The 57,671-nt window shown below is 64.5% G+C and carries 36 protein-coding genes and 6 tRNA genes (1 of these 42 running past the window's edge); 29 read left to right on the plus strand and 13 right to left on the minus strand.

Going from position 1 to position 57,671, the window contains the following annotated elements:
* From BGP85_RS06435 to mgtE, 16 genes are all read left to right on the plus strand, one after another.
* Nucleotides 1–818 carry the 3' portion of an aspartate aminotransferase family protein gene (locus BGP85_RS06435; RefSeq protein WP_103446427.1) on the plus strand. Its footprint begins 403 nt before the window's first position, so 818 of the gene's 1,221 nt are visible here — the last part of the coding sequence; its start codon lies beyond the left edge, outside the window; it ends in the stop codon at nt 816–818.
* 139 nt (nt 819–957) lie between these two features.
* The gene (gene aruF, locus BGP85_RS06440) at nt 958–1,977 is read left to right on the plus strand and encodes an arginine/ornithine succinyltransferase subunit alpha (RefSeq protein WP_103446428.1); all 1,020 of its coding nucleotides are present in this window, start codon (nt 958–960) and stop codon (nt 1,975–1,977) included.
* A 66-nt stretch (nt 1,978–2,043) separates the two neighbouring features.
* Nucleotides 2,044–3,072: an arginine N-succinyltransferase gene (astA, locus tag BGP85_RS06445; RefSeq protein WP_103446429.1), complete on the plus strand. Its 1,029-nt coding sequence runs from the start codon at nt 2,044–2,046 to the stop codon at nt 3,070–3,072.
* Entirely contained in the window at nt 3,073–4,536 is a 1,464-nt protein-coding gene (gene astD, locus BGP85_RS06450; protein ID WP_103446430.1) for a succinylglutamate-semialdehyde dehydrogenase, read from the plus strand. It begins immediately after the preceding gene.
* Nucleotides 4,537–4,559: 23 nt separating this feature from the next.
* Nucleotides 4,560–5,909 (plus strand): N-succinylarginine dihydrolase, encoded by a 1,350-nt coding sequence (gene astB / locus BGP85_RS06455; protein ID WP_103446431.1) that lies wholly within the window; start codon nt 4,560–4,562, stop codon nt 5,907–5,909.
* Nucleotides 5,910–5,923: 14 nt separating this feature from the next.
* Nucleotides 5,924–6,214, plus strand: coding sequence for a topoisomerase II (locus tag BGP85_RS06460; protein WP_103446432.1), 291 nt, complete (start codon nt 5,924–5,926; stop codon nt 6,212–6,214).
* 10 nt (nt 6,215–6,224) lie between these two features.
* A complete protein-coding gene (gene astE / locus BGP85_RS06465; RefSeq protein WP_103446433.1) occupies nt 6,225–7,232 on the plus strand; it encodes a succinylglutamate desuccinylase in 1,008 nt (335 codons plus the stop codon).
* A gap of 307 nt (nt 7,233–7,539) precedes the next feature.
* Complete coding sequence (gene alaS / locus BGP85_RS06470) at nt 7,540–10,164, plus strand: alanine--tRNA ligase (RefSeq protein ID WP_181004464.1); 2,625 nt, start codon at nt 7,540–7,542, stop codon at nt 10,162–10,164.
* Between the two features lie 85 nt (nt 10,165–10,249).
* Entirely contained in the window at nt 10,250–11,485 is a 1,236-nt protein-coding gene (locus tag BGP85_RS06475) for an aspartate kinase (protein ID WP_085675858.1), read from the plus strand.
* A gap of 165 nt (nt 11,486–11,650) precedes the next feature.
* Entirely contained in the window at nt 11,651–11,839 is a 189-nt protein-coding gene (csrA, locus tag BGP85_RS06480; protein WP_003254503.1) for a carbon storage regulator CsrA, read from the plus strand.
* Nucleotides 11,840–11,911: 72 nt separating this feature from the next.
* Nucleotides 11,912–12,002, plus strand: a tRNA-Ser gene (locus BGP85_RS06485).
* Nucleotides 12,003–12,107: 105 nt separating this feature from the next.
* A tRNA-Arg gene (locus BGP85_RS06490) sits at nt 12,108–12,184 on the plus strand.
* 73 nt (nt 12,185–12,257) lie between these two features.
* A tRNA-Arg gene (locus BGP85_RS06495) sits at nt 12,258–12,334 on the plus strand.
* A gap of 71 nt (nt 12,335–12,405) precedes the next feature.
* Nucleotides 12,406–12,482 (plus strand) — tRNA-Arg (locus tag BGP85_RS06500).
* Between the two features lie 70 nt (nt 12,483–12,552).
* Nucleotides 12,553–12,629, plus strand: a tRNA-Arg gene (locus tag BGP85_RS06505).
* Between the two features lie 377 nt (nt 12,630–13,006).
* A complete protein-coding gene (gene mgtE / locus BGP85_RS06510; RefSeq protein WP_103446435.1) occupies nt 13,007–14,449 on the plus strand; it encodes a magnesium transporter in 1,443 nt (480 codons plus the stop codon).
* A 96-nt stretch (nt 14,450–14,545) separates the two neighbouring features.
* On the opposite strand, the gene BGP85_RS06515 is transcribed toward mgtE, so the two are convergent.
* Nucleotides 14,546–14,872 carry an Arc family DNA-binding protein gene (locus BGP85_RS06515; protein ID WP_003254499.1) on the minus strand — a complete coding sequence of 109 codons (327 nt, stop codon included), beginning with the start codon at nt 14,870–14,872 and terminating at the stop codon, nt 14,546–14,548.
* Nucleotides 14,873–15,220: 348 nt separating this feature from the next.
* Here BGP85_RS06515 and phnN point away from each other — a divergent pair, with 348 nt between their 5' ends.
* From phnN to BGP85_RS06550, 6 genes are all read left to right on the plus strand, one after another.
* Complete coding sequence (phnN, locus tag BGP85_RS06525; RefSeq protein WP_103446437.1) at nt 15,221–15,808, plus strand: phosphonate metabolism protein/1,5-bisphosphokinase (PRPP-forming) PhnN; 588 nt, start codon at nt 15,221–15,223, stop codon at nt 15,806–15,808.
* A gap of 128 nt (nt 15,809–15,936) precedes the next feature.
* Nucleotides 15,937–16,011 (plus strand) — tRNA-Arg (locus BGP85_RS06530).
* Between the two features lie 204 nt (nt 16,012–16,215).
* Nucleotides 16,216–17,193: a TauD/TfdA family dioxygenase gene (locus BGP85_RS06535; RefSeq protein ID WP_103446438.1), complete on the plus strand. Its 978-nt coding sequence runs from the start codon at nt 16,216–16,218 to the stop codon at nt 17,191–17,193.
* A 144-nt stretch (nt 17,194–17,337) separates the two neighbouring features.
* Nucleotides 17,338–20,733, plus strand: a complete 3,396-nt coding sequence (locus BGP85_RS06540; RefSeq protein WP_103446439.1) for a non-ribosomal peptide synthetase — start codon at nt 17,338–17,340, stop codon at nt 20,731–20,733.
* Nucleotides 20,734–20,735: 2 nt separating this feature from the next.
* A complete protein-coding gene (locus BGP85_RS06545) occupies nt 20,736–28,514 on the plus strand; it encodes a non-ribosomal peptide synthetase (RefSeq protein ID WP_103446440.1) in 7,779 nt (2,592 codons plus the stop codon).
* A complete protein-coding gene (locus tag BGP85_RS06550) occupies nt 28,507–32,634 on the plus strand; it encodes a non-ribosomal peptide synthetase (RefSeq protein WP_103446441.1) in 4,128 nt (1,375 codons plus the stop codon). The genes BGP85_RS06545 and BGP85_RS06550 overlap by 8 nt, the downstream gene beginning before the upstream one ends.
* Before the next feature lie 70 nt (nt 32,635–32,704).
* Here BGP85_RS06550 and BGP85_RS06555 read toward each other — a convergent pair whose 3' ends face one another.
* The 5 genes from BGP85_RS06555 to pvdM all read right to left on the minus strand — a co-directional run bounded on the left by BGP85_RS06555 (nt 32,705) and on the right by pvdM (nt 40,604).
* Nucleotides 32,705–35,173, minus strand: coding sequence for a TonB-dependent siderophore receptor (locus BGP85_RS06555; RefSeq protein WP_103446442.1), 2,469 nt, complete (start codon nt 35,171–35,173; stop codon nt 32,705–32,707).
* An 84-nt stretch (nt 35,174–35,257) separates the two neighbouring features.
* Nucleotides 35,258–36,916, minus strand: a complete 1,659-nt coding sequence (locus BGP85_RS06560) for a cyclic peptide export ABC transporter (RefSeq protein WP_103446443.1) — start codon at nt 36,914–36,916, stop codon at nt 35,258–35,260.
* Nucleotides 36,917–37,076: 160 nt separating this feature from the next.
* Nucleotides 37,077–37,931, minus strand: coding sequence for a dihydropyoverdine dehydrogenase (gene pvdO, locus BGP85_RS06565; protein WP_103446444.1), 855 nt, complete (start codon nt 37,929–37,931; stop codon nt 37,077–37,079).
* Nucleotides 37,932–37,956: 25 nt separating this feature from the next.
* On the minus strand, nt 37,957–39,246 hold the full coding sequence (pvdN, locus tag BGP85_RS06570; RefSeq protein ID WP_103446445.1) for a pyoverdine-tailoring periplasmic protein PvdN: 1,290 nt from the start codon (nt 39,244–39,246) through the stop codon (nt 37,957–37,959).
* Nucleotides 39,246–40,604: a pyoverdine-tailoring dipeptidase-like protein PvdM gene (gene pvdM, locus BGP85_RS06575; RefSeq protein ID WP_103446446.1), complete on the minus strand. Its 1,359-nt coding sequence runs from the start codon at nt 40,602–40,604 to the stop codon at nt 39,246–39,248. The genes pvdN and pvdM overlap by 1 nt, the downstream gene beginning before the upstream one ends.
* Before the next feature lie 177 nt (nt 40,605–40,781).
* Here pvdM and pvdP point away from each other — a divergent pair, with 177 nt between their 5' ends.
* Entirely contained in the window at nt 40,782–42,650 is a 1,869-nt protein-coding gene (pvdP, locus tag BGP85_RS06580) for a pyoverdine maturation tyrosinase PvdP (protein ID WP_308451169.1), read from the plus strand.
* Between the two features lie 91 nt (nt 42,651–42,741).
* Here pvdP and BGP85_RS06585 read toward each other — a convergent pair whose 3' ends face one another.
* Nucleotides 42,742–43,698, minus strand: a complete 957-nt coding sequence (locus BGP85_RS06585) for an endonuclease (protein ID WP_103446448.1) — start codon at nt 43,696–43,698, stop codon at nt 42,742–42,744.
* 131 nt (nt 43,699–43,829) lie between these two features.
* Between BGP85_RS06585 and BGP85_RS06590 the strand changes: the two genes are divergently transcribed.
* Nucleotides 43,830–45,668 (plus strand): bifunctional diguanylate cyclase/phosphodiesterase, encoded by a 1,839-nt coding sequence (locus BGP85_RS06590; protein ID WP_103446449.1) that lies wholly within the window; start codon nt 43,830–43,832, stop codon nt 45,666–45,668.
* 148 nt (nt 45,669–45,816) lie between these two features.
* Here the strand turns inward: BGP85_RS06590 and BGP85_RS06595 are convergent, their stop codons facing one another.
* Nucleotides 45,817–46,152, minus strand: a complete 336-nt coding sequence (locus BGP85_RS06595; protein ID WP_103446450.1) for an AzlD domain-containing protein — start codon at nt 46,150–46,152, stop codon at nt 45,817–45,819.
* Nucleotides 46,149–46,868, minus strand: a complete 720-nt coding sequence (locus tag BGP85_RS06600) for an AzlC family ABC transporter permease (protein ID WP_103446451.1) — start codon at nt 46,866–46,868, stop codon at nt 46,149–46,151. Before BGP85_RS06600 ends, BGP85_RS06595 begins: the two co-directional genes overlap by 4 nt.
* Nucleotides 46,869–46,975: 107 nt before the next feature.
* On the opposite strand from BGP85_RS06600, the gene BGP85_RS06605 reads away from it, so the two are divergent.
* Nucleotides 46,976–47,854 (plus strand): LysR family transcriptional regulator, encoded by an 879-nt coding sequence (locus BGP85_RS06605; RefSeq protein ID WP_103446452.1) that lies wholly within the window; start codon nt 46,976–46,978, stop codon nt 47,852–47,854.
* Nucleotides 47,855–48,059: 205 nt separating this feature from the next.
* Nucleotides 48,060–49,058 (plus strand): sensor domain-containing diguanylate cyclase, encoded by a 999-nt coding sequence (locus tag BGP85_RS06610; protein WP_103446453.1) that lies wholly within the window; start codon nt 48,060–48,062, stop codon nt 49,056–49,058.
* A 73-nt stretch (nt 49,059–49,131) separates the two neighbouring features.
* Here BGP85_RS06610 and lpdA read toward each other — a convergent pair whose 3' ends face one another.
* The 4 genes from lpdA to BGP85_RS06630 are packed head-to-tail and all read right to left on the minus strand — an operon-like array spanning nt 49,132 to nt 54,078.
* Nucleotides 49,132–50,511, minus strand: a complete 1,380-nt coding sequence (gene lpdA, locus BGP85_RS06615; protein ID WP_103446454.1) for a dihydrolipoyl dehydrogenase — start codon at nt 50,509–50,511, stop codon at nt 49,132–49,134.
* 2 nt (nt 50,512–50,513) lie between these two features.
* Nucleotides 50,514–51,785: a dihydrolipoamide acetyltransferase family protein gene (locus tag BGP85_RS06620; RefSeq protein ID WP_103446455.1), complete on the minus strand. Its 1,272-nt coding sequence runs from the start codon at nt 51,783–51,785 to the stop codon at nt 50,514–50,516.
* Entirely contained in the window at nt 51,786–52,844 is a 1,059-nt protein-coding gene (locus BGP85_RS06625; RefSeq protein ID WP_103446456.1) for an alpha-ketoacid dehydrogenase subunit beta, read from the minus strand.
* 1 nt (nt 52,845) lies between these two features.
* The gene (locus tag BGP85_RS06630) at nt 52,846–54,078 is read right to left on the minus strand and encodes a 3-methyl-2-oxobutanoate dehydrogenase (2-methylpropanoyl-transferring) subunit alpha (RefSeq protein WP_103446457.1); all 1,233 of its coding nucleotides are present in this window, start codon (nt 54,076–54,078) and stop codon (nt 52,846–52,848) included.
* A gap of 197 nt (nt 54,079–54,275) precedes the next feature.
* Between BGP85_RS06630 and bkdR the strand changes: the two genes are divergently transcribed.
* From bkdR to BGP85_RS06645, 3 genes are all read left to right on the plus strand, one after another.
* Nucleotides 54,276–54,761, plus strand: coding sequence for a Bkd operon transcriptional regulator BkdR (bkdR, locus tag BGP85_RS06635; RefSeq protein ID WP_012315571.1), 486 nt, complete (start codon nt 54,276–54,278; stop codon nt 54,759–54,761).
* Between the two features lie 183 nt (nt 54,762–54,944).
* The gene (locus BGP85_RS06640) at nt 54,945–56,186 is read left to right on the plus strand and encodes a glutamine synthetase family protein (protein ID WP_181004512.1); all 1,242 of its coding nucleotides are present in this window, start codon (nt 54,945–54,947) and stop codon (nt 56,184–56,186) included.
* A 130-nt stretch (nt 56,187–56,316) separates the two neighbouring features.
* On the plus strand, nt 56,317–57,660 hold the full coding sequence (locus tag BGP85_RS06645; RefSeq protein WP_103446459.1) for an MFS transporter: 1,344 nt from the start codon (nt 56,317–56,319) through the stop codon (nt 57,658–57,660).
* The last annotated feature ends 11 nt before the right edge of the window (nt 57,661–57,671 follow it).

Here is a 57,671-nt window from a genome sequence, read left to right on the forward strand (position 1 = left end):
TCGCGACCGTGAACAGCTTCCATGGCCGCACCCTGTTCACCGTCAGCGTCGGTGGCCAGCCGAAGTACTCGGACGGCTTCGGCCCGAAGATCACCGGCATCAGCCACGTGCCGTACAACGACCTGGAAGCGCTGAAGGCACAGATTTCCGACAAGACCTGCGCCGTGGTGATCGAGCCGATCCAGGGCGAGAGCGGTGTGGTGCCTGCCGACAAGGCCTACCTGGAAGGCGCGCGCAAGCTGTGCGACGAGCACAACGCCCTGCTGATCTTCGACGAAGTGCAGACCGGCGTCGGCCGCACCGGCTCGTTGTATGCTTACCAGCACTACGGTGTGACCCCGGACATCCTGACCAGCGCCAAGAGCCTGGGCGGCGGTTTCCCGATCGGCGCCATGCTGACTACCACCGACATCGCCAAGCACTTGGCCGTTGGCACCCACGGCACCACCTACGGCGGCAACCCGCTGGGCTGCGCCGTCGCCTGTGCCGTACTGGATGTGGTCAACACCCCGGAAACCCTGGCTGGCATCAAGGCCAAGCACGAGCGTTTCAAGTCCCGCCTGGAGAAGATCGGCCAACAGTACGGCCTGTTCAGCCAGGTGCGTGGCGTCGGCCTGCTGATCGGTTGCGTGCTGACCGAAGCCTGGCAGGGCAAGGCCAAGGACGTGCTCAACGCCGCTGAAAAACAAGGCGTGATGGTGTTGCAGGCGGGCCCTGATGTGGTCCGCTTCGCCCCAAGCCTGGTGGTCGAAGATGCCGACATCGACGAAGGCCTGGACCGCTTCGAACGCGCTGTGGCGCAACTGACCAAGGGCTGATCGGCCTGCGGTCCGTTCACCGCCCCGGGCGCTTCGCGGCGCCGGGGCGGTGAACCCCGAATTCCAGTGCGGGTGCTGATGTGCCCGCCGTTTTTCCGTGCCGTCCTGAATGGCCCCTTTTTTTCAAAGGAGTGACACCATGCTGGTGATGCGCCCCGCGCAAATGGCTGATCTGAACGAAGTGCAGCGCATGGCTGCCGACAGCCCCGTTGGTGTCACCTCGCTGCCGGACGATGCCGCCCGCCTGGGCGACAAGATTGCCGCCTCGGAAACCTCTTTCGCGGCCGAAGTCAGTTTCAACGGTGAAGAGAGCTACTTCTTCGTGCTTGAGGACAGCGAGACCGGCCAGCTTGCTGGCTGCTCGGCCATCGTTGCCTCGGCCGGCTACTCCGAGCCGTTCTACAGCTTCCGCAACGAGACCTTCGTGCATGCCTCGCGCGAGCTGAAGATCCACAACAAGATTCATGTCCTGTCGCTGTGCCACGACCTCACCGGCAACAGCTTGCTGACCAGCTTCTATGTGCTGCCGGAACTGGTGAACAGCGGCTGGGCCGAGCTCAACTCCCGTGGCCGTCTGCTGTTCATGGCCTCGCACCCGGAGCGCTTCGCCGATTCGGTGGTCACCGAAATCGTCGGCTACAGCGACGAGCAGGGCGAATCGCCGTTCTGGGATGCCATCGGCCGTAACTTCTTCGACCTCAACTACGCCCACGCCGAGCGCCTGTGCGGCCTGAAGAGCCGCACCTTCCTCGCCGAGCTGATGCCGCATTACCCGATCTACGTGCCACTGCTGCCTGATGAAGCGCAGGAAGCCATGGGCCAGGTGCACCCGCGGGCGCAGATCACCTTCGACATCCTCATGCGCGAAGGCTTCGAGACCGAGCATTACATCGACATCTTCGACGGTGGCCCGACCCTGCATGCGCGTACCTCGGGCATCCGTTCGATTGCCCAGAGCCGCGTGGTGCCGGTCAAGGTGGACGACACCCCGGTCAAGGGCGGGCGCCCGTACCTGGTGTGTAACGGCCAGTTGCAGGATTACCGCGCAGTGCTGCTGGAGCTGGACTGGGTGCCGGGCAAGCCGGTCAGCCTGAGCAGCCAGGCGGCCGAGGCCCTGGGGGTCGGCGAAGGTGCCAGCGTGCGCCTGGTCGCCGCCTGAGCCGCGGCGCGCAAGCCGGAACAATGAGTTTCGCGGCAGGCACTGGCCACCGCACAAGGAGATAGCATGATCGTTCGTCCTGTACGCAGCAGCGATTTACCCGCGCTGATCGAATTGGCCCGCAGCACCGGCACCACCGGGTTGACCACCCTGCCGGCCAACGAGGAGCGCCTTGGCCACCGCGTCGGCTGGGCGGAAAAGAGCTTCCGCGGCGAAGCCGAGCGCGGCGACACTGATTACCTGTTCGTGCTGGAGAACGATGAAGGCCTGGTGGTCGGCATCAGCGCCATCGCCGGGGCAGTGGGCCTGCGTGAACCCTGGTACAACTACCGGGTCGGCCTGACCGTCAGCGCCTCCCAGGAGCTGAAGATCTACCGCGAAATCCCCACGCTGTTCCTGGCCAACGACCTGACCGGCAACTCCGAGCTGTGCTCGCTGTTCCTGCGCAGCGATTACCGCTCCGGGCTCAACGGCCGCCTGCTGTCGCGTGCACGCATGCTGTTCATTGCCGAGTTCCCTGAACTGTTCGGCAACAAAATCATCGCTGAAATGCGCGGCATGTCCGATGAGCAAGGCCGTTCACCGTTCTGGGAGAGCCTGGGCCGGCACTTCTTCAAGATGGAGTTCAGCCAGGCCGACTACCTTACTGGCGTCGGCAACAAGTCCTTCATCGCCGAGCTGATGCCCAAATTCCCGCTGTACACCTGCTTCCTGTCCGAGGCTGCACGCAATGTCATCGGCCGTGTGCACACCGACACCGAGCCTGCGCTGGCGATGCTCAAGCAGGAAGGCTTCAGCTATCAGGGCTACGTCGACATCTTCGACGCCGGCCCGGCCATCGAATGCGAGACCTCGAAGATCCGCGCCGTGCGCGAGAGCGAGACCCTGGTGCTGGCCGTGGGCACGCCAGGTGATGACGCGACCCCTTACATCATCCACAACCGCAAGCGCGACGACTGCCGCATCACGGCAGCGCCGGCGCGCCTGGCCGCCGGTACTCTGGTGGTCGACCAGCAGACCGCCAAGCGCCTGCGCATGGGCGCCGGTGACAACGTACGCGCCGTGCCGCTGTCGGCAAGCCGGGAGGCCCAGTAAATGACCACGCATTACATCGCAGGCAACTGGCTCGCTGGCCAGGGCGAAGCCCTGCAGTCGCTCAACCCGGTAACCCAGGCTGTCGTCTGGCAAGGGCAGGGCGCCGACGCCGGCCAGGTTGACGCAGCCGTCAAGGCGGCCCGCCAGGCGTTCCCGGCCTGGGCGCAACTGAGCCTGGAAGCGCGCATCGACGTGCTGGAGAAGTTTGCCGAGCAGTTGAAGCAGCATGCCGAGGCGCTGGCTCACTGCATCGGTGAGGAAACCGGCAAGCCGCTATGGGAATCGGCCACGGAAGTCACCAGCATGGTCAACAAGGTGGCGATCTCGGTGCAGAGCTACCGCGAGCGTACCGGCGAGAAGAGCGGCCCGCTGGCCGATGCCACGGCCGTGCTGCGGCACAAGCCCCATGGCGTGGTGGCGGTGTTCGGCCCTTACAACTTCCCCGGCCATTTGCCCAATGGCCATATCGTGCCGGCACTGCTGGCGGGCAACTGTGTGGTGTTCAAGCCCAGCGAGCTGACCCCCAAGGTCGCCGAGCTGACGGTCAACTGCTGGATTGCCGCCGGCTTGCCGGCCGGTGTCCTCAACCTGGTGCAGGGTGCCCGGGAAACCGGTGTGGCGCTGGCTGCCAATCCGGGGATCGACGGCCTGTTCTTCACCGGTTCCAGTCGCACGGGCAACCTGCTGCACCAGCAGTTCGCCGGCCGCCCGGACAAGATCCTCGCCCTGGAAATGGGCGGCAACAACCCGCTGCTGGTGGATGAGGTCAAAGACCTCGACGCCGCGGTGTACACCATCATCCAGTCGGCGTTCATTTCTGCCGGTCAGCGCTGCACCTGTGCCCGCCGTCTGCTGGTGCCGCAGGGTGCCTGGGGCGATACACTGGTGGCGCGGCTGGTCGAGGTGTGCCGGAGCATTACAGTCGGGGCCTTCGACCAGCAGCCGCCGCCGTTCATGGGCTCGGTGATCTCGCTGCAGGCCGCGCAGGCACTGATCGCGGCCCAGGCCGAGCTGCTGGCCAAGGGCGCCGTGAAGCTGCTGGAAATGACCCAGCCCCAGGCCGACGCCGCGCTGCTGACGCCCGGCATTCTCGATGTCACCGCCGTGGCCGATCGCCCGGACGAAGAGTTCTTTGGCCCGCTGCTGCAGGTGATCCGCTACGCCGACTTCGATGCCGCCATCGACGAGGCCAACAACACCCAGTACGGCCTGGCCGCCGGCCTGTTGTCCGATTCCCGTGCGCGCTACCAGTACTTCTGGCTGCGCAGCCGTGCCGGTATCGTCAACTGGAACAAGCAGCTGACCGGCGCCGCCAGCAGCGCGCCGTTCGGTGGCGTGGGTGCCAGTGGCAACCACCGCGCCAGTGCCTATTACGCAGCCGATTACTGCGCTTACCCCGTGGCTTCGCTGGAGACCGCCAGCCTTGCCTTGCCGGCGACCCTGACGCCGGGCGTCACCCTATAACAACAGGTCACGGAGCCTAGCCGATGAAATCCTATGAAGTGAATTTTGATGGCCTGGTGGGGCCTACCCACAATTACGGCGGCCTGTCCTACGGTAACGTGGCTTCACAGAGCAACAGCCAGCAAGGGTCCAACCCGCGGGAAGCGGCACGCCAGGGCCTGGCCAAGATGAAAGCGCTGGCCGACATGGGCTTCAAGCAGGGCGTGCTGGCACCGCAGGAGCGCCCAGACGTGGCCGCCCTGCGCCGCCTGGGGTTCGGCGGCAGCGATGCCGAGGTGATCCAGCGTGCCGCCAAGGAGGCCATGCCACTGCTGGTCGCCAGCTGCTCGGCCTCGAGCATGTGGGTGGCCAACGCCGCCACCGTCAGCCCGAGCGCCGACACCGCCGATGGCCGTGTGCACTTCACCGCCGCCAACCTCAACTGCAAGTACCACCGCAGCATTGAGCACCCGACCACCAGCCGCGTGCTGGCGGCGATGTTCAACAACGAGAAGCACTTTGCCCACCATGAAGCCCTGCCTGCCGTGGCACAGTTCGGCGACGAGGGCGCGGCCAACCACACGCGCTTCTGCCGCGAATACGGCGAGGCCGGGGTGGAGTTCTTCGTCTATGGCCGCAGTGCCTTCGACAGCCGCTACCCCGCACCGCAGAAGTACCCGGCGCGACAGACCCTGGAGGCCTCCCAGGCCGTGGCCAGGCTGCACGGCCTGAGCGATGACGGAGTGGTCTACGCTCAACAGAACCCGGCAGTGATTGACCAGGGTGTGTTCCACAACGACGTGATTTCGGTCGGTAACGGTGAAGTGCTGTTCTACCACGAGGACGCTTTCCTCGAGACCGACGCGGTGCTTGGCCAACTGCAGGCTAAACTGGCCAGCAAGGGTGGCAACTTCCAGGCCATCCGTGTGCCACGTGCGGCGGTGACGGTAGAGGATGCAGTGCGCTCCTACCTGTTCAACAGCCAGCTGCTCAGCCGTGACGATGGCTCGATGCTGCTGGTAGTGCCGGAAGAGTGCCGCAACAACGAGCGGGTCTGGGCTTACCTGAGCCAGCTGACCGCCCAGGGCGGCGCGGTGAAAGAGGTCAAGGTGTTCGACCTCAAGCAGAGCATGCAGAACGGCGGTGGCCCGGCGTGCCTGCGTTTGCGCGTGGCATTGAAGGAGTCGGAACTGGCGGCGGTCAATCCAGGCGTTATCATGACCGCCCCGCTGTACGAGACCTTGGTGCAGTGGGTCGACAAGCACTACCGCGATCGCCTTGGCGAAGCCGACCTTGCCGACCCGCAGCTGCTGCTGGAGTGCCGTACCGCACTGGATGAATTGACCCAGATACTGAAGTTGGGCTCGGTGTACCCGTTCCAACGCCAACCTTGAAGAGAGAATTTGTAATGACCGACGCCCTGCGCCTGATCCTCGAAGATGTAGACGGCACCCAGCTGGAAACCTCCTGCACCCGTTTTGCCATTGTCTGGCAAGGCAAGGAAGTGTGGGTTCAGCAGGACGGCCGTGGCCAGCTGCTGATCGGGGTGGATGTCGAGGAGGGCGATGCCGAATACGCCAACCTGCTGCTGCGCCCGATGGCCACCAACCTGGTCAGCCTGCAGCTGGAAATGGAACCGGCGGAAGTCGGCGACGATGACGATCATGTCCATGGCCCCGACTGCGGCCACCATCACTAAGGAAGCGCCTATGCTCGCCCTTGGCAAATTGCTCGAGCTGACCCTGACCGATCACGAGCCGGCCGAGAAGACTCAAGTGACACCCAAGGGCGTGCGGTTGCGCTGGCTGGGGGAGGGCGCACTGGAAGTGCGTCCGCCCGAAAGCGAGGATTGTGGGCTTGACCTGCTGCTTTCGGCCGGTATCCACGGCAACGAGACAGCACCGATCGAACTGCTCGAAAGGCTGCTTCATGGCGTGGCCAACGGCAAGATCAAGCCACGTGCGCGGATTCTGTTCCTGTTCGGCAACCCGGTCGCCATTCGCAAGGGTGAGCGTTTCGTGGAGCAGGACATCAACCGGTTGTTCAACGGTCGTCACGAGCTTTCCAGTGGCTTCGAGGCATTGCGTGCGGCCGAGCTGGAGCAGTTCGCCCGGGTGTTCTTCAGCAAGCCTGAGCGCACCCGCCTGCATTACGACCTGCATACCGCCATTCGTGGCTCCAAAATCGAGCAGTTCGCCCTGTACCCCTACAAAGAGGGGCGCAAGCATTCCCGCCGCGAGCTGGCCCGCCTGGCTGCTGCCGGCATGGAGGCGGTGCTGTTGCAGAGCAAGTCGTCGATCACCTTCAGTGCCTTCACCTACGAACAGCTGGATGCCGAGGCATTCACCCTGGAGCTGGGCAAGGCACGGCCGTTCGGGCAGAACGAGCAGGTCAACCTCGACAAGCTTGAAGAGCGCCTGATCCACATCATCGAAGATACCGAACCCGAGATCGACGGCTCGCTGGATGGCCTCAAGCTGTTCAGCGTCGCTCGCGAGATCATCAAGCACAGCGACAGCTTCCACCTGCACCTGCCGGCGGACATCGAGAACTTCTCCGAGCTGAGCAAGGGTTACCTGCTGGCCGAGGACCTGGCCGAGATGCGCTGGGTGGTCGAGGAGGAGGGGGCGCGGATCATCTTCCCCAATCCCAGGGTCAAGAATGGCCTGCGCGCCGGCATCCTGATCGTGCCTGACTCGGGGCAGCGCCTGGGCTGAAATTGGCGTCGCCCGCGAGGCCGGCGACGCGTTTTTCGGATCCGATCCCGGATGAAAACCTTTTAATTCACCGCCTGTTCCATTTTCCCTTCCCTTGGGCGGTAATTGGCTTGCCAGTGGCGAAAGGCTGCATTTAGCATCCGGTCATGTCATTTTCGTTTGCAAGCGCCTTAAAAGCCGTCCAATCGACGCTTTCTATCGCATAAACACACTGCACCGAGATTGCAGGACCGATATAATGCGGCCCTTTGCCGTCGTTTCGTCGACGTGTTTGCCCCCAAGGGCCGCCGTTTCCGTGGAAGAACCTATGAAAAGCGCAGAAATCCGTGAAGCCTTCCTTCGCTTCTTCGAAGAGCAGGGCCATACCCGAGTCGCCTCCAGTTCGCTGATCCCGAACAACGACCCGACCCTGCTGTTCACCAACGCTGGCATGAACCAGTTCAAGGACTGCTTCCTCGGTGCCGAGAAGCGTGCCTACACCCGCGCTGTCAGCAGCCAGAAGTGTGTGCGTGCCGGTGGCAAGCACAACGACCTGGAAAACGTCGGCTACACCGCGCGTCACCACACCTTCTTCGAAATGCTGGGCAACTTCAGCTTCGGTGACTATTTCAAGCGCGACGCGATCACCTTCGCCTGGACCTTCCTGACCTCGGACAAGTGGCTGAACCTGCCCAAGGAAAAGCTCTGGGTCACCGTCTACGCCTCTGACGACGAAGCCTACGACATCTGGACCAAGGAAGTCGGCGTGCCGGCCGAGCGCATGGTGCGCATCGGTGACAACAAAGGCGCCCCGTACGCCTCCGACAACTTCTGGACCATGGGCGACACCGGCCCGTGCGGCCCATGCACCGAGATCTTCTACGATCACGGCGCCGAAATCTGGGGCGGCCCACCCGGCTCGCCGGAAGAAGACGGCGACCGCTACATCGAGATCTGGAACAACGTCTTCATGCAGTTCAACCGCACCGCCGACGGCGTGCTGCACCCGCTGCCAGCGCCGTCGGTGGACACCGGCATGGGCCTGGAGCGCATCAGTGCGGTCATGCAGCACGTGCACTCGAACTACGAGATCGACCTGTTCCAGAACCTGCTGTGCGCCGCGGCCAAGGCCATCGGTTGCAGCAACGACGGCCAGGCTTCGCTGAAAGTGGTGGCCGACCACATCCGTTCCTGCGGCTTCCTGATTGCCGACGGCGTACTGCCGTCCAACGAAGGCCGTGGCTATGTGCTGCGTCGTATCATTCGCCGCGCTTGCCGTCACGGCAACAAGCTGGGCGCCAAGGGCAGCTTCTTCTACCAGATCGTCGCCGCCCTGGCCGCCGAGATGGGCGAGGCCTTCCCAGAGCTGCAGAGCCAGCAGGCGCACATCGAGCGCGTGCTCAAGGCTGAAGAAGAGCAGTTCGCCAAGACCCTGGAGCAAGGCCTGCGCATCCTCGAGCAGGACCTGGCCCAGCTCAAGGGCGACGTGGTCCCGGGCGACGTGGTGTTCAAGCTGTACGACACCTACGGCTTCCCGATGGACCTGACCGCCGACATCGCCCGCGAGCGCGAGCTGACCATCGACGAAGCCGGCTTCGAGCGTGAAATGGAAGCCCAGCGCGAACGTGCCCGCTCCGCCAGCAGCTTCGGCATGGACTACAACAGCCTGGTCAAGGTCGACAGCGCCACCGAGTTCCTCGGTTATGACGCCACCGAAGGCCAGGGTAAGATCATCGCTCTGTACAAGGACGGCCAGGCCGTCGACCAGCTGGGCGAAGGCGAGCAGGGCGTCGTGGTCCTCGATCGCACTCCGTTCTACGCCGAATCCGGTGGCCAGATCGGTGACACCGGCTTCCTGCAGGCCGGCGCTGCACGCTTCGACGTGCGTGACACCACCAAGACTGGCGGTGCCTTCCTGCACCACGGCGTGGTCGCCCGCGGCGCGCTGGTCATTGGCTCGCCGGTCGAGGCCAAGGTCGATGCCGACGTGCAGCACGCCACCTCGCTGAACCACTCGGCCACTCACCTGCTGCACGAAGCGCTGCGTCAGGTACTGGGCGAGCACGTACAGCAGAAGGGCTCGCTGGTCGACAGCCAGCGCCTGCGTTTCGACTTCAGCCACTTTGAAGCGGTGAAGCCGGAGCAGATCAAGCAGCTGGAAGACATCGTCAACCGTGAAGTGCGCAAGAACACCCCGGTTGAAACCGAGCTGACCGATATCGAAACCGCCAAGGCCAAGGGTGCCATGGCCCTGTTCGGTGAGAAGTACGGTGATACCGTGCGCGTACTGAGCATGGGCGGCGATTTCTCCGTCGAGCTGTGCGGCGGTATCCACGCCAAGCGCACCGGCGATATCAGCCTGTTCAAGATCATCAGCGAAGGCGGCGTGGCTTCGGGCGTACGCCGGATCGAAGCGGTTACCGGTGCCGCTGCACTGGCCTACCTGAACGCTGCCGAAGAGCAGGTCAAGGAAGCCGCTCAGCTGGTCAAGGGCAACCGTGACAACCTGATCGACAAGCTGTCGGCTGTGCTCGAGCGCAACCGCCAGCTGGAAAAGCAGCTAGAGCAGCTGCAGGCCAAGGCCGCCAGCGCCGCCGGGGACGATCTCTCCAATGCGGCCGTTGAGGTCAAGGGTGCCAAGGTGCTTGCCGCCCGCCTGGATGGGCAGGATGGCAAGGCACTGCTGGCGCTGGTCGATCAGCTGAAGAACAAGCTCGGCCACGCAGTGATCCTGCTGGGCAGCGAGCATGAGGGCAAGGTCGTGCTGGTGGCCGGCGTGACCAAAGACCTCTCCAGCCAACTCAAGGCTGGTGACCTGATGAAACAAGCCGCTGCGGCAGTGGGTGGCAAGGGCGGTGGCCGTCCGGACATGGCCCAGGGTGGTGGCGTCGATGTCGCTGCACTGGACCAGGCCCTGGCGCTGGCCGTGCCGTTCGCAGAGCAGGGACTTTGAGATGAAGGGGCCGGCGGTCTAGTCGCCGGCCCCTTCATGTTGGATGGTTTTTTTGAGGCCCGGTACGGGCTGAGGCACCATTGAAATGGCGTTGATCGTACAGAAATTTGGCGGCACCTCTGTCGGTTCCATCGAGCGGATCGAGCAGGTAGCCGAAAAGGTCAAGAAACACCGTGAAGCGGGCGACGACCTGGTGGTTGTGCTGTCGGCCATGAGCGGTGAAACCAATCGCCTGATCGATCTGGCCAAGCAGATCACCGATCAGCCGGTTCCGCGTGAACTGGATGTGATCGTGTCGACCGGTGAGCAGGTCACCATTGCCCTGCTGACCATGGCCTTGATCAAGCGTGGTGTGCCAGCGGTGTCCTACACCGGCAACCAGGTACGCATCCTCACCGACAGCGCGCACAACAAGGCGCGCATCCTGCAGATCGACGACCAGAAGATCCGTGCCGACCTCAAGGAAGGTCGCGTGGTCGTGGTAGCCGGTTTCCAGGGTGTCGACGAGCACGGCAGTATCACCACCCTCGGCCGTGGTGGCTCCGACACCACCGGCGTGGCCCTGGCGGCTGCGCTGAAAGCTGACGAGTGCCAGATCTACACCGACGTCGATGGCGTCTACACCACCGACCCGCGTGTCGTGCCACAGGCCCGCCGCCTGGAGAAGATCACTTTCGAAGAGATGCTGGAAATGGCCAGCCTCGGTTCCAAGGTGCTGCAGATCCGTTCGGTGGAGTTCGCCGGCAAGTACAACGTTCCGCTGCGCGTGCTGCACAGCTTCAAGGAGGGTCCAGGTACCCTCATTACCATTGATGAAGAGGAATCCATGGAACAGCCGATCATTTCCGGTATCGCCTTCAACCGTGATGAAGCCAAGCTGACCATTCGTGGCGTACCGGATACCCCGGGCGTTGCCTTCAAGATCCTCGGCCCGATCAGCGCTTCGAACATCGAAGTGGACATGATCGTGCAGAACGTTTCGCACGATAACACCACCGACTTCACCTTCACCGTACACCGCAACGAGTACGAGAAGGCCCACAGCGTGCTGGAAAACACCGCACGTGAAATCGGTGCCCGTGAAGTGATCGGCGACACCAAGATCGCCAAGGTGTCGATCGTCGGTGTCGGCATGCGCTCCCACGCGGGGGTTGCCAGCCGCATGTTCGAAGCCTTGGCCAAGGAGAGCATCAATATCCAGATGATCTCCACCTCCGAAATCAAGGTCTCGGTGGTCATTGAAGAGAAGTACCTGGAGCTGGCCGTACGCGCGCTGCACACCGCGTTCGAACTCGACGCTCCTGCCCGACAGGGCGAGTAACGCCTTGCTCGGAGGGCGCGGCTTGGCCGCGCCCTTCGCGTTTCTGGTCGCCACGCAGGCCCTGTCCTGCCGGCGAGGCGATCATCCAGGCTGTGTGTCGTCGTCCACGACTGGCCTGACATCCCAAGACTGAAATCCCTGAATGTTTTGCGTAAGGAGAAAGCTATGTTGATTCTGACTCGTCGGTGCGCCGAGAGCCTGATCATTGGAGACGGCGAGATCACCGTGACGGTGCTCGGCGTCAAAGGCAACCAGGTGCGTATTGGTGTCAGCGCCCCTAAAGAAGTGGCTGTTCACCGCGAGGAAATCTACCTGCGGATCAAGAAGGAGAAGGATGAAGAGCCAAGCCTTTAATTTTTTTGAAGTTTTTTTCAAAAAAAGGGTTGCAAAGGTGAAAGAGGTTCTTTAATATTCGCCTCGTGTTGCGGTGAGGTGGCCGAGTGGCCGAAGGCGCTCCCCTGCTAAGGGAGTATACCTCATAAGGGTATCGGGGGTTCGAATCCCCCCTTCACCGCCATTATTTGCGTAGGGCGCTGTAAGCAGTAGGAACACTAAGTCGTTGAAGTTAAACGAAAAAGTTCTTGCAAATATGTTTCAGCGAACTATCATGCGCGGCAATACTGGACTCATAGCTCAGCTGGATAGAGTACTCGGCTACGAACCGAGCGGTCGCAGGTTCGAATCCTGCTGAGTCCACCACTTTTGAAGTGGCTTTGTTTGCAAGGCTGCTTCAAATCAACCAGTGGTAATCTGGTCTAAAAATACCAATCGCGGACTCATAGCTCAGCTGGATAGAGTACTCGGCTACGAACCGAGCGGTCGCAGGTTCGAATCCTGCTGAGTCCGCCACTTTTTGAAGTGGCTCTGCTTGCAAAGTCGCTTCACCCGCCAGCGGTATCTGGTTTGAAACTGCCAACCACGGACTCATAGCTCAGCTGGATAGAGTACTCGGCTACGAACCGAGCGGTCGCAGGTTCGAATCCTGCTGAGTCCACCACTTTTGAAGTGGCTCTGCTTGCAAAGACGCTTCACCCACCAGTGGTAATCTGGTCTAAAACTACCACCACGGACTCATAGCTCAGCTGGATAGAGTACTCGGCTACGAACCGAGCGGTCGCAGGTTCGAATCCTGCTGAGTCCACCATACAATCAAGAAGCCCGCTCAATTGAGCGGGCTTTTTGTTTTCTATTTCACTGCTTTGTCAGTGATGCCTGACTAGACTGCACAGTAACCCGCTCGACAGACTTTTGCGCGGCGGATGTGTTTTTTATTGCTCGCCCGCCGTCGCACTGATGGCTTCGAGCATTGTCCCAGCTTTATCGCGCAAACGATTGTTCTGGCCAAAATTTTAAGCGATCTGACAGCTTAGGCAGTGTATGATTGCGCCCGTCAGCCCCGCCGGGGCTTGTGGAAAACCACCATGGACTTACCCAGTAGTTACTCCTTAACAAGATTCATACAGCTAGATCTGACTGATTGATTCTCCCGGCGTGCTCCGCTGCTGGGAGTGGAGTTCGCCTATGACTGAAGTAGAAGTAAAGAAAGCGCAAGAAAGCCTGCAGGATCGCCTGGCCCAGGTGGTCGAACTGCTGCAGCGCCAACGTGTGGTAGAAGACCTGACCCACCGTCAGGAAGGTCAGCACAATGACCTGGTGGAGAATCTTGTCCACCGCCAGAACCTGGTTGACCTGCAGCGCAAGCTGGACGACCTGCACCCTGCCGACGTCGCCTATATCCTCGAAGCCCTGCCCCTGCAAGACCGCCTGACGGTCTGGCAGCTGGTGCGCTCGGATCGTGACGGCGACATCCTCCTCGAAGTTTCCGACTCTGTTCGTCAATCGCTGATCGCCGACATGGACGATCACGAGATCCTGGCTGCCGCCAAGGAAATGGACGCTGACGAACTGGCCGACCTGGCGCCAGAGCTGCCACGCGATGTCGTCCACGAGCTGATGGAAAGCCTCGATGCCCAGCAGCGCGAGCGTGTGCGCTCGGCGCTGAGCTACGACGAGGAGCAGGTCGGTGCGCTGATGGACTTCGAGATGGTCACCATCCGCGAAGACGTCAGCCTGGAAGTGGTACTGCGTTACCTGCGGCGCCTGAAGGAGCTGCCCAACCATACCGACAAGCTATTCGTGGTCGACTATGAAGGCATCCTCAAGGGCGTGCTGCCGATCAAGCGCCTGCTGGTCAACGACCCGGAGAAGAAGGTAGCGGAGGTCATGGCGACCGACCCGGTATCCTTCCAGCCCGAGGAAGATGCCTACGATGCGGCGCAAGCCTTCGAGCGTTATGACTTGGTATCGGCGCCGGTAGTCGATAAGGCCGAGCGCCTGATTGGCCGTCTGACCATCGACGAGATGGTCGACCTGATCCGTGAGGAGAGCGAGAGCGAAGTGCTCAACATGGCGGGTCTGCGCGAGGAGGAGGACATTTTCGCCTCGGTCTGGCGCTCGTTCCGCAACCGTTGGGCATGGCTGGCAATCAACCTCATTACCGCCTTCGTTGCTTCTCGCGTGATCGGCCTGTTCGAGGGCTCGATTGAAAAACTGGTAGCGTTGGCTGCGCTGATGCCGATCGTTGCCGGTATTGGTGGCAACTCGGGTAACCAGACTATCACCATGATCGTCCGTGCCATGGCGCTGGACCAGGTATCGCCGGGCAATACCAGCCGCTTGATGCGCAAGGAGTTGGCGGTATCGCTGATCAACGGCCTGGTGTGGGGCGGCGTGATTGGTGCAGTGGCGTTCTGGCTGTATGGCAGTTGGTCGCTGGGTGTGGTGATGACAGCAGCGATGACTTTGAACCTGTTGCTGGCGGCGTTGATGGGGGTGCTGATTCCAATGACCCTGGCCCGCCTGGGGCGTGACCCGGCGATGGGTGCCAGCGTGATGATCACGGCTGTAACCGACAGTGGCGGCTTCTTTATCTTCCTGGGCCTGGCTACACTGTTCTTGCTGTAATGCGATTGGGGTGCCTTGCGCGCCCTTGGTCATTTTGCGGACACAACTAAAAAAGCCAGCTTACGCTGGCTTTTTCGTGTCTGCTTGATGCCGGCCTCAGGAGGCGTCGGCGGCCATTTCCACATCGTGAGCGATGAGGGCCACCAGCGCATTCTGCTGGCGGTGCGACAGCTGGCGGAAACGTTGCAGGAGCTCGCGCTCATGCAGCGACAGCTCCGGGCTGTCCAGGCGCATGCTCAGCTCGTCGCCCAGCGCACCTTCCTGGATAAGGCTCTGCTCCAGGCGCGCGATGATCTCGGAGTTCATGCTGCGGTGATGGTTGCGCGCTACCTCGGCAATGCGCTCACGCATCCCGTCGGGCAGGCGGACGACGAACTTGTCAGCGGTGCGGCTCGAATAAATAGCCTGTTTCATTGGGCGCATATAAATTGACCGGATTTTACTGGTTCAGGGGAAGCGGTTCTCAAATTGGCCGCACGGGGTGGAAGTACGACCGTGGCGACGACAAAATGTTCAACCGTCATAAAAATTTGGATGGTCATCTTGCCTCATGGCCGCCGATTCCTTGGCGTCAATTCTGTGACAAATAGTGAGCTGGATAAAGGCTTTTTGCCAGTACCAATTATCAGAAATGAGCACTGGTTTGAAAAGTTTTGCATTATCCAGCCCGCCGTACCGTCAGCGTTTTGCCGTCAAAAACCTGTAAAACGCAGCAAAGGCCCCAGAAAACACCTAGAATGCGCGGGTTTCCTTCCATAGAGCATAGTGGCTATGCAACATGACGCAAGCGCCCGAGATGGAACCTCAGGCCGCCTGATATTCCTGATAGGACCCTCAGGTTCGGGAAAAGATTCCCTGATCGATGCTTCTCGCGCGCAATTGTCTGCCGCAGGGGTGGAAATTGCCCGTCGTGTGATCACGCGTTCCGCCGAGGCCAAGGGTGAGGCAGCCCATGGCGTCAGCGCGGAGCGGTTCGCGCAGATGTGCGAGGAGGGCGCGTTCGCCATGCACTGGCGAGCTAATGGCCTGGAGTACGGGATCCCGGCCCAGGTGGATCACTGGCTTGCGCAAGGGCACTCGGTGCTGGTGAATGGTTCGCGGGCTTATCTGCCTGAAGCACAGGCGCGCTACCCAGATATGTTGGCCGTTTGCCTGGAAGTGCAACCCGAGGTGCTGCGTCAACGCTTGCTCGCCCGCGGGCGGGAAACTCCGGAGCAAGTCGAGCAGCGCCTGGCGCGCAATGCTCGGCTGCAATTGGAAACTGCGCCGTCGGTCTACCCCCTCGACAATTCAGGTGATCTGGCAACTGCAGTTGCGGCCTTGCTCGATCTGTTGCGTCAGGAAAAGTTGATTGCCTGAGCGGCTCTCAGAAAACCCCTACGTGCAAAAAGCCCGATTCAGGCATGACAAACGGTGGCGGGCTGGTTAACATGCTCGCCGTCCCGCTGTTGCTGCATTCAGTCAGCACGCATGGCTTGCGGGTTTCAGTCCCTGTAGTTTAATGGATAGAACGGGGTCCTCCTAAGACTCTGGTGCAGGTTCGATTCCTGCCGGGGACGCCATCCACGCTAAATCCCTCCCTCTGCCCCTCGTTTCCTTTGCACAAGGCCGACGTGCGCTGCGCGCGCCCGAACCGGAGCTTGCTGTCATTTCATCGAGGGTCGAAGGATGCTTGCCGCCACCTGCTTCAAGGCCAGCCAGGCGCTGCCTGTTGCCAATCAATTGCTGCTCAACCCGCTGCGGCCAGCTGCCGTAAGGGGGAGATCATGAGCACCATACTGGAACTGCTGGCCCGGCCCTTGCTGCCTGGCCAGCGCAGCCTGCCCTTGCTGGTCGAGGCGCCCCACGCCGGCCTGGACCTCAACGAGGCGCTGGAGCCGATCCGCGAGCTGGTCGACCGCCACTTGCTCGACGCCGGCGGCATTCTTTTTCGCGGCTTCGATGTAGGCGGCGCCGAGGCCTTTCGCAGCTTCGCCGGCGGCTTCGGCCATCCGCTGCTGAATTACGAGTTCGGCTCTACCCCGCGCAGCAACGTTACCCAGGGTGTGTACACCTCAACCGAGTACCCGCCGCACCAGAAGATCCCGCTGCACAACGAACAGGCCTACACCCGTGAATGGCCGATGAAGATCTGGTTCTACAGCATGATCGCCGCCGAGAGCGGAGGGGAAACACCTATCGCCGACAGCCGCGAGGTGTTCCGCCGGATCGACCCGCGAATCCACGAGCGTTTCAACCGCCATGGGCTGATGTATGTGCGCAACTTCGGCAATGGCCTGGATGTGCCGTGGGAACAGGTGTTCAACAGTGACGACCCGGCAGTGGTGGAAGCCTACTGTCAGCGCCATGCGATCACCTGCGACTGGAAGGACGACGGCGAGTTGCGCACCCGCCAGATCTGTCAGGCAGTGGCCCGCCACCCGCGAACCGGCGAGGATGTATGGTTCAACCAGGCGCACCTGTTCCATGTGTCCAACCTGCCGCCCGAGGTGCGCGAGAGCCTGCTGGAGGTCGTCGACGAGGAAGACCTGCCACGCAACGTCTACTACGGCGACGGTTCGCCCATCGAAGACTCGATACTCGATGAGGTGCGCGGTGTGCTGGATGAGTGCACTATCGCTTTCCCGTGGCAGGAAGGCGATGTGCTGATGCTCGACAACATGCTCGCTGCCCACGCCCGCAGCACCTTCACCGGCAAGCGCAAGGTGATCGTGGCCATGGCTGAAGGCCACGCTGCGGGCTGAATCAGGTGGCAGCGCAGGGGCCGCCGGCATACCTTCGGGCGCACCGGCGGGTTTTGCATATAGCACCTAAATGCGAGCCGTAATCATTCGTTCAACAGGTATCGCGGAGCCCAGGGCGGCTCCCATCACCGGTTCGGACGACCTATGAGCACCCTCGATCAATCCCTGAAGCTGGCGCGCCGCTTCATTGAACTGCCGCTGGAAAAACGCCGTGTATTCTTCGCCGCCCTGCGCGACGAACAAGTCGATTTCACCAGCTACCCCATCCCCGACTGCAGCGGCATCGCCGGCCGCGACCAGCTCTCCTATGCCCAGCAGCGCATGTGGTTCCTCTGGCAGCTGGAGCCGGCCAGTGCTGCCTACAACCTGCCAGGGGCCGTGCGCCTGCTCGGCAGGCTGGATCACCAGGCGCTGGACCTGGCCTTTGCCGATCTGGTGCAGCGCCACGAGTGCCTGCGCACCACCTTCGACGACGTCGAAGGCCAGGCGTTGCAGCGTATCGGTGACGGTGCGCAGGTGCAGGTTCGCCATGTCGACCTGTCCGCCCTGGATGCAGATCAGCGCCTGCAGCGAACCCGTGAAGAAGTCGCCCGCGAAGCCGGCCAGCCATTCGACCTGCAACAGGGCCCGCTGCTGCGGGTGGCGCTGCTGCAACTGACGGCGGATGAGCATGTGCTGCTGCTGACCATGCACCACATCATTGCCGATGGCTGGTCGATGAACATCCTCATCGAAGAATTCATGCGCTGCCTGGACGCCCGCAGCGCTGGCAACCAGGCCCAATTGCCGGCGCTGGCCGTGCACTATCGCGACTACGCCCTGTGGCAGCGCAGCTGGATGGAAGCCGGCGAGCAGGCCCGCCAGCTCGGCTACTGGCGCGCCCAGCTGGGTGAGGAGCATGAACCACTGGAATTGCCCACCGACCGCCCACGCCCGGCCCAGCCGAGCCATGCCGGTGCGCGCCTGGAGTTCGCCATCGACGCCGAGCTGCGCAGCGGCCTGAAGGCGCTGGCCCAGCGTCAGGGTACGACCTTGTTCGTGGTGCTGCTGGCGGCCTTCAAAACCCTGTTGTACCGCTACAGCGGGCAGGGCGATATCCGCGTCGGCGGCCTGATTGCCAATCGCAACCGCAGTGAGGTCGAGGGCCTGATCGGTTTCTTCGTCAATACCCAGGTGCTGCGCAGCCAGCTGGATGGGCGCCAGACCTTCGAGCAGTTGCTGGCAGCGCTGCGCCAGACCGTCCTCGGCGCCCAGGCCCACCAGGAACTGCCGTTCGATGCGCTGCTGGAGGCGCTGCAGCCCAGCCGCAGCCAGAGCCACAACGCGCTGTTCCAGGTCATGTACAACCACCAGCCGCTGGTCACCGACATTCAGGGCATGCGCCTGGGTTGCGGCCTGCAGCTGGCGCATCTGGACGCCGAACAGAGCGTGGCCGGCGCCCGCAGCCATGCCGCGGCCAGTGACCTGATGCTGGAAACCCGCGAAGAAGGCGAGCGCCTGCTGGCCGCCTTCACCTACGCCACCGATCTGTTCGACGCCGCCACCGTCGAGCGCATGGCCGGCCACTGGCGCAACCTGCTGCGCAGCGTGCTGGCCGACCCGCAACGCCGAATCGGCGAGCTGCCATTGCTCGATGCCGCAGAAACCCGCCAGTTGCAGCGTTGGGCACTGCGCGCACCCGCCCCGCAGGCCTCGGCGGTGGCCCATCAGCGTTTCCAGGCCCAGGCAGCACGCACGCCCGAGGCGGTCGCGCTGGTGCTGGCCGGCGAAGGGCAGGGCGCCAGCCTGAGCTACGCCGAGTTGGAGCGCCGCAGCAACGGCCTGGCCCAGCGCCTGGCGCAGTCGGGTGTCGGCCCCGAGGTGCTGGTCGGTGTGGCACTGGAGCGCTCGCTGGACATGGGGGTTGCCTTGCTGGCGGTGCTCAAGGCCGGCGGAGCCTATGTGCCGCTGGACCCGCAAGCGCCCAGCGAACGCATCGCCCAGGTGTTCGCCGACAGCGGCCTGCGCCTGCTGCTGACCCAATCAAACCAGCTGAGCCAGCTGCCAGTGGCCGATGGTATCGAGGTCCTGTGCCTGGACCAGGCGCAGGGCGAGCAACCTGAGCATGCGCCGCAGGTATCACTGCAGCCCGGCAACCTGGCCTACGTGATCTACACCTCCGGCTCCACCGGCCGCCCCAAAGGCGTCGCCATCAGCCATGGCGCGCTGGACGAGTTCTGCCAACTGGCAACCGACTATTCGCGCCTGACCACGGATGATCGCGTGCTGCAGTTTGCTACCTGCAGCTTCGACGGCTTCGTCGAACAGTTCTACCCACCGCTGTGCGTCGGTGCCCGCGTGGTGCTGCGCGACAGTCGCCTGTGGGACAGCGCCAGTTTCCTGCAGGCATTGGAGCAGCATGGCATCACGCTCGCCGACCTGCCGGCCGCCTACTGGCACATGCTGGTGCAGGATTACGCACGCGAAACGCCACGGGCGTTTGCCGCACTGCGCCAGGTGCATGTCGGCGGCGAAGCCATGGCGTTGGACGGCCTCGATTTGTGGCGCCGCGCCGGCCTGGGCGGCGTGCGCCTGCTCAACACCTATGGCCCGACCGAGGCCACGGTAGTGTCCAGCATCCACGACTGCACGGCGTTGGCGTCGCAGGATGTGTCGTGGCGCGGCATCCCCATTGGCCAAGGCCTCGCCGGGCGCCGCCTGTGCATTCTCGACGGCGAGATGCAGGCAGTGCCGGCCGGTGCCATCGGTGAGCTGTACATCGGTGGGCCCGGCTTGGCGCGCGGTTATCACGGCCAGCCCGCGCTCAGCGCCGAACGCTTCCTGCCCGACCCCGAAGTCCCCGGCGAGCGCCTGTACCGCACCGGTGACCGCGCCCGCTTCGACGTCAGTGGCGCCATTGAATACATCGGCCGCGTCGACCATCAGGTGAAGGTGCGCGGCTTCCGCATCGAGCTTGGCGAAATCGAGATGCGCCTGCAGCAATGCCCTGGCGTACGGGAGGCGGCGGTGCTGGCCCTGGACATGGCCGGCGGGCGGCAATTGGTGGCCTATGTGGTCACCGAAGCCGACGGCGCCAGTGCCGAGGTGCAGCGCCAGGCGATCCGCGAGGGCCTGCGCGCGACACTGCCGGATTACATGGTGCCTGCGCACCTGGTGCTGCTGGAAAAGCTGCCGCTGACCCCCAGCGGCAAGCTCGACCGCAAGGCCTTGCCCGCGCCCGAGCCGAGCCAGCTGCAGGCCAGCTTCCGCGCGCCGGTCAGCGAGCAGGAACAGCAGCTGGCGGCGATCTGGATGGAGGTGTTGCAGGTGCCCCGCGTCGGCCTCGACGACAGCTTCTTCGACCTGGGCGGGCACTCGTTGCTGGCGGCCCAGGTCATTGCCCGGATCAAGTCCGAACTGGGCGTCGCGCTGCCCATGCGAAGCCTGTTCGAACGCCCGCACCTGGCTGCCCTGGCTGAGGAGCTGCAAGCCCTGGGCGGCACCGCCGACGAAGACTGGGCCGACATGGAAGCGTTCATGAATTCACTGGAGGAGGTTTGAGCATGACCCGCAACACTACGCTGCGCATCGCCGAGAAGTTCATCGGGTTGCCGCTCGAACAACGCCGTCAGTTCCTCGCCAAGCTGCGCCAGGATGGCAAGGACTTCGGCCTGCTGCCGATCCCGGTCAGCCGCCATGGCCTCGAGGCCATTCCACTGTCCTACGCCCAGCAGCGCCTGCTATTCCTCTGGCAGCTCGACCCGCAGAGCGCGGCCTACAACATGGCGGCCGGCCTGCGCCTGCAGGGCGAGCTGGACCAGTGCCGTTTGCAAGGCGCATTCGACGCTTTGATCGAGCGCCACGAAGCGCTGCGCACCGTGTTCCAGGTCGACGGCGAACAACCATTGCAACGGGTGCTCTCGGCCGAGCCCCTGGCCCTGCGGCATGTCGACATCGGCACGGCCGACGAGGCCGAGCTGGCCCGCCAGGTGGAAGACGAAGTCGGTCGCCCTTTCGACCTGCTCAATGGCCCGCTGCTGCGGGCCAGCCTGTTCCGCCTGGGCCAGGAGGAACACGTGCTGGTGGTGTGCATGCACCACATCGTCTGCGACGGTTGGTCGATGGACGTGATGGTCCGCGAATTCGTCCAGTGCTACCAGGGCGGCGCCCAGGGCCTGCCAGCGCTGCCGTTGCAGTATGCCGATTATGCCGTGTGGCAGCGTCGCTGGCTGGAAGCGGGCGAGGGCGAGCGGCAGTTGCAGCACTGGCGCGAGCAGCTGGGTGACGAACATCAGCTGCTCGACGTGGCAACCGATTTCCAGCGCCCGCCGGTGCAGAGCCTGCAGGGCGAGACCCTCAAGTTCGACTTCGGCGGGCCGCTGTCGCAGCGCCTGCGCGATGCGGCCCGGGGCCAGGGCGTGACGCTGTTCATGCTGATGCTGACCGTCTACGCACTGTTCCTCTCGCGCAATTCCGGCCAGCGCGACATTCGCATCGGCGTGCCCAACGCCAACCGTGGGCGCGAAGAGGTGGAAGGGCTGATCGGCTTCTTCGTCAACACCCAGGTGCTGCGCTGCGTGGTCGACGAGCGCCTGTCGCTGAGTGAAATGCTGGTGCGGGTGCGCGAGGCGACCTTCGCCGCCCAGGCCAATCAGGAGCTGCCTTTCGAGCAACTGGTGGAAGTGCTCGCGCCCGAACGCAGCCTTGGCCACAACCCGTTGTTCCAGGCCAAGTTCAACCAGAACGTCGGCGTGCAGAAGCAGACCGCGTTGCAATTGCCGGGGCTAGCGGTCAGCGAGTATCCGCTGCGCAAGGAAGGCACCCACTTCGACCTCGCCCTGGACATCACCGACGACGGTAGCCTGGTGCACGGCGAGATGACCTATGCCAGCGATCTCTACCAGCGTTCCACCATCGAAGGGTTCATCGCTGCGTTGCGTGAGCTGTTCGACACGTTGCTGACTGCGCCAGACGCGCCGCTGCATACCCTGGTCAAGGCGCCTGCCGCAGAGGTTGCCAGCCACCGTGAGCAGCCGGCCCTGGTTCTGCAGCGTTGGCACGAGCAGGTGCGCCGCCAGCCCGAAGGCATCGCGGCCGCGTGTGCGGGGCAGCAGCTCAGCCATGCCGAACTGGACAGCCAGGCCAATCGCCTGGCCCATCACCTGCGCGACCTGGGTGTCGCCACGGGGGCACCGGTCGCGGTGCTGATGGAGCGCTCGCTGGATTGGCTGGTGTGCCTGTTGGGCGTTCTCAAGGCCGGTGGCGCGTACATGCCGCTGGACATCAAGGCGCCGACCGAGCGCCTGCAAGGCATGCTGCAGCGCAGCGGCGCGCAGGTTTTGCTGTGCGAGGCTGCTGAACTGCGCCAGCAGGCGTTGGCAGCGTCTGGTTGCCAGGTACAGCCCTATGCACCAGAGCGCTGGGCCTCGTTGCCGGGTGATGCGCCAGCAGCCGGGACACTGGCAGGTGCACCGGCCTACGTGATCCACACCTCCGGCTCCGCCGGCCAACCGAAGGGTGTGGTGGTCAGCCATGGCGCGCTGGCCAGCTATGTCGATGGCCTGCTGCAACGCCTGGATCTGGCCGCGGACGCGAGCATGGCGCTGGTCTCCACCATCGCCGCCGACCTCGGCCACACGGTACTGTTCGGCGCCCTGTGCTCCGGGCGCACCCTGCATGTGTTGCCCGAGGCGCTGGGCTTCGACCCGGATGCGTTTGCCGCCTACATGGCCGAGCAGCGCATTGGCGTGCTGAAGATCGTCCCCAGCCACCTCAATGGCCTGCTGCAGGCGGCCAATGCCGCCGACGTGCTGCCCGAGCATGCCCTGATCGTCGGTGGCGAGGCCTGCTCGCCCGCGCTGTACCAGAAAGTGCGCCAACTCAAGCCCGGCTGCCGCTTCATCAACCACTACGGCCCCAGCGAAACCACGGTCGGCGTGCTGACTCACGAACTGCAAGGTGCAGTGACGCAAGCAATGCCATTGGGCGCGGCGCTGCCGGGGGCCAGCGTGCGGGTGCTGGACGATGTGCTCAACGTGCTGCCCGCGCGCGTCGCTGGCGAACTTTACATTGGCGGTGACAGCCTGGCGCAAGGCTATCTGGACCAGGCGGCCCTGACCGCCGAGCGTTTTGTGCCCGACCCGTTTGGCGCACCGGGCACCCGCCTGTACCGCAGCGGTGACCGCGTGCAGCGCGACAACGCAGGCTTGCTGCACTTCCTCGGACGTGCCGACGACCAGGTGAAGATCCGTGGCTATCGTGTCGAGCCAGGGGAGGTCGGCCGCGTGCTGCGCGGCTTGGCGGGCGTGCATGACGCGGTGGTGCTGGCCGTCCCGCAAGGGGATGACGCAGCGCAGCTGCAACTGGTCGGCTGGTGCGTGCCGGGCACACCCCAGCTGAGCGTCGAGGCCCTGCGCGAGCAGTTGCAGGCGCTGCTGCCGGACTACCTGGTACCCGCTCATCTGCTGTTGCTGGAGCGCCTGCCGCTGACCGCCAACGGCAAGCTGGACCGTCGTGCACTGCCGCTACCGCAGGTGCAACTCAAGCGCCATGTCGCCGCCAGCACACCGCTGGAGGAGCAACTGCTGGCCATCTGGCAAGCGGTGCTCAAGCGTGACGACATCGGCGTCGAAGACAACTTCTTCGAGCTGGGTGGCGACTCCATCCTCAGCCTGCAGATCATCGCCCGGGCCAAGCGTCAGGGCATCAAGCTGAGCCCGCGCCAGCTGTTCGAGAAGCAGACCATCGCCCAGCTGGCCCAGGTCGCCAAGGTGGCCCCCGTGCCGGCCAAGCCAGCTGCGGTTGCGCAGGTCAGCGGTGCCATGCCGCTGCTGCCGGTGCAGGCGCGCTTCTTCGAGCTGGCCCTGAACCAGCCTGGGCACTACAACCAGGCGGTCATGCTGCAGCCACGCCAGGCGCTGACGGCAAACATCGTCGAACAGGCCCTGGCGCTATTGGTCAACCAGCACGACGCACTGCGCCTGGCCTTCAACAAGGCGCACGGCAGCTGGCATGCCGAATACCGTGCGGGCATACCAGGCGCAATGCTCTGGCATCGCCAGGCGGCCGATGCCGCGCAACTGCAGGCCATCGCCGAAGAAGCACAGGGCAGCCTCGATCTCGCGCAAGGGCCGCTGCTGCGCGCCGTGCTGTGCGACCTCGCCGACGGTGGGCAGCGCCTGCTGCTGATGATTCATCACCTGGTGGTCGACGGTGTGTCCTGGCGGGTGCTGCTGGAAGACCTGGAGCAGGCCTGCGTCGCCCTGTTGGCCGGGCGCACACCCGCGTTGGCGGAGAAGGGCACGGCATTCAAGGCTTGGGCCGAGCGCCTGGTAGGCTGGGCCCAGGCGCCTGCCCGTGATGCAGAGCTGGCCTACTGGCAAGCGACCCTCGCGGGGCAGACCGGCGACCTGCCGGCGGCACGCCGCGACGCCGGGCTGCAGGTGCGCCACGCCCGCACCGTGCGCTGCCGGCTGGATGCCGACACCACGCAAAGCCTGCTGCAACAGGCGCCAGCGGCCTACCGCACGCAAGTCAACGACCTGCTGCTGACCGCCCTGGCGCGGGTGCTGTGCCGCTGGACCGGGCAGGGCAGTGCGCTGGTCCAGCTGGAAGGCCACGGCCGTGAGGACCTGTTCGACGGCGTGGACCTGAGCCGAACCGTGGGCTGGTTCACCAGCCTGTTCCCGGTGGCGCTGACCCCCGCCGACGACCTGGCCGGCTCGCTCAAGGCCATCAAGGAGCAGTTGCGTGGCGTGCCAGGGCGCGGCATCGGCCATGGTGTGCTGCGTTACCTCGGCAGCCCGGCGCAGCAGGCGGCGTTGCAAGCGCTGCCGCCAGCGCGGGTGACCTTCAACTACCTTGGCCAGTTCGACCAGGGCTTCGGCGAAGACCGGCTGTTCGCACCTGCCCTGGAAAGTGTTGGCGCCACCCAGGCGGCCGATGCGCCACTGGGCAACTGGCTGAGCGTCAACGGCCAGGTACTGGGCGGTGAACTAGAGCTCGGCTTTACCTTCAGCCAGGCGATGTTCGACGAGCCGATGATCGCTGGCCTGGCCGACGACTATGCCCGTGAGCTGGCCGCGCTGGTCGCCCACTGTCTCGACAGCCAGGCCGGCGGCGCCACCCCGGCTGACTTCCCGCTGGCCGGCCTGACCCAGGCGCAGCTGGATGCGCTGCCGGTCGACCTGCGCCAGGTCGAGAACATCTACCCGCTGGCACCGATGCAGGAAGGCATGCTGTTCCACAGCCTGTACGACGGCCAGGCCAGCAGCTACGTCAACCGCCTGCGCCTGGATCTCGACGACCTCGACCCCGAGCGCTTCATCCAGGCCTGGCAGCAGGCGCTGGACCAGCACGAATCGCTGCGTGCCGGGTTTGCCTGGGAGCAGGGCCTGGAAGCGCCACGCCAAGTGGTACTGCGCCACGTTCAGCTGCCGGTCGAACGCTTCGACTGGGCTGGCGAGGCCGATATCGACGCACGCCTCGAAGCGCTGGCGCAGGCCGAGCAGGCACGTGTCTTCGACCTTGGCCAGGCGCCGCTGCTGCGCCTGGTACTGGTGCGCACCGGGCCGCAGCGCCATCACCTGATCTACACCAGCCACCACATCCTGATGGACGGCTGGAGCAATTCGTTGCTCTTTGCCGCCGTGATGCAGGCCTATTCGGGGCAGCCTGCCGCGCTGGCGCAGGCCACCCGCAGCGACTACCTCGGCTGGTTGCAGCAGCAGGACCGCGCCGCTGCCGAGGCCTTCTGGAAGGCCCAACTGCTCGACCTGGACGGCCCGACACTGCTCGGCGGCACACGTGATGCCAATGAAGCCGGGCAGGGCGCCGTAGTGCTGGAGCTGGGCGAGCCATTGAGCCAGGCCCTGAAGCACTTTGCGCAGGCCCAGCAAGTCACCCTCAACAGCGTGCTGCAGGCCGCCTGGGCGCTACTGTTGCAGCGCCGTACCGGCCAGCGTCGGCCCTGCTTCGGCGCCACCGTGTCCGGGCGCCCGGCGGAGTTGCCGGGGATAGAGCAGCAGCTTGGCCTGTTCATCAATACCCTGCCGGTGGCCGCCGAGCCGCAAGGGCCGATGCCGGTCGCCGACTGGGTGCGTGAAGTGCAGGCACTCAACCTGCGCCTGCGCGAGTACGAGTACCTGCCGCTGTATGCCATCCAGGCGGCGGCCGGGCGCCATGGCGAGGCGTTGTTCGACAGCCTGCTGGTGTTCGAGAACTATCCACTGGCCCAGAGCCTGTCGGACAGCAGTGCCGGGTTGCGTCTGTCTGGCCTGGACTATCAGGAATACAGCGGCTACCCGCTGACCCTGATTGCTGAAGCGCGGGATCGGATGCAACTGACCTTCGCCTACCAGCGCCAGGTTTTCGGCCATGCACAGGTACAGCAAATGGCGGCCGAGCTGCGCCATCTACTGCAAGGTTTCGCCAGTGCGCCGTACGCCTTGCTGGGCAGTTTCGAGCTGATCGACGCAGAGGCTCATTCGCGAATTGTGAAGGGTTGGAATGCAACGGCACGGGACTACCCAGGTTCGCCGTACGTGCACCAGCTGTTCGAACAGCAAGCCGCCCGCCAGCCGCAAGCGCCGGCACTGACCTTCGCCGACCACACCTTGAGCTACGCCGACCTGAATGCCGAGGCCAACCGCCTGGCTCAGTATCTGCGCGGCATGGGCGTCGGCCCGGACGTGCTGGTGGGCATCGCCGCCGAGCGCTCGGTGGAAATGGTCGTCGGCTTGCTGGCGATCCTCAAGGCCGGTGGCGCCTATGTGCCGCTGGACCCGGAATACCCGCAAGACCGCCTGGCCTACATGTTCGAAGACAGCGGCATAGCCTTGCTGCTGACCCAGTCGCACCTGCGCGACAGCCTGCCGATCCCGGGCGGGCTGGCGGTGCTCGATCTGGATCGGGCCGAGGCCTGGAATACTCTGGAGGCGCACAACCCGGCCGTAGAACTGCACCCGGAAAACCTCGCCTATGTCATCTACACCTCCGGCTCCACCGGCAAGCCGAAGGGCGCAGGCAACCGCCATGTCGCCTTGCATAACCGCCTGGCCTGGATGCAGGAGGCGTATCTGCTCACTACCAATGACAGCGTGCTGCAGAAAACGCCATTCAGCTTCGACGTGTCGGTGTGGGAGTTCTTCTGGCCGCTGATGGAAGGCGCACGCCTGGTCATGGCGCTGCCTGGTGACCACCGCGACCCAGCGCGCCTGGCCGAGCTGATCACCCGCGAACGGATCAGCACGCTGCACTTCGTGCCGTCGATGCTGCAAGCCTTCGTCGGCGACGAAAACGCCGCCCGCTGCACCTCGCTGCAACGCATCATCTGCTCCGGCGAAGCACTGCCCGTGGAACTGCAACGCCAGACCCTGGCGCTGCTGCCGCAGAGCGGCCTGTACAACCTGTACGGCCCGACCGAAGCGGCCATCGACGTCACCCACTGGACCTGCGTCGAGGAGGGCAAGGATGCGGTGCCGATCGGCCAGCCGATCGCCAACCTGCAAACCTACGTGCTGGACGGCGAACTGAATCCGGTCAGCCCGGGCGTGACCGGCGAGTTGTACCTGGGCGGCGTCGGCCTGGCCCGGGGTTATCACCGTCGCCCATCGCTGACCGCCGAGCGCTTCGTCACCAGCCCGTACGGCACTGGGCAGCGGCTGTACCGCACCGGCGACCTGGCGCGCCAGCGCGAGGACGGCGTGATCGAGTACGTCGGGCGTATCGACCACCAGGTGAAGATCCGCGGCCTGCGCATCGAACTGGGCGAGATCGAAGCGCGCCTGAAAGAGCAGGACGCGGTGCGTGAAGCGGTGGTAGTGGCCGCCGATGGCCCGAGCGGCAAGCAACTGGTGGCGTACCTGGTAGCCGAGCGGGCCGACAGCCTGGCGGCCATCAAGGCACACCTGGCGACGGTACTGCCGGAGTACATGGTGCCAAGTCAGTGGGTGCTGCTCGAACGCATGCCGCTGTCGCCCAACGGCAAGCTCGATCGCAAGGCGCTACCGAAGCCTGAGCTGGGTCAGTCCCGGCACCAGTACCTGGCGCCGCAAAGCGAACTGGAGCAACGCCTGGCGGCCCTCTGGCAGGACGTGCTGCAGGTCGAGCGGGTCGGCCTCAACGACAACTTCTTCGAACTGGGCGGGCATTCGCTGCTGCTGGTGCGCCTGGTTTCGCGGATCAAGACCGAGTTCGCCATCGAGCTTGCGATGCAGGACGCCTACCTGGCCGACAACCTCGGCGCCCTGGCCACCCTGGTTGCAAGCAACGCCAGCCCGGCACAACACGACTACGACGCGATCTTCGACGCCCTCGACGAACTGGAGGCACTGGATGTTTAAGCAAGGGACCCAACAGGGCAATGAGCTGGTCCAGCGGATCAGCGGGCTGGGCCACGACAAGCGTGTGGCCCTGTTCAAGCGCCTGCTGGAGAAAGGCATCGACCCGGGCCGGCTGCCTATCGTGGCGCTGGCTGAAGGCGACGTGCCACGCCTTTCCCATGCCCAGCAACGCCAGTGGTTCCTCTGGCAGCTGGACCCACAGAGTGCCGCGTACAACATGCCGGCAGCGCTGCGCCTTGAAGGCACGCTGGACCTTGCCGCCCTGCAGAGCAGCTTCGATGCGCTGGTGGCGCGGCACACGCCACTGCGCACTACCTTCGAGGCAAGCGAGGGTGAGCCACTGCAGCGTATCCACGCTGCAGGACCGGTGGCGATCGAACGCGTGGCCTTGCCGGGTGCCGACGACCAGGCCATTGCCGAAGCAGTGAGCCGTGAAGGGGGGCGCCCCTTCGACTTGCAGCGTGGCCCGTTGCTGCGGGTGCTGCTGCTGGAAATCGGCGCGGCGGACCGGGTGCTGGTCATGACCCAGCACCACATCGTCTCCGATGGCTGGTCGATGCAGGTCATGATCGCCGAGTTGATCCAGCTCTATCAGGCTACCTGTGAAGGTCGCGAGGCCAAGCTCCCGGCGTTGGCCATCCAGTACGCCGACTTCGCTGCCTGGCAGCGTCAGCTGCTCGAAGCGGGCGAGGGGCCGCGGCAGCTGGCCTACTGGACCGAGCAATTGAGCAATGCCCCTGCGGTGCTGGAACTGCCCACCGACCGGCCACGCCCGGCCGTCCCCAGCCATCGTGGCCAGGCAGTGACCGGCACGCTGGACGAGCCGTTACGCCAACGCCTGGTTGCCCTGGCACAGGCGCACGGCTGCACGTTGTCGATGGTGCTGCTGGCGTCGTTCCAGCTGCTGCTGCGTCGCTACAGCGGCCAGAGCGATGTTTGCGTGGGCATGCCGTCGGCGGGGCGCAACCGGCAGGAAGTGGAGCCACTGACGGGCTTCTTCGTCAACACCCTGGTGTTGCGCGGCCGGCTTGAAGATGGCCTGAGCACCGCGCAGCTGCTGCCCCACACACGCGCCACCCTGCTCGCCGCCCAGGCCAACCAGGACCTGCCTTTCGAAGCGCTGGTCGATAGCCTGGTGGCGCACCGCGACCTCAGCCACAACCCGCTGTTCCAGGTCATGTTCAACCACCAGGTGCTGGGCGATGGCCTGGGCACCACGGCGCTTGCCGGCTTGTCGCTGAGCCTGTTGCCAGCGCCGACATCGCGAGCCAAGTTCGACCTGGCGCTGGACACGCAGGAGCATGGCGGCCAGCTCAGTGCCAGCCTGACTTACGCCACTGACCTGTTCGATACGGCTACCGCCGCGAAGATGTTCGCGCACTGGCAGAACCTCTTGCGGCGCATGACCGCCGAGCCTGGCAAACCGATCGCCGAGTTGTGCATGCTCAGCGAAGACGAGCGCAACTGGCAGCTTGTGGATTTGAACCCCGGCCTCGGCCAGCCGGCCGAAATGCGCACCGTGCATGGCCTGATCCAGCAACAGGCCCAGCTGCGCCCGACTGCCCCGGCCCTGGTCGTGGCGGGCAGGCAGCTCGATTACCAGCAACTCAACCAGTGGGCCAACCGGCTGGCTGCGCGCCTGCACGAGGCGGGCGTAGGCCCTGAGGTACGCGTGGGGATCGCACTGGAACGCTCGGTCGAAATGCTGGTCGCATTGCTGGCCGTGCTCAAGGCTGGCGGTGCCTATGTGCCGCTGGACCCGACCCACCCGCGTGAGCGGTTGCGCTACATGATCGAGGACAGCGGCGTTGCCCTGGTGCTGGCCCAGCCGCATCTGCTGGCCGAACTACCGCTACCGGCTAGCGTCGAGGTGTTGCCGGTCAGCGCTGATGGCGCCGAGCTGCAAGGTTACTCGGCGCACGATGTCGATTATCCGGTGGCGGCGGACAACCTGGCCTATCTGATCTACACCTCCGGCTCTACCGGCCGGCCGAAGGGCGTGGCGGTCACCCATGGCCCGCTGGCCATGCACTGCCTGGCCATTGCCGAACGCTACGGCATGACCCCAGAGGATCGCGAGCTGCAGTTTGCCTCGATCAACTTCGACGGCGCCCACGAGCGCTGGCTGGTGCCGCTGGTTTCCGGTTCGATGCTGATGCTGCGCGACAACGAAGCCTGGGATGTCGAGCGCAGCGCACGTGAGATTGCCGAGCATGGCATCACCATCACCTGCTTCACACCAAGCTACCTGCAGCAATTGGCCGAGCACCTGGGCGAGGCGGGGGCAGACCTGCCCATCCGCTCCTACACCGTGGGCGGCGAAGGCACCAGCCGCGCCACCTTCGAGCAGATCCAGCAGGTGCTGCGCACACCGCGCATCATCAATGGCTATGGCCCGACCGAGACTGTGATCACACCGTTGCTGTGGGCGGTCCACCTGGGCAGCGGATTCGATGCGCAGTACATGCCGGTGGGCACGCCCGTCGGCGCGCGTTCAGCCTATGTGTTGGGCAGCGACCTGCAGCTGCTGCCTGCAGGCGTACCTGGCGAACTGTATATCGGCGGGGAAGGGTTGGCGCGCGGTTATCACCAGCGCCCTGGCCTGACCGCCGAGCGCTTCGTCGCCGACCCGTTCGGCCCGCCAGGCGGCCGCCTTTACCGGACAGGCGACCTGGTGCGTCTACGCCAGGACGGCGTGGTCGAGTACCTTGGTCGGGTGGATCATCAGGTCAAGGTGCGTGGTTTCCGCATCGAGCTGGGCGAGGTGGAATCGTGCCTGATGGGCATGGAGCAAGTGCGCGAAGCGGTGGTCGCCGTGGCGGGCGAAGGGCGTGGTTCGCGCCTGGTGGCCTACCTGGTGCTGGCGCCGGGGTTGCAGTGGGATGCCGCGTTGCGCGGCCAGGTGCTCGCTCGACTTCGCCAAGCCTTGCCGGAGTACATGGTGCCTGCCCACCTGCTGGTGTTGCCGGCCATGCCACTGAACCCCAACGGCAAGCTCGACCGCCATGCCTTGCCAGCCCCCGCGCTGGACCGCTCCGAGCATTATCGGGCGCCGGTCACCCCGTTGGAGGTGAGCCTGGCGAAGCTCTGGGGCGAGCTGCTGGAGGTGGAAGAGGTCGGGCTCGATGACAGCTTCTTCGAGCTGGGCGGCAACTCCCTGCTGGCCATGGAACTGGTGCGCCGGGTGCGGGTGGCAGCGCTGGACGGCTTCAGCATGAGCCTGCGTGACCTGATGACCACGCCGCGTATCGGCGAGTTGGTCGGGCGCCTGCAAAGCACTGCCAGCCAGACCCCGATGTTATTGCTGAACACCCCGGTGCCAGGCGCCACACCGCTGTTCTGCCTGCATGGCGTGCATGGCTCGGTATTCGACTACCTGCCGTTGGCCAGGCGCCTGCAGCCGCAGTGGGCGGTGCACGGCATCCAGTGCCGGATGCTGTTCAATGCAGACTGGGTCGACGCGGATGTCGAGTCCATGGCGGTCGACTACTGCGATTACATCCGCGCTGTGCAGCCGCTGGGGCCGTACTGCCTGCTTGGCTGGTCGCTGGGCGGTGCCCTGGCGCTCCAGGTGGCGCGTGAGCTGGAGGCGCAGGGGCAGGTTGTGGCCTTCGTCGGGCTGCTGGACAGCTATTTGCCCCAGGCCGATCAGCAACAGCCGTGGGATGAGCGCTTGCTGAACCTGCTGCTGGCGCTGGGCGCTGATGAGAGCGCCAGCCGGGCGCTGTGCAGTGGTTGGCAGGGGCCCGAAAAGGACCAGCAACTGCTGCTCGGTGAGCCAATGGAAAGCGTACTGGGCAACCTGTCGGCGCCGGTGCTGGCCACCCTCGCCATCGGCGAACGAGTGGCCTTCGTGCGTACCACGCTGCAGCTGGACCGCGTGGCGATGGCCATGAAGGATCTGCCAGGCACTCGGGTGAAACCTACCTGCTGGTGGGCGGCAGGGCGCGAAGAGGCGGCGCGGTCGAGCCTCGATGCTCACTACGGCACTGCACTGCGGCATCTGAATAGCGACCGTGGCCATTTCGACCTGCCGCAGGATGGGCAACTGATCGAGGCGGTGGCCGGGCAACTGCAGGGTATCGAGGTCGAGCGCCAGGAGGCGGCATTCGAGGTTTGACATTCAACGCCCAGCACGAAAAAAAGCCCCCTGGCGCATCACGCCAGGGGGCTTTTTCATACCGTCAGCTTCAGAAATCGGCTTTGAGCGTCACGGTGTAGTTGCGAGGTTCGCCATACACGTTGCTCGCGTTCAGCCAGCCGATGGAGGAGTAGTACTTCTTGTCGAACAGGTTGTTGCCGTTGAGGGCGACGCTGAAGTTCTGGTTGATCTGGTACGCCACGCGGGCGTTCCAGATGGCATACCCGGCCTGCTCGATCTTGTCGATGCCGTTGGTGCCACCCTGGTTGGTGTTGTGGTTCTTGCTCTGGATGCTGGCGCCGGCACCGACGGTCCACTGGTTCAGCTCGCCAGGCAGGTTGTAGTCGCCCCAGAAGCGCAGCAGGTGGCGCGGGGTGTAGCTGTTGAAGGTTGCGCCGGAAGCCGTGCTGCCATCACCCGGGTCGTTGAGAAACTTGGTCGAGGTGTAGGTATAACCGGCAAACAGCTGCAGGCCGGCCAGCACTTCGCCGCTGATTTCCGCATCGAAGCCCTCGGCGCGCACCTTGCCGCCGGCTACGTAGCAGTTGGTTTCACCGTCCTGTCCGCACTGCGAGGCGTAATCGTACTGGGCGCGGTTTTCCTGGTCGACGCGGAACACCGCGAAGCTGGTGTTGACCCGGCCATCCAGCAGTTCGCCCTTCAGGCCGAGCTCATAGTTGGAGCCTTCGATCGGCTTGAGAGGGGCGAGGTCTGAGGTCAGTTCGGTCTGCGGCTTGAAGATGTCGGCGTAGCTGACGTAGGCCGACCACTGATCGTTCAACGCGTAGATGAAGCCACCGTACGGGGTGACTTCACCGGTTTCCTTGGCGTGCGAAGGGTCTGGCGATGTGGTGGTGAAGCGCGTCAGTTCATAGTCGTACTTGTAGTTGCTGACCCGTGCGCCGAGCACCAGGGTCAGCGGGTCGATCAGCTTGTAGCGCATCACGCCGTACACGCCGTTCTGGCGAATCTTGGCCTTGGAAACACCGGCATAGGTGGTGCTGAGCATTTCATCCAGAGTGGGTTCGCGAGGCGAGACCGGGTCGTAGATGTTCATCGGGCCGAGGTTGAGCAGGCCGCCTTGCAGGTCGTCGGTGCGCAGGTCGCTGGCGTTGGCACCCACCACCACCTCGTGCTCCAGGCCGAAGGCGCGCCACTTGCCGGTGAGGTTGATGTCGGCGCCCTGGTTGATGTTCTCGAAGTCGTACAGGTAGGCGCGCGACTGCATGCCGTTGCCGGTTGCCGGGTCGACGGCGCCACGGCCGAAGCTGTAGAAAATGTCGTTGGTTTCGCGGATGTAGCTGCCGGAGGCCTTCAGGCGCCAGTCTTCGTTGAAGTCGTGGGTGATGTCGGCGAAGTAGGTGGTCTGCTTGTTGTTCCACTTGTTCCAGTCGGCACCGGTGAAGGTGGAGCGGCCGACGTTCACCGCGCTGCCGTCCTTGTTGCGCGGCAGGCCGCCGAAGTAGGGCGTGGAGTGCAGGTCTTCGACGCTGGCGCCGGCGGCGATCGTGGTGGAATCGGTGAGGTCGTATTCGAGAATCCCGTACAACACGTTCTTGCGGCTTTCTGCCGTGTCGTAGAAGTAGTCGCGGTCCTCATGACCGGCGACCAGGCGCCCGCGCAGCCTGCCGTCGGATGTCAGCGGGCCGCTGGCGTCGATGGTCTGGCGATAAGTATCCCAGGAGCCGGCACTGGCCGTGACCGACAGCGAGGGTACGGCCTTGGGGCGTTTGCGCACCAGGTTGATGGCGGCGCCAGGGTTGCCGCTGCCTTGCAGCAGGCCGTTGGCACCGCGCAGGATCTCGACGCGGTCGTACAGCAGGGTGTCGGAGGTGAAGCTGCTGCCGATGCCGTAGTAGCGGCGGTCCAGCGGCACGCCGTCGTACTGGATGGTCTCCACCTCGAAGCCGCGCGAGTAGATGTACTTGCCGCCGGACGGGCTCTGGTAAGTGGTGATGCCGGTGGTCTTTTCCAGCACCTGGTCGAGGGTGTCGAGGCGCTGGTCGTCCATCGCCTTGCGGGTGACCACGCTGACCGACTGCGGGATGTCCTTGAGGCGGTGGGTGCCCTTGCCGATGGTCACCGCGTTGGACGTGTAGCTCCCCGAGTCCTCGGTGGTGGCATCGAACTGACGCCCGGAGATGTTCACCGGGTCCAGGTTCAGGGCGGAAGCGTCAGCCGGCCCGCTCAGGGTGATGGTGTGGCCATCGAGCTGGTAGGTCAGGCCGCTGTCGCGCAGCAGCAGGCGCAGGGCCTGTTCGGGCTCCATGTTGCCCTTGACCGCAGGCGCCGGGGTGTTGTGCACCGCGTCCGGGCTATACAGCAGCTGCAGATTGGCCTGCTTGGCCAGGGTGTTGAGTGCCCCCACCAGCCCTTGCGAAGGGATATCCAGCGCGACCGGCTCGGCTTGCGCTGCCATGGACGCTACCAGCGCGCAGGCCAGCAGCGACGGTGGGAGAATGGCCAGGGTTTTCCTGCGAACCGCCCGGGCGAGCGGCGAAAGCGTGGTAATGGTCATGCGGATACTCAGTGTTAGCAGATAGATTACTTATGAGTTTTATTTGCATTTATGTAACGTGCCGGCTCCCCATAACCGGAAAAATCAATGTGAAAATTCAGTGATTTGTTCTTCCACCCGTTTGCCGTCGCGCAGACGCAGCAGGTGGTCGGCCACGTCGAAATAGCGGTCGTCGTGGCTGATGACGATGATGGTCTTGCCCAGGCGCTTCAGTTCCGGCAGCAGTTCGGTGTAGAAAATGCGCCGGAAGGTCGGGTCCTGGTCGGCGGCCCATTCGTCGAACACCAGTACCGGGCGCTTCTCCAGCCAGGCGTTGACCAGCGCCAGGCGCTTGCGCTGGCCGGTGGACAGGTCGGTGGTGGTGAAGGCGCCATCGCGGATCTGCACCTTGTGGGCGATCTCCAGGCGTTGCAGGTACTTGCCGGCGTCCTCGGGCAGGGCCTGGCCGTCCTGCAGCAGGTCATCGAACAGGTAGTAATCGGCGAACACCGTGGTGAACAGCTGGCGGTAGTCGTCGCGGTTGCTGGCGGTGACAGGTTCGCCGTCGAGCACGATCTCGCCTTCATGGGGGGCGTACAGGCCCAGCAGCAACTTGATCAGCGTGGTCTTGCCGCAACCGTTCTCGCCGACGATGAACAGGATGTCACCCTGTTCGACCCGCAGGTTGATCGGCCCCAGGGCAAACGGCGCGGCGCCGTTCACCGGCGGGAAGGCGAAGCGCACATTGCGCAGTTCGAGGGTGCGAATCTGCCGGTCAGGGACTTCAGGGGCGTCGAGCAACAGGTGCGGCTCGGGCGACGAGAACTGGGTCGACAGCTCGGCAATGCGGCGGAAGGCGATTTGTGCGCGGCTGACGATGGGCAGGGTCGAGACCAGGTGCTCCAGTGGCCCTTTCATGAACAGCAGCACCAGCACGAACCCGCTGGTGACCTTGGGGTCGGTGATCAGTTCGGCCTGTTGCAGGGCCAGCACCAGGCCGATGACCACGAAGAACAGCATCGAGCCGAGGCTCTTGGCAACCACGAAGATGTTGATCGAGCGGATATGGGTATCGCGAATGAAGTTGGCGGTGCGGCTGATGCGCCCGTCGAACATGCGCTGACGACGCGGGCGGCTGATGCGCAGCTCCTTGGCCCCAGAGGCGACGCCGCTATAGTGCCGCTGCATTTCGTCTTCCGCCTCGCGGGCGGCGTGGAAGCCGCGGATGCCGCGCACGCGGGCGATGTATTGCACGGCGGTGCCGATCAGGATGGCGCAGGCAGTGATCAGGAACATCGGCCAGGACAACTGGGCCAGGTAGCACAGGCACCCCAGGGTCACCGACAGGGAAATGGCCAGCGGCGCAAAGGCAAAGGCGAAGTCGCTGATGGTGTCGACGTCGTGGGTCAGCACCGGAATCAGGCGGTGGCTACGGTAGCGCTCGATCTGCTCGATGGGGGCGCTGAGCACCTTTTCGCCAAGGTCGCGGCGCAGCCGGGCGATCACATGCTGGCCGACATAGTTGGTGCCGATGTCCGAGGCGATCGAGGCGCACAGGGCGAGCAGGCAGATGCCGGCGAACGCCAGCACCACGCCCCAGGTGATGGCGCCGGGGGCATGCAGCAGGTTGTTGATGTTGGCGAGCAGCAAGGTGATGCACAGGCCGCCGACGATCCCCAGCACGACGGCCAGGGCGACGATCAGTCGGTAAGGCTTGAGCAGGCCGAGGAGTTCGCGGAGTGCGCCAGGGGTCGATCGGTTCATGGTGAATTCCTGGTGGGTACGCGGATGCGGTTTTGGCGCTGCGCGCGGCGAGCACCGTGTGGGCGGGTTGCCCAGTGAGAAGACGTGTGAGGGGGGCTGTTATTTAGCCGGCCCGGGCCGTGCGCCCGGGCCAGTCAGGTACTGAGCAGCAGGGTTTCGCTCAGAGTTCGCGCGCTACCCGGAAACCCAGCCAGTCGCCGCGCACATAGGGTTCGCGATAGTTGCGGTTGCCAGAGCGGGAGAACACCGGCGCTTCGCTGTAGTCGTTGCCGCGTATGTGGTTGTACTCGCAGCTCGCCTCCATCCAGGCACTGCCATCGACCGGGGCACCGACATAGTTGTCGTGCCGACAGTCGGCGACCCATTCGTAGACGTTGCCGTGCATGTCGTACAGGCCGAAGGAGTTGGCCGGGAAGCTGCCGGCGGGCGAGGTGTAGTTGTAGCCGTCGGCGGCGCCATAGGTGTTGGCATGTTTGGCGATGCTGTATTCCTTGCCTTCATCGAAGGGGAACGGGAACGGGCCGCTGGTACCTGCCCGAGCACCGTATTCGCGCTCGGCTTCGCTGAGCATGCGGTAGTGCTTGCCAGTCTTCTTCGACAGCCAGGCGACGTAGGCCTTCACCTCGTCATAGCTGATGCACACCGCCGGCTGGTCGGGGCCTTGCGGGTAGCTGGGCTTGCCGTTGGTGCAACGGCGGCCGGGGCGGTCGTCGCCGTCGGGGAGGGTGACCTTGGCCTCGTGCTGCCAGGCCTGCATCTGTTTGGCCTGCACCTGGAACTGGCTGATGGCGAAGGGCTTGGCGAAGGTCACGGTGTGCATCGGGCCTTCGTCCGGCTGGCGGCCGACTTCGTCGTCGGGTACGCCCATGGTGAAACTGCCGGCCGGCAGCACGACCATCTTGGGGCAATCCTTGCAGTCCTTGAACGTCTTGCCGGGTGCGTGCGCGTCGGCGGCGAAGGCTGGGGCGCTGGCGAGCAGGGCGGCCACCAGGGCCAGGGGCTGGAACATGTGCATGGCGGTTCTCTTGAAAGGCAAAAGGTCAGGCGAGTTGTGGGGCGAGGATGGCCATCACCCGGTCGATCTCGGCTTCGTCGTTGAGCAGGCTCGGGGCCAGACGCACCACCGGGCCGACGTCACGGTCCACGGCGTCGCTGATCACCTTGTTGGCCATCAGGTGGCGGGCGACGGCGTCACACTCGCGGCCCTCGACGCGCAAGAAGGTGAAGCCTGCGGACAGCTGGCTGCTGCGCGGCGTCACCAACTGCACCTTGGGGTGCTCGGCGAGGCGCTGCTTGAGGTAGTCGTTGAGCTGGTGCACGCGCGCCTGGACATCGGCCTTGCCCAGTTGCAGGTGCAGTTCGAACGCCTTGCCCAGGGCCAGGCGATGGTCGAAGGCGTGGTAGCCACCGGGGGTCATCAAGGTGCCGAAGTTCTCGCCCTTGGTGAAGGTCGGCAGGCTGGGCACCAGGTACGGTTGCGGCTTTTCTTCGCGGGCGATGATCACGCCGGTGCCGCGTGGACCGAACAGCCACTTGTGGGTGCCGGCGATGAAGTAGTCGCAGTTGAAGTCGGCGAAGGTTACGTCTTCGATGCCGAAGCCGTGCACGCCGTCGACCACGTAGATGATCCGGTCCTGCTCGTCGCGGCTTTGGTTGAAGGTTTTCACCAGTTCGCCGACTTCGCGGATCGGCAGCTTGACGCCGCTGCCGGACTGCACCCAGGTCATGCCCAGCACGCGGGTTTCCGGGCGGATGGCTTGGCGAATATTGCCGAGCATTTCGTCCACCGAAGCCAGCTGTGGCTCCTTGAACAGCGTCACGCGGCGTACCTGGGTGCCCATCAGCTGCTCGCGGTAGGCCAGGCGGGTGTTGGTGGAATAGTGCTCGTGGGCGCTGACCAGGATCTCTTTGCCCGGCGCCACCTGCAGGCCGCCGTAGATCATCGACAAACCTTCGGTGGTGCTGCCGGTCAGGGCCACTTGACCTGGTTGCACGCCGAAGTAGCGACCGGCCCAGGCGCGCACGTCATTTTCATAGCCCCAGAGCTCTTCGCGGTCCCAGTCGACCATCTCGCCCGGGTTCTGGTCCAGCCGCGCACGGAAGCGGGCGATGGCCTCGCTGACCACGCGGGGGTGGGACGCCAGCAGGAAGTTGCAGAAGTGCAGGTAGGCCGGGTCCAGGTCGAACTGCTGGCGCAGGGCCTGCCATTTGCCCTGGCCGGTTTTTGCCGCAGGCGTGGCTGCCAGTGCGGTCTGGGCGAAGCTGCCAGTCAGGGGCAGGGCGGCAGCGAGCAGGCCGGCCTGCTTGAGAAAGCGGCGACGGTCGTTCATCAACCACGCTCCGCTTGAGTGTTAGTAGCCGGCTTGGCCAGGCGCTGCACCTCTTCCCACACACGCAGGAAGTTGCCACCCCATAGCTTGGCGATGTCGGCGTCGGAGTAGCCGCGCTGGATCAGTTCGGCGGTGACATTGCGTGACTCGCCGACATTCATCCAGCCGGTGACGCCGCCACCGTCGTTGAAGTCGGAGGCGATGCCAACATGGTCGATGCCGATCTTGCGCACCGTGTAGTCGATGGCGTCGACCATGTCCTTGACCGTGGCGCGGGGCTCTTCATCGAGGATGGCGTAGAGCGCGCTGGCGTACTCGCCGAACTTCTTCTCGGGCCAGATGGAGATGATCGCGTCACCCGGCATCAAGGCGTTGGCCAGGCCGTTCAGCGGCTGCAGGTCGAAGCGCTTGCGCAGGGCATTGAGCTTGTCCAGGGTGCCCTGGCTCAGGGGCTTGAGGTAAGCCGGGAAGCCCACCACCTGCACCACGCCGCCGCTGTGCTTGATCGCTTGCAGCTCGTGGTCGCTGAGGTTGCGCGGGATGTCCACCAGCGCACGCGGTGCGGAGTGGGAGGCGACCATCGGCGCGCGGCTCAGGCGGGCAACGTCTTCCAGGGCCAGGGTGGACATCTGCGACACGTCGATGATCACGCCAAGGTCGTTGAGCCGGCCCACAGCCTGCTCACCCAGCGGCGACAGGCCACCGAAGGCGTCGGGGGTGTCGTTGAGGAACGGCAGCGGGCGCGAGGAGTCGGCCCAGGCGTTGTTGCCCACGTAGCTGAAGCCGAACATGCGCATGCCGCGGGCGGCCCAGGTGTCCAGGGCATTGAGGTCGTGGCCCAGCGGGTAGGCATTGAGCATGCTGAGGAAGATCGCGAACTTGCCTTCGCCGTGCAGGCGGCGGAAATCTGCTGGGGTGTAGGCGATGGCGACCTGGTTGGGGTAGTCGCGCACCATGCCAGTGAGGATCTTGTAACGCATCTCCTGCTGCTGGCGCGCTTCGTCGACGAAGGCGGCGGTCGGGCGATGGGGCGCGTTGTCGCCGTTCCAGATTTCCGGCCAGCCGAAGATCGTCAGCGCCGCACCGGAGAGCCGGCCGCGGCCGGCCTTGACCAGGTCGAACTGGCCACTGCCATCCTTGTCGGCCTCCTTGCCTTCGGTGCCGAAGTTCAGCGGCACGGTGATGTGGCTGTCGAAGGAGATGATGCGCTCCTGAAGTTCCTCTGCATGTTTCATTACCTCACGCGGGTAACCGGCCGGCAGGTAGATGAAGAAGTACCAGGCCGCGGCGCCCGCGAGCGCGATGATCAGCGCCAGGGCAGCGAGGTAGGGGGCTTTGCGCAAGTGTGTCGTGTTCATTGCCATCCCGTTGATTGCAGGGTCGATGCGGTTGCGGCAGCCGCGATCACGGGGCTTGCCTGTCACCGAGGGACGAGCGCGACAGCGGGAAATTTAGCCGCGTGCTGCCGGTAAATTTGCCGCGCGGCATCTCGTTCTAGCTCGATAGGCGTGGCTGACACGGATACGGATGTGGCGATGAGGTTTTCCAGGCGTGAGTTCATGGTGGGGCTGGCGGTCGCCGGCGCAGCGGGTTCGGCAGCGTGGTATGCGCGCTTGCCGCGCGACCACGACGAGAAGCTCGGCAAAGATGAAGTGCAGACCCCCGGCGAGGCCACTGTCGAGGCCGCCGTCGGTGCCGGCGTGCGCATCGGCGACAAGCTGCGCGGTATCTGGGACCTGCGCTTCAGCGGCGCCGAGGCGGGCGTGGACGGCCTGCCCCTGGAGGACGTGCAGATGCTGCTCGATGTTGGCCCGTCTGGTCGCGCACTGCGTGGCTTCATCGACGTGGCTGAACGCCTGCGCGGCAGTGACCAGCCGCGCTACCGGGTGCTCGGCGAGCTGGTCGCCGTCGATGCCGGCAAGGTCCGCTGGCGCCTTGTACCGGCCGGGGCATCAGCGCCGAGCCATGAGCTGGAGGCGACCCTCGATGAGGTTTGGGCTGGCTGGGGCAATGCTGGCGCCGGCACCCTGACCGGGCGCATCCGCCGCATTGACCGGCCCCTGCTGAGCCCTGAGCCGGACAACCATTTCGTCGCCAGCAAGCGCCTCTTCCCCGAGGCACGCCAGGTCACGCCGCTGGCGCCAGCGCTGATGGCCTGGCTGAATTCCCCCGAGCACCGCCTGTTCCACCAGGTGTGGCATGCCACCCGGGACAAGTGGCACCGCCTGGACGACGACAAGCGCGATGCCCTGCGCGGTGCCGGCTGGCAACCCGGCCCGCGTGACGCCGAGCGTGGCGCGCGTGGGCGGCGCAAGCACCTCAATGGGTCTGGCGAGGACTTCTTCTTCATGCACCGGCACATGCTGGGGCATGCTCGCGGCCTGCAGCCCGACTTGCCGAACTGGGCGCAACTGCCACTGCCGTCACCGCAGCTTGAGTACGACCGACAGGGATTCATCCGCTATCAGGAAAACCATGACGGCAACTCGGTGCCGCCGGCCTGGGTCGCGGCCAATGATGAAGAGCTGAGCCAATGGCTGCATGGCATCAAGGCGGCGGAAACCTTCTTCAGCAATTTCCAGGTCTGGGAGTCGCAGTACCAGGACCCGGACTACCTCAGCCGCCTGACCCTGGGGCAGTTCGGTTCGGAAGTGGAACTGAACATCCACGACTGGCTGCACATGCGCTGGGCGACCGTCACTCGCGACCCGTCCAACGGCGCGCCGGTGATGGGTGATCGCAACCAGACGGACTACGCGGCGCGTTGGTTCAGGGAGGAAAACGACTTCCTCGGCGACCCGTTCTCGTCACACGTCAATCCGGTGTTCTGGCGTTTCCATGGTTGGATCGACGACCGCATCGAGGACTGGTTCCGGGCCCATGAGCGTGCCCACCCGGGGGAAGTGCAGCGGCGTGAGGTCAATGGTGTGTCGTGGTTTGCGCCGGGGCGTTGGGTACAGGTTGGCGACCCTTGGCTCGGGCCGATGACCCATGGGTGTGGGGGGATTTCCGATGCCGGGGCCGGGGAGATGGAGGTGGAGGCGATGAAGCTGGCGTTGCGCATTGCCTTCAGTGGCGAGCGCGATGTTGGCGACCTGCTGCGGCGTACGCCGCGCAGGCCTTGGTATGCGCGGCATATGAAGTTGCGGGAGGGGGCGGGATTTTGGGCGGGAGGGTTGTGTAACGGCTTGCAGGTGCTCGCCAAGACAGGTTCAGCGCCTGTGGGATTGAGCGCCGCCCGCGCGGCGGATCGCGAGCTTTGCTCGCTCCTACGTTTGTTTCGGGCCAGTAACGCCTGGGGCAGACGCGCGCGACCGCCTTGTTGGTACGACGCAAAATCGCGCCATACGCCAAGGAGTTCTCGCGCAAATCCCACAGGAATAATTGGCCCGAAACAAACGTAGGAGCGAGCAAAGCTCGCGATGCGCCGCGCGGGCGGCGCTCGGTCTGCCAGTCGATGCAACTGTCGTGGCGAACACCTATCAGCCTGACCCGTTACTTACAATTCCCCGCCTTACGATACCCCGCCGCCAACGCCTCGGCCTCACTGCCAAACGCCACCTGGTTCTTCTGCGAAACCTGGCTATACCCCGGGCAGCCGCTGGCCAGGTGATACACATGGCTATTGCGGTTACCGACCACCGCACCACTTGCCGCGGTGCTGGCCAGCGTCGGCTTGGCCGCCTCTTTCACTGCCGTGGTCGGCACCACAGCCGCACCCTGCGGCGTATACCCCAGCGCCCATTTGCGCTCACCGGTCACGAACGGGTTGTTGTGCCCCATGATCGCGGCAATGCGCTGATCACGCTGCTTCTCCCAGGCCGTCACCGGGTGCTGCTTGTCCCAGGCCATCAGCACCTGTTGCTGCTGGCGCGACATGCTCAGCTTGTAGCGATCGAACATGTAGAACGTGGTGCGCGCCACCAGCCCCTTCACCTCGTCGCGTGGCTCGGCGGTTTTCTGCTGGAAGTCGATCTTGGTGGTGCACTGGCCGTACTGCGGCGCAACGCCAGAGACCATGCCGTAGTTGAAGTTGCTGCGGTCACCGTTCACTTCGCCCACGGACGGGTAGAGGTTGAACAGGTCGGCCTCCATGGCACGGAAGGTCGGATCGCTGTCGACGCACTGTTCGCGCCCGCCGTTCTGCCAGCACTGGCGCTGGTGGCCGATGGTCCAGGCCGGGACGATGTGCTCCCACTCGGTACGCTCGGCGCGGGTCTGCAGCTTGCGGGTTTCATAACCACAGGATTTCAGGTCGACCCGGCCACCGGACTTGCCGACCCAGGTCCACTTGCAGCCACAGTACAACTCGCCCATGGCGCTGTTGCCCTGGTCGAGGTAGATCTTCTGTTTGGCGACCACTTTGGCTTCGGTGAAGGTAGCGGGTGGGGTGGCAAAGGCAGCGGGGATGGCGGCGAAGGCGAGGGCGACGGCGCAAAGCAGTTTCTTCATGAAATACGTCTTAGGCTTACAAAAAAACGCGATTATACGGCTTGAGCGCGTTGAAAGAAGAGAGCAAAGGCTTGCGCTTGAGCGCTGCGCCGCTATCGTTTGCGGGTCAGGATCTTGTCGAGCGAATCGTCATGCAAATCGCCCCATCGCCTCTCAACGAGGCAGCCCGCCTGTGTTTCCTCGAGAGCCTGAACATCCTCGATACGCCGGCCGAGGAAACCTTTGACCGCATCACCCGGTTGGCCAGTGTGCTGCTCGAAGTACCCATGGCATTGGTGTCGCTGGTCGACATGAATCGCCAATGGTTCAAGTCGCGCCAGGGTGTGGACATTGCCGAGACCACGCGCGATGTGGCGTTTTGTGCCCATGCCCTGCATGTTGAAGACATCCTGGTGATCCCGGATGCCTGCGCCGATCCGCGTTTCGAGGACAACCCGCTGGTAACCGGTGGACCGCGCATCCGCTTCTATGCCGGCGTGCCGCTGCGTTTTGCCGGTGAGCTGACTGTGGGCACGCTGTGTGTGCTGGACACCCGGCCCCGCCAGGTGTCAGAAACCGAGTTGGCGCACCTGCGCGACCTGGCGCGGATCGTCGAACGCGAGATGCTCCACCGCAGCCTGGCCATCGACTCGGGCAGTGCGGTGCAGCAGGCGGAGCAGGGGGCACTGATGTCTTCCGGGGCGCGTTTTCACCGGGTGTTCGACAACAGCCCGACGAGCAAGGCCCTGGTCGATCTTGACGGGCGCATCCTCGAGCCCAACCGGGAGTTCTGCCAGTTGCTGGGCAGGGCCAAGGAGTGGCTGGTGCTGACTAAGTTGGGCGAACTGATCGACCCACAGGACCTGGCCAAGCTGGACGAGCCTTGGCAGCAGATCGTTGCTGGCGAGCAAGATTCGCTGGTCATCGAGATGCGGCTGGTCACCGCCGGCAGTGGTGCACTGTGGAGCGAGCTGAGCGTATCGGCGCTGCGCGATGCGCGCGGCGTTACCGAGCAGTTGGTGGTGTTCGTGCGTGACGTCAGCGAACGCAAGCGCCGCCAGCAGCAACTGCAGCGCTACCAGGCGACCCTGGAGCAGCAGGTGGCGCAGCGCACCGAAGAGCTGGCACGCAGCCAGGAAACCCTGCAGGCCATCGCTGACAATATCCCGGTGCTGATCGCGCAGATCGGCACCAACCTCGAATACCGCTTCAACAATGCCGTGTACCGGCAGGTCTTCGGCGTCGAGCCGACCCAGCTCAAAGGCCGCAAGGTGCAGGATGTGCTGCCGGCGGACGTGTACCAGCAGCTGCTGCCTTGCTTCCACAAGGCATTGGCCGGCGAGCGGGTGGAGGCTGACAATGTGCGTTACAGCCCTGACGACACGCGGATCTGGCACGCGTCTTATGTGCCCGATATTCGCAACGGCAAGGTGGAGGGCTTTTTCGTCATGTCGTTGGACGTGACCGAACGCAAGCGCAAGGAAAAAAGCCTGCTCGACCAGGCCACGCTCGACCCGCTGACCGGGTTGCCCAACCGCGCGGCGTTGCATGAGGAGCTGGATTTCGCCCTGCAGCAGCGGGGGGCGTTTGCCTTGTTCTTCATCGACCTGGATGGCTTCAAGCAAGTCAACGACCAGCATGGCCACGAGGCGGGTGATGCCGTGTTGCAGGCTGCTGCGGGGCGCATGCTAGCGATCATGCGTGCGGACGACACGGTGGCCAGGCTGGCCGGTGATGAGTTCGTGGTCATCGCCCAGGCCGTGGCCAACCAGGCATCAGCCCGGGATATCGCGCGCAAGCTGTGCGATGTGCTGTCGGCGCCGGTTGCGGTGGAGGGGGTTGAAGTTGCTGTGGGGGCTAGTATCGGGGTTTATCTGAACTTGTCCGGGCATGACCCGCAGAGTGCCGAGGAGGCTTTGGCGTTGGCGGACAAGGCGATGTATGAAGCCAAGCGAGGGGGGCGGAACAGGTATAGTCTGGTGGGGGATTGAGGGGGATCGCCAGGATATGGCATCAGGGTCTCCATCTGCCTGCCACAACAGTTGCAGCGCCTGTGAGATTGAGCGCCGCCCGCACGGCGCTCGATTTCACAGGCGCTGAATGTGTTGTGGCGAACACCCGTCCGCCTCAACGCCATCCTCAGCCAATCACGCCCCCCAAATACCGCAACCCCCACAACACCCCCATACCCACCGCCAGGGTCAGCAGCGTACTGCGCGTGCGCCAGGCAACCAGCCCCGCCACCACAGCTGCCGGTATCTGTGGGTTGCTCCAGTCGATACCCGGCTGCCCTGCCTTGAACACCACGGCCGGCAGCACCAGCGCAGCCAACACACTGGCCGGCACATACACCAGGGCGCGGCGCAACATCGGCGGAATGCGCAACGCGCCGTAGAACTCGATGAACGACAGGCGTATCGCAAAGGTGCCCAGCCCGATCAGGGCGAAGGTGATCCATGGGGTCATGTCGTTCATGGCGCCTCCGCTGCCACGGGTGCGCCCTTGCGCAGTTGTTCGATGCCCAGCCCGCTGATCACACCACCCAGCGAGGCGACCAGCAAGCCGAGGTTGTAGGGCAGGTCGTGTACCAACACCGCCAGCGCGCCGCCCACCACCGCTGCGCCCAGCAGCGCCGGGTTACGGATGCCCGGCACCAGCAGTGCCAGGAACGACAGTGGAATGGCAAAGCCTAGCGACCAGGACTCCGGAATGCCGGTACCCAGGTACACGCCGGCCAGCACCGCCAGGTTCCAGCCGAACCACATCGGCAAGGCGGTGCCCAGGTAGTAGGGGAAGGCAAATCGACCGAGGCCGTCGGTGCCGAATTTCAGGCTGCACAGGGCGAACGACTGGTCGGACAGCAGGTAGGACAACGACCAGCGCTTGCGGCGTGGCAGATCGCTCAGGTGCGGGGCCAGCGCGGCGCTGTACATCAGGAAGCGCAGGTTGATCACCAGCGCGGTGACCGCCATGGTCAGTGGCAGCGCGCCGCTCTGCATCAGTTGCAGCACCACCATCTGCGCGGAGCCGGAATAGAACAGCAGGGTCATGCCCATGGCGTCGAGCGGCGACATGCCAATACCGATGGCCGTCACCCCGGTGATCAGGCCGAAGGGAACCATGCCGGTCATCAGTGGCAGAACCGCGCGGACACCCTCGGTGAATGCGTGCATCGCGCTTTTGTAGTGCATGTGGGTTCCTTGAACATTCATCAGGCTCGCTCAAGGTAAAACCCGCCCGACTTGGTAACAACGCAGATTTCTGGAATATTAGGCCTAAAAAAAATAGGCCTTGAAGCATGCCACTCGATTCACCTACCCGGCACACCCTGCAGCTCAATGCCCTGCGCGCGTTCGAGGCGTCGGCGCGGCTCGGTGGTTTTGCCCGGGCTGCCCACGAACTTAAGGTCACTCCAGGGGCAATTGCTGCGCTGATCAAGACCCTGGAAACCCAGTACGGCGCCGCCCTGTTCGAGCGCCATGCCAAGGGCGTGCGCTTGACCCCGCTGGGCGAAAGCGTGAAGACACAGTTCACCGAGGCCTTCGATGCGGTGGAGGAGGCTGCCCGAACCTTGCGCCGGCTGGCCGCGCCGCAGCGGGTGCATATCGTCACCTCGCCGGCATTGGCCCAGTTGTGGATCGGGCCGCGGCTGCCGCGCCTGACCGAAATGCTCGCCCCCATCGAGGTCTCCGTGACGGCGGTCGATGAACCGCCCAACCTCAAGCGCAGCCCGTTCGACCTTTGCCTGTTCTACGTCGAGCAGGTCGTGCGCGGCCAGCGCAAGCTGGCCGATGAAGACATCCTGCCGGTGTGCAGCCCCGCGCTGGCCGCAAAGATTACCGCGCCGGCAGACCTGGCCAGTGCGCGCTGCATCAAGGATGTCGGTTGGCAGGACTGGGATGTCTGGTCGGCGGCGATCATGCCTGAACAGCACTTCGTGGCCCGAGGCCCCGGTTTTTCCCTTTATTCGATCGCGGTGCAGCAAGCCTTGCTGGGCGCCGGTGTACTGATCGGGCGCAGGAGCCTGATTCAGCCATACCTCGACAGCGGCGAACTGGTCGCGCCCCTGGCCCGCTCGGTGCCGTTGGGGTTGACCATCGCGGCATGGCGCTTGCCGGGTGCCACGGGCAACCCACGCGTGGCAGCAGTGGAAGAGGCCTTGAAACGGCTGGCTTGAGGTGTGGCCAACTTTGCGCTGGCCACACCCAGTCCCATGGCAGCCATGCAAGCAGCGAAAATAGGACGTCCGGGCTATTTCCGTCGTCGGCCGCCAGGCATATGCTTGCCTGTCAGAGGAAGCAAGTTGCCGCCTGCGGCAAACACAAGCACTGTCGGCAGCACCTGAATCGGGGCGCAGTTGCTGGACACCAGGGAGAGCGTCCATGAGTCAGGAAACAATGCCGGCACTTGCCGGCTTCAGTGAACAGCAGTTGGCCACGCTGTTCGCGTTGATCAGCGATGGGATCTGGGACTGGAATGCCAATACCGGCTACGTCTACCGCAACCCCGGCTGGTACGCCATGCTCGGCTACGAAAGCCATTCCATGGCCAACACCGTACTGACCTGGGAAAGCGTGATCCACCCCGAGGACTACCCACGGGTGATGGCGCATTTCGAGGCCTATATCAACCAGCGCAACGAGCGCTATCTCATCGAGTACCGCTGCCGCTGCCACGATGGCAGTTACCTGTGGGTCGAGGACAGCGGCCATATCATCAACCGCAACGAAGATGGCTCGGTGGCGCGCATGCTCGGCGCACACCGCAATATCGATGCGGGCAAGCGCCTGGTGGCGCAGCTGGAGCAGAAGAATCACTCGCTGGAAGCTCAGGTGGCCGAGCGCACCCGCGAGCTGTCGTGGGTCAACCAGCAGTTGCAGCGCCAGCTCGACGAGAACCGCATCCTGGCCGAGCGCGACGCGCTGACGCGGATAGCCAATCGCTACCGGTTGGAGAAGACCTTGCAGCAGGAGTGCGAACGAGCCAAGCGCTTCCGCCAGCCGCTGGCGCTGGTTGCCATGGACCTGGATGATTTCAAGCCGATCAATGACTGCTATGGCCACGCCCGTGGCGATGCGGCGTTGATCCGGGTGGTCGAAAACCTGAGCACCAGCCTGCGTGAACTGGACCTGCTGGCGCGGTGGGGCGGCGACGAGTTCGTCATGGTGCTGCCGCAGACCACGCTGGGCGAGGCACTGGAGCTGGCGGGGCAGTTGCGCCGGGTGATGGAGCGGCTTGAACCGGTGGGTGATTACCGGCTGACCATGAGTTATGGCGTGGTGCAATGGCAGGAAGGGGAAGGCCAGGAAGCGCTGCTGGCCCGGGCTGACAAGGCCTTGTATCGGGCCAAGGAAGCGGGCAAGAACACGATTTCCGAGTGAGCCGATAGAGGATGAAAAAAGACCCGCGACGCCTGGGGCGCAGCGGGCCAAATCGGCCTGGGCCGCTTCAGTGTCAGATATGCAGCGCGTGGCCCAGCGCGCGCAGTGCCGCTTCCTGTACCGCTTCTCCCAGCGTCGGGTGAGCATGGATGGTGCCGGCCACATCTTCCAGCCGGGCGCCCATCTCCAGCGACTGGGCAAACGCCGTGGACAGTTCCGATACTGCCACGCCAACCGCCTGCCAGCCCACGATCAGGTGGTTGTCACGCCGCGCCACCACGCGCACGAAACCGCTTTTCGATTCCAGGCTCATGGCCCGGCCATTGGCGGCGAACGGGAACTGCGCGACGATGCAGTCCAACCCTTGCTGGCTGGCTTGCTCCGGCGTCTTGCCCGCCACCACGACCTCCGGGTCGGTGAAACACACCGCAGCAATTGCTGCGGGTTCGAAACGTCGGGTCTTGCCGGCTATGATTTCGGCAACCATCTCGCCCTGCGCCATGGCGCGGTGGGCGAGCATCGGTTCGCCGGCTACGTCACCGATGGCCCAGACGTTGCGCATGCTGGTCTGGCAGCGTTCGTCTATGGCAATGGCGGCGCCGTTCATCTTCAGGTCCAGGCATTCAAGGTCGAAGCCTTTGGTCCGCGGCCGGCGGCCCACGGCCACCAGCACCCGGTCGGCCTCCAGGCGCAGTTGCCCGCCCTGGCCATCGCTGGCCAGCAGGCAGCCGTTCTCGTAGCCTTCGACGCTGTGGCCCAGGTGCAGGGCGATGCCCAGCTTCTTCAGCGATTCGGCCACGGGCGCGGTCAGTTCGCTGTCGTAGGTTGGCAGAATGCGCTCGCGTGCTTCCACCACGCTGACCTGCGCACCCAGCTTGCGATAGGCAATGCCCAGCTCCAGGCCGATGTATCCGCCGCCCACCACCACCAGGTGTTTGGGCAGGGCCTTGGGCGCCAGGGCTTCGGTAGAGGAAATGATCGGCCCGCCGAGTGGCAGCATCGGCAGTTCGACGCTGTGCGAACCGGTGGCCAGCAGCAGGTGCTCGCAGCGGATGCGCTGGCCGTCGACCTCGACCTGCTTGCCGTCGAGGACCTTTGCCCAGCCGTGAATCACCTTGACCCCATGCTTTTTCAGCAAGGCGGCTACGCCGGTGGTCAGGCGGTCGACGATGCCGTCCTTCCAGGCCACGCTCTGGTTGATGTCCAGGCGAGGGCTGTCGACGCTGATGCCCAATGGCGACTGCCCGGCGAAGCGAGCGGTCTGGTGGAACTGCTCGGCCACATGGATCAGCGCCTTGGATGGGATGCAGCCGATGTTCAGGCAGGTGCCGCCCAAGGCCTGGCCTTCGACCAGCACGGTAGGGATGCCCAGTTGCCCGGCGCGGATGGCGGCCACGTAGCCGCCGGGGCCGCCGCCGATGATCAGCAGGGTGGTGTCGATGATCTGGGACATGCTCACTCCAGGAACAAACAGGCAGGTTGTTCGAGCAGGCCGCGCACGGCCTGGATGAACTGCGCGGCATCCATGCCATCGACCACCCGGTGGTCGAACGAGCTGGACAGGTTCATCATCTTGCGTACGACGATCTGGCCGTCGATCACCACCGGGCGCTCGACGATGCGGTTGACGCCGACGATCGCCACTTCCGGGGTGTTGACCACCGGGGTGCTGACGATGCCGCCTAGGGCTCCGAGGCTGGTCAGGGTAATGGTCGAGCCGCTCAGTTCTTCACGGCTGGCCTTGTTGCTGCGGGCGGCGTTGGCCAGGCGCGAAATCTCGCTGGCATTGGCCCACAGGCTGGCGGCTTCGGCATGGCGCAGCACCGGCACCATCAGGCCGTTGTCACCCTGGGTGGCGATGCCCACATGCACCGCGCCGTGGCGGGTGATGACCTGTGCTTCGTCGTCGTAGGTGGCGTTGATCTGCGGGAAGTCGCGCAAGGCCACGACCAGGGCACGGACCAGGAAGGGCAGCAGGGTCAGCTTGCCACGCGTGTTGCCGTGCTTGGCATTGAGCTGCTGGCGCAGGGCCTCTACGGCGGTGACGTCGATCTCTTCCACGTAGCTGAAGTGCGCGACACGGCGCTTGGCGTCCTGCATGCGCTGGGCGATCTTGCGGCGCAGGCCGATCACCTGCACCTGCTCGCTGTCGGTGCGCTTGGCATAGCCACTCGGCGCCTGGCCGGCAGCGCTGTGCGGCTTGCTCATGAAGGCGTCGAGGTCTTCGTGCAGGATGCGCCCGGCCGGGCCGCTGCCATGCACGTAGCGCAGCTCGATGCCGGCATCCAGGGCGCGCTTGCGCACCGCCGGCGAAGCCAGCGGCTTGTCCCCCGGCTGGCGCGGCACGATCGCTGCTTCGACGTGATGCTCGGGTGCCTGCAAGGCTGCCGGCTGCGGCGCTTTCGCCGGCGCTGGCGCCTGGGGTTCGGCCGCGCTGTGGGCTTCCACAGGATTGGCCTGCGGCACATCCACATGGTTGCCGCTGCCTTCCACTTCGATGCGGATCAGCTCGCTGCCGACCGCCATCACTTCACCGGGCTTGCCGCCCAGGGCCAGCACCTTGCCGCTGACCGGCGACGGGATTTCCACGGTAGCCTTGTCGGTCATGACATCGGCCACCACCTGGTCCTCGGCGATCACGTCGCCGACCTTGACGAACCATTCCACCAACTCGACCTGCGCGATGCCTTCGCCAATGTCCGGCATCTTGATGACGTGCGTGCCCATTCAGACCTCCATGACCCGTTTCAATGCCGCGCCTACCCGCGAAGGGCCTGGGAAGTAAGCCCATTCCTGTGCGTGGGGGTAGGGGGTGTCCCAGCCGGTGACGCGCTCGATCGGTGCCTCGAGGTGGTGGAAGCAATGCTCCTGCACCAGCGACACCAGTTCGGCGCCGAAGCCGCAGGTGCGGGTCGCTTCATGCACGACCACGCAGCGGCCGGTCTTCTTCACCGACTCGACGATGGTCTCCAGGTCCAGCGGCCAGAGGCTGCGCAGGTCGATCACCTCCGCGTCTACACCACTCTCTTCGGCGGCCACCTGGGCCACGTAGACCGTGGTGCCGTAGGTCAGCACGGTGACATCGTTACCCGGGCGGGTGATCGCCGCCTTGTCCAGCGGCACGGTGTAGTAGCCATCTGGTACGGCGCTTTGCGGGTGCTTCGACCACGGGGTGACAGGGCGGTCGTGGTGGCCGTCGAACGGGCCGTTGTACAGGCGCTTGGGCTCAAGGAAAATCACCGGGTCGTCGCATTCGATCGAGGCGATCAGCAGGCCTTTGGCGTCATACGGGTTGGACGGCATCACCGTGCGCAGGCCGCAGACCTGGGTGAACATCGCCTCCGGGCTCTGGCTGTGGGTCTGGCCGCCGTAGATGCCGCCGCCGCAGGGCATGCGCAGGGTCAGCGGGGCGATGAACTCGCCGGCCGAGCGGTAGCGCAGGCGGGCCATTTCCGAGACGATCTGGTCGGACGCCGGGTAGAAATAGTCGGCGAACTGGATTTCCACCACCGGGCGCAGGCCGTAGGCACCCATGCCCACGGCAGTGCCGACGATGCCGCTTTCCGAGATCGGGGCGTCGAACACCCGCGACTTGCCGTACTTGGCCTGCAGGCCCTCGGTGCAACGGAACACGCCGCCGAAGTACCCGACGTCCTGGCCGTAGATCACCACATTGTCGTCGCGCTCGAGCATGACATCCATGGCCGAGCGCAGGGCCTGGATCATGGTCAGTGTGCTGGTGGCCATGGCGGTTTCCGGGTTGATGCTGTTGTTGTGATCGTTCATCTCAGACCCCCAGTTCCTGGCGCTGACGGCGCAGGTGGTCAGGCATTTCCTTGTACACATCCTCGAACATCGAGGCCGCGCTCGGGATGTGGCCGTTGGCCAGGGTGCCGTACTGTTCTGCTTCCTTCTGCGCGGCGATGACCGCAGCTTCGAACTCGGCGGTGGTGGCCTGGTGTTCTTCCTCGGACCAATGGCCGATCTTGATCAGGTGCTGCTTCAGGCGAGCGATCGGGTCGCCCAGCGGGAAGTGGCTCCAGTCATCGGCCGGGCGGTACTTGGACGGGTCATCCGAGGTCGAGTGCGGGCCGGCGCGGTAGGTGACCCACTCGATCAGCGAGGGGCCCAGGCCGCGGCGGGCACGTTCGGCAGCCCAGCGCGAGGCGGCGTAGACGGCGACGAAGTCGTTGCCGTCGACCCGCAGCGAGGCGATGCCGCAACCCACGCCACGGCCGGCGAAGGTGGTCTGCTCGCCACCGGCGATGGCCTGGAAGGTGGAGATCGCCCACTGGTTGTTGACCACGTTGAGGATCACCGGGGCGCGATAGACGTGGGCGAAGGTGAGGGCGGTGTGGAAGTCCGACTCGGCGGTGGCACCGTCACCGATCCAGGCCGAGGCGATCTTGGTATCGCCCTTGATCGCCGAGGCCATGGCCCAGCCGACTGCCTGCACGAACTGGGTCGCCAAGTTGCCGCTGATGGTGAAGAAGCCGGCTTCGCGTACCGAATACATGATCGGCAACTGGCGGCCCTTGAGCGGGTCGCGCTCGTTGGACAGCAACTGGCAGATCATCTCCACCAGCGACACGTCGCGGGCCATGAGGATGCTCTGCTGGCGATAGGTAGGGAAGCACATGTCGGTGCGGTTGAGCGCCAGCGCCTGGGCGCTGCCGATGGCTTCCTCGCCCAGGCTCTGCATGTAGAAGGACATCTTCTTCTGGCGCTGGGCAACCACCATGCGGCTGTCGAAGATGCGCGTCTTGAGCATCGCGCGCATGCCTTGGCGCAGGATCTGCGGGTCTATGTCCTCGGCCCACGGGCCTTGGGCGTTGCCTTGCTCGTCGAGCACGCGGACCAGGCTTTTGGACAGGTCGGCGGTGTCGGCAGCATCGACATCGATCGGCGGTTTACGGACTTGCCCTGCGTCGTTCAGGCGCAGGTAGGAGAAATCGGTCTGGCAGCCTGGCCGGCCGGTGGGCTCGGGCACATGCAAACGCAGGGGGGCGTACTCGTTCATGCTTTTTACGCTCGCTCGGATGTTGTTTTTGTGAGCTCTGAAGCGGCCGCCGCTGAGTACCGGCTTGTGACTGGTAGGTCAGCGTCTGTTACATCTTAGTGGGAGGGCAGGAGAATTTTTCTCTCAAGTTGATTGCCTTTGTCTGGCTGGGGAGATAAACATTCCGGATAAACATAAAAAACCGGTGAATTTGTCTCATGCGCAAGCTCGATCGTACCGATATCGGCATTCTCAACAGCCTTCAGGACAACGCCCGCATCACCAATGCGGAACTGGCGCGGTCGGTGAACTTGTCGCCGACGCCCTGTTTCAACCGGGTCAAGGCCATGGAGGAGCTGGGTGTGATCCGCCAGCAGGTGACCTTGCTGTCGCCAGAGGTGCTGGGGCTGGACGTGAACGTATTCATCCATGTCAGCCTGGAAAAGCAGGTCGAGCAGGCGTTGCACCGTTTTGAGGAAGAGATCGCCGAACGGCCCGAGGTGATGGAGTGCTACCTGATGACCGGTGATCCGGACTACCTGTTGCGGGTGCTCTTGCCGAGCATTCAGGCGCTGGAACGGTTTCTCGATTATTTGACGCGGCTCCCGGGGGTGGCCAACATCCGTTCGAGCTTTGCCCTCAAGCAGGTGCGCTACAAGACGGCTCTGCCGTTGCCTTCCAATGGCATGACCTTGCGGGAATAGCGATGGCCAGCAAGGGTGCTTGATATTTTAAACACCCCAAGCCTATGTTGTTGTCAGCCTATAACAACAAGGACAAGCGTCATGACCACCGCCGCCCACCGCTCGCACGCCGAGCTCCTCCAGGGCATCGACCAGATCGAATGCGTCACCCCCGACCTCAACGGCGTTCCCCGCGGCAAGGTGATGACCGCCGAGGGCTTCCTCGAAGGCCGCCGCCTGCAGATGGCCCGGGGAGTGCTGCTGCAATGCATCATGGGCGGCTACCCGCCGGCGCGTTTCTACGGCAGTGACGACGGCGACCTGGCGCTGGTGGCGGAGCCTGCGCAGATTCACCGCCTGCCGTGGAGCGAGGAGGGCCTGGCGCTGGCCATCTGTGACGCCAACGAGCTCGATGGCCGGCCTTCCGGGCTGTCCACGCGGGGGCAGCTCAAGGCGGTGATCGCCCGCTACGCCGCCCTTGGCCTGGCGCCGGTGGTGGCGACTGAGCTGGAGTTCTTTGTCTTCGCCCCCAACACCGACCCGCAGCAACCCTTCCTGCCACCCGTTGGCAAGGATGGTCGCCGCGAGCTTGGCCATTCGGCGTTCAGCGTCAATTCCAACAATGGCCTGCGCCCGTTCTTCCAGGAGGTCTACCAGTGCATGGCGGCCCTGGGCCTGCCACGCGACACTTTCATGCACGAAATGGGCGTGAGCCAGTTCGAGATCAATCTGTTGCACGGCGATCCGCTGCTGCTGGCCGACCAGACCTTCCTGTTCAAGCACCTGCTCAAGGAAGTGGCACTCAAGCATGGCCTGAGCGTGGTATGCATGGCCAAGCCGTTGGCGCACACTCCGGGCAGCTCCATGCACATTCACCAGAGCGTGGTGGAGACCGCCAGCGGGCGCAACGTGTTCAGCGATGAACAAGGGCAGCCGACCGACACCTTCTACCACTTCATCGGCGGCCAGCAGGCGTGCATGGCCGACTTCACGGCGCTGTTCGCGCCCAACGTGAACTCCTACCAACGGCTGTGCCACCCCTACGCCTCGCCGAACAATGCCTGCTGGTCCGAGGACAACCGCGCTGCCGGCCTGCGCATTCCGGCCAGTGCCCCGGTGGCGCGGCGGGTCGAGAACCGCCTTCCGGGTGCCGACGCCAACCCCTACCTGGCCATCGCTGCCAGCCTGGCCGCCGGCCTGCACGGCATCGAGCAACGCCTGCAGCCCGCCCCGGCGATCCAGGGCGAGTTCGAGGTGCCGGAGCACCTGAGCCTGCCGTGCACCCTGCATGCGGCCCTCGAACGCCTCAAGCGCAGCGTCCTGGCGCGGGAACTGTTTGGTAACGAGTTCATTGAAGGCTACCTCGCCAGCAAGACCCTGGAGCTGACGGATTTCTTCAATGAGATCACCCCGTGGGAGAGGCGTGTGCTGGCTGCGCAGGCCTGATCGCGACACAACCGCTACTGGACGCGCCCTTGTCTGGCTATTTGTCTGGCAGGGGACTGCGCCGTGGCCATTTTGCTTTTATGCTTGCCAGCAAGCCAACGCCACCTGACCAGGGAGTTCGACGGGACGTATGCGAAACATCTGGAAGCCCTTTCAGTCGTTGTATTTCGCCGCCTTGATGATGTTGATCGGCTCAGGCCTGCTCAGTACCTATCTGGCGCTGCGCCTGGCGGCCGATCATGTCGACAGCCTGTGGGTCGGTGCCTTGATGGCAGCCAACTATTTCGGCCTGGCCGTGGGCGGCAAGGTCGGCCACCGGCTGATCGGCCGGGTCGGGCACATTCGGGCCTATGCGACATGCGCCGGTATCGTCTGTGCGGCGGTGCTCGGGCATGGCATGACCAGCTGGTTGCCGGTGTGGGTCGGGCTGCGGATGATCGTCGGCCTCGGCATGATGTGCCAATACATGGTCATCGAGAGCTGGCTCAACGAACAGGCCGAGGCCAAGCACCGCGGTGCGGTGTTCAGTGGCTACATGATCGCGTCCTACCTTGGCCTGGTGCTCGGCCAGCTGATCCTGGTGGTGCACCCGCAGCTCGGCCCGGAACTGCTGATGCTGGTGGCCATGTGCTTTGCCCTTTGCCTGGTGCCGGTGGCGATGACCCGGCGCATCCACCCGGCGCCCCTGCGCCCGGCGCCGATGGAGCCGAAATTCTTCATCAAGCGGGTGCCGCAGTCGCTCAGCACGGTGCTGGGTTCAGGCTTGATCGTCGGTTCGTTCTACGGCTTGGCGCCGCTGTACGCCTCCAGCCAGGGCATGACGACCGAGCAGATCGGTCTGTTCATGGGCTGCTGCATTTTTGCCGGGCTGCTGGTGCAGTGGCCGCTGGGCTGGTTGTCCGACCGCTACGACCGTGCGGTGCTGATCCGCAGCGTTGCGGTGGGCCTGGCACTGGCTTCGGCACCGCTGGCGTTCCTGCCGAGCGTGCCGCTGGAGGTGCTGTTCGGCATCGGCTTCGTGATTTCGCTGCTGCAGTTCTGCCTCTATCCCTTGGCTGTGGCGTTTTCCAATGACCACGTCGAGAGCGAGCGGCGGGTATCGCTGACCGCCATGCTGCTGGTCACTTATGGCGTGGGTGCCTGTATCGGGCCACTGGCGGCAGGGGTGCTGATGAAGGTGCTGGGAGCGCAGATGCTGTATGCGTTCTTCGCGTTCTTTGCCCTGGTGCTGGTGTGGCGCATCCGGCCGAAGGCGGTTACTGGGCTGCACCAGGTGCAGGATGCGCCGCTGGGTCACGTGGCCATGCCGGCGGCCGGTTCGCCACTGTCGGCGGCGCTTGACCCGCGGGTTGATGAGCAGACCGTGCAGGAGGTGATGCAGGCACCGGTGGCTGCTGAGGATACCGAGGATGATCAGAAGGCTGAGCCGGTTGCCGAGGCTCGGCCCGAGGATGAGGTCAGTAAGTCGGTTTGAGCCTGTGCCGG

Origin of the sequence: Pseudomonas putida (assembly GCF_002906855.1) — a bacterium.
Lineage (GTDB): Bacteria > Pseudomonadota > Gammaproteobacteria > Pseudomonadales > Pseudomonadaceae > Aquipseudomonas > Aquipseudomonas putida_N.

Coding starts and splice junctions, on each gene's coding strand:
- BGP85_RS06625 (WP_103446456.1), bottom strand. CDS start 52,844: ATGAACGATCACAACAACAGCATCAACCCGGAAACCGCCATGGCCACC.
- BGP85_RS06585 (WP_103446448.1), bottom strand. CDS start 43,698: ATGAAGAAACTGCTTTGCGCCGTCGCCCTCGCCTTCGCCGCCATCCCC.
- BGP85_RS06590 (WP_103446449.1), top strand. CDS start 43,830: ATGCAAATCGCCCCATCGCCTCTCAACGAGGCAGCCCGCCTGTGTTTC.
- BGP85_RS06550 (WP_103446441.1), top strand. CDS start 28,507: ATGTTTAAGCAAGGGACCCAACAGGGCAATGAGCTGGTCCAGCGGATC.
- BGP85_RS06545 (WP_103446440.1), top strand. CDS start 20,736: ATGACCCGCAACACTACGCTGCGCATCGCCGAGAAGTTCATCGGGTTG.
- lpdA (WP_103446454.1), bottom strand. CDS start 50,511: ATGTCCCAGATCATCGACACCACCCTGCTGATCATCGGCGGCGGCCCC.
- BGP85_RS06555 (WP_103446442.1), bottom strand. CDS start 35,173: ATGACCATTACCACGCTTTCGCCGCTCGCCCGGGCGGTTCGCAGGAAA.
- pvdO (WP_103446444.1), bottom strand. CDS start 37,931: ATGCACATGTTCCAGCCCCTGGCCCTGGTGGCCGCCCTGCTCGCCAGC.
- BGP85_RS06605 (WP_103446452.1), top strand. CDS start 46,976: ATGCCACTCGATTCACCTACCCGGCACACCCTGCAGCTCAATGCCCTG.
- astB (WP_103446431.1), top strand. CDS start 4,560: ATGAAATCCTATGAAGTGAATTTTGATGGCCTGGTGGGGCCTACCCAC.
- BGP85_RS06600 (WP_103446451.1), bottom strand. CDS start 46,868: ATGCACTACAAAAGCGCGATGCACGCATTCACCGAGGGTGTCCGCGCG.
- bkdR (WP_012315571.1), top strand. CDS start 54,276: ATGCGCAAGCTCGATCGTACCGATATCGGCATTCTCAACAGCCTTCAG.
- BGP85_RS06610 (WP_103446453.1), top strand. CDS start 48,060: ATGAGTCAGGAAACAATGCCGGCACTTGCCGGCTTCAGTGAACAGCAG.
- BGP85_RS06540 (WP_103446439.1), top strand. CDS start 17,338: ATGAGCACCCTCGATCAATCCCTGAAGCTGGCGCGCCGCTTCATTGAA.
- BGP85_RS06645 (WP_103446459.1), top strand. CDS start 56,317: ATGCGAAACATCTGGAAGCCCTTTCAGTCGTTGTATTTCGCCGCCTTG.
- astE (WP_103446433.1), top strand. CDS start 6,225: ATGCTCGCCCTTGGCAAATTGCTCGAGCTGACCCTGACCGATCACGAG.
- BGP85_RS06595 (WP_103446450.1), bottom strand. CDS start 46,152: ATGAACGACATGACCCCATGGATCACCTTCGCCCTGATCGGGCTGGGC.
- aruF (WP_103446428.1), top strand. CDS start 958: ATGCTGGTGATGCGCCCCGCGCAAATGGCTGATCTGAACGAAGTGCAG.
- BGP85_RS06620 (WP_103446455.1), bottom strand. CDS start 51,785: ATGGGCACGCACGTCATCAAGATGCCGGACATTGGCGAAGGCATCGCG.
- pvdP (WP_308451169.1), top strand. CDS start 40,782: ATGAGGTTTTCCAGGCGTGAGTTCATGGTGGGGCTGGCGGTCGCCGGC.
- BGP85_RS06475 (WP_085675858.1), top strand. CDS start 10,250: ATGGCGTTGATCGTACAGAAATTTGGCGGCACCTCTGTCGGTTCCATC.
- pvdM (WP_103446446.1), bottom strand. CDS start 40,604: ATGAACACGACACACTTGCGCAAAGCCCCCTACCTCGCTGCCCTGGCG.
- csrA (WP_003254503.1), top strand. CDS start 11,651: ATGTTGATTCTGACTCGTCGGTGCGCCGAGAGCCTGATCATTGGAGAC.
- alaS (WP_181004464.1), top strand. CDS start 7,540: ATGAAAAGCGCAGAAATCCGTGAAGCCTTCCTTCGCTTCTTCGAAGAG.
- mgtE (WP_103446435.1), top strand. CDS start 13,007: ATGACTGAAGTAGAAGTAAAGAAAGCGCAAGAAAGCCTGCAGGATCGC.
- BGP85_RS06535 (WP_103446438.1), top strand. CDS start 16,216: ATGAGCACCATACTGGAACTGCTGGCCCGGCCCTTGCTGCCTGGCCAG.
- BGP85_RS06630 (WP_103446457.1), bottom strand. CDS start 54,078: ATGAACGAGTACGCCCCCCTGCGTTTGCATGTGCCCGAGCCCACCGGC.
- BGP85_RS06460 (WP_103446432.1), top strand. CDS start 5,924: ATGACCGACGCCCTGCGCCTGATCCTCGAAGATGTAGACGGCACCCAG.
- BGP85_RS06515 (WP_003254499.1), bottom strand. CDS start 14,872: ATGCGCCCAATGAAACAGGCTATTTATTCGAGCCGCACCGCTGACAAG.
- BGP85_RS06560 (WP_103446443.1), bottom strand. CDS start 36,916: ATGAACCGATCGACCCCTGGCGCACTCCGCGAACTCCTCGGCCTGCTC.
- pvdN (WP_103446445.1), bottom strand. CDS start 39,246: ATGAACGACCGTCGCCGCTTTCTCAAGCAGGCCGGCCTGCTCGCTGCC.
- phnN (WP_103446437.1), top strand. CDS start 15,221: ATGCAACATGACGCAAGCGCCCGAGATGGAACCTCAGGCCGCCTGATA.
- astD (WP_103446430.1), top strand. CDS start 3,073: ATGACCACGCATTACATCGCAGGCAACTGGCTCGCTGGCCAGGGCGAA.
- astA (WP_103446429.1), top strand. CDS start 2,044: ATGATCGTTCGTCCTGTACGCAGCAGCGATTTACCCGCGCTGATCGAA.
- BGP85_RS06640 (WP_181004512.1), top strand. CDS start 54,945: ATGACCGCCGAGGGCTTCCTCGAAGGCCGCCGCCTGCAGATGGCCCGG.